Below are 57,671 nucleotides of genomic sequence, written 5' to 3' on the forward strand. Positions count from 1 at the left end.
TGGTGTCCTCTGAGACAACGCTGGGTCACACCCCGGAACTGGATCAGATCGCTCTCGTCCGCTCCCCGGCTGATCTCGCGTGCCCCGATGGGCCACATGTCGACTACCTGGAGCCTGTTGTCCGTCGTCACGCACAGCAGAGGTCCGAGAGCTGACAGAGTTCCCAGGCGATCAGGCTGCGGCTGGGGTCGCCATCGGTCGCAGCCTGATCGCGGGCGGATACGGCAAGACCTTGATGCGCGGCCAAGGCCCCATGCATCGGCTGTCGGGCCGCGCTCAGCCTCCAACCCGTCCGGGCGGGCCGTCATCCCTGACGGCAACGTCCGGCGACACCCAACGGGGCGCATTCGCTCAAGAGCACTATCCGCTCCCTGGCATCCGCAGAAACGCCCGCCCTGCTACTCACAGCCGGAAAGTCGAGCGGATTGTCCGCGCAATACCGTTGCTCACCTGGGGAAACGAGGCCGCGAGCATTCCGCGTATGTTCCGCGACCAGTGGCATACGGCTGCTTCCGGCGGCTGTCGGCTGCATGTCCAGACAAGCTTGATCAACCACGAAACCGCAGGTGAGACCGCGGATGGCTGGTCGTACGTGGTAGGGCGGGTGGGACTTGAACCCACGACCCACGGATTATGAGTCCGATGCTCTGACCGGCTGAGCTACCGCCCCGCAATGGTGGAGTCTCTCACAACTTAGCGGGTGAGGGGATCTGCGAACGGAGGTGATCGGCGGCCTTCGGCCGTGGGCGTAATCGCTGCCAGACGACCATCCGGTGATCGCCCGTTCTGGGGTGTGGATACCCTGTCGGGAGTCATGGGGCCTATGTCAGGGTATGTGACAGTTGAGACGACATCGCTCCACAAGACGACTCTGCGAAACGTGGCTCCGCAACGGAATCCGGGGGTGCCCCGTGGGGAGACGACTGGCGGGCGTCTGCGTGCTTCTCCTGATGTCCCTTCCGGCCTGCGGGCAGGGCGGGCGGCAGCCGGGAGGGGAACTCGGAGCGGTCGGCGACGTGCGGGAGGGCTTCACCGTCGGCCTGCTGCTCCCCGACGAGGGACCCGATCGGCCTCTGTTCACCCGGGCCCTGGCGTCCCTGTGCCCGCGCTGCCATGTCCAGTACGCGAACGCCGCGGGCGATTGGGCCAGGCAGGGGCGGCAGATCGGCCGGATGCTGGGCGACGGCGTGCGGGTGCTGGTCCTCGGCGCGGTGGACCCCGGGGCCGCCGCTCCCTGGGTGGCCAGGGCCAAGCTGTCCGGGGCGAAGGTCGTCGCGTACGACCGGCTGGCGAACGGGCCGGTGGACGCCTACGTGGCGACCGATCCGGCCCGCGTCGGGCGGGAGCAGGCGCTGGCCCTGCTCGGCGCCATGAAGACCGCGGGGCCGGTGGTGCTCCTCAACGGCCCGGCCACGGACCCGTACGCCGTGACGGTGAAGCGGGCCATGCACGCGGTGCTGGACGGCCGGGTGACGATCGGTTGGGAACGGGACCTGACGCGGCCTGGCGAGGCGGCACGCGAGGTGACGACGGCCGTCGCCGCGCTCGGCGGGGCCGCGAAGGTGGCGGGCGTGTGCTGCGCGAGCGACACCGTGGCGGAGGCCGTCGCGGCCGAGATGGCGCGAGCGGGGATGACCGGGGTGCCGCTGATCGGGCACGGCGGGCGGCCCGCGGCACCGGGGCGGGCGGGGGCCGGCACGCAGACCGCCACGGTCCGTCCCGATGTCGCGGCCGAGGCGGCGGCCGCCGCCAGGCTGGCGGTCGAGGTCGCGGGCGGCAGGACCGTGTACGGCACGGCCGTCGTGGCCAACGGGACGACGGTCTCGATCCCGGCGGTGCTGGTTCCGCCGGCCGTGGTCACGAAGGCCCCGGCCCGTGGGGCTCCCGCCCCCGGGACCGCTCCCGGGCAGGGCACGCGATCGCACTGATCCGACGGCAGGGCCGCGGCCGCACTGGGGTGTACGGCCGCGGTCAGGGGAGTGCGGGCTTACTCCTCTTCGCCGGAGGAGGCGGGGCGCCGGAGGAGGCGGGACCGTCGGACGGGCGCAGGCGCTCCCAGAGCAGGAACGCGCCGCCGACGACGAGCATCGCGACGCCCGTCCACAGGTTGATGCGGATGCCCTCCGCCTTCTGGATCTCCTGGGCGCTGTCGAGCAGCCCGGTGACCGCGAGGATCAGTCCGTAGACCACGAACAGACCGCCGATCACGCGGCGGATGTCGAAGAGCCGTTGCGGGGCGGCCATGCGAACCTCCTAGAGGAAGGGCAGGTAGAACGCCGCGGCGAGGACCACCGCCCCGGCGCCGAGGATCACGGGGGAGCGATACCAGGCGGCGTCTCCCGCCGGCGCGTCGTCCGAGACGGACGCGTCGCTCAGGCCGTAGACGAGCCCGCGCAGCTCGCTCTCCGGCTTGGGGGTGGTGGCGAGCGTGACCACGACGGAGACGACCGCGTCGACCACGAAGGCGATGCCGGCGCCCCAGAAGCTCGCGTTCAGCTCGGTGCCGAAGTCGAACACGCCCGCCTTGTAGAGGATGTACGAGGCGAAGGCGCAGACCGTGCCGCTAAGCAGGCCCCAGAAGCCCGCCCAGGCGGTCATCCGCCGCCAGAACAGGCCGATGATGAACGTCGCGAACAGCGGGGCGTTGAAGAACGAGAACAGCGACTGCAGATAATTCATGATGTTGCCGAACCCGGCGGCGATGAACGCCGTGCCGATTCCGGCGAGGACGCCGACCACGGTGGCGATCCGGCCGAGCCGCACGTACCACTCGTCGGGGTGGTCGCCGTTGACGTGCGCCTTCCAGATGTCCTGGGTGAAGACCGTGTTGAAGCCGCTGATGTTGGCGGCCATCCCGGCCATGAACGACGCGAGCAGGCCGGTCACCGCGACACCGAGCACGCCGTTGGGCAGGAACTCGTTCATGAGCAGCGGGATCGCCTCGTTGTACGTCGGCCCGCCATCCTTGCCGAGGTCGCCGAACAGCACGACCGCGATGAGACCGGGGATCACGGTGACGATCGGGATCACGAGCTTCGGGTAGGCCGCGACGATCGGGGTCAGCCGGGCGGCGTTGGTGTTGCGGGCCGACAGCGCGCGCTGCACCTCGGCGAAGTTGGTGGTCCAGTAGCCGAAGGACAGCACGAACCCGAGGCCGAAGACCACGCCGATCCAGTTGGCGTTGAGCGGATTGTCTGTGCCGGCGGTGTGCGCCCAGGTGTGCAGCCCGCCCTCGCCGAGCACGCTCTGCCTGACCTTCTCGCCGAGGCCGGAGAAGCCGCCGACCCGGGTCAGGCCGATGACCACCACCGGCACGAGCCCGGCGACGATCACGAAGAACTGCATGACCTCGTTGTAGATCGCCGAGGACAGGCCGCCGAGCGTGATGTACGCCAGCACGATCGCGGCCGACACGATGATGGACAGCCACAGCGGCCAGCCGAGCAGGGCGTCCATGATGAGCGCCAGCGCGTACAGGTTGATCCCGGCGATGAGGATCTGCGCGACGGCGAAGGTCCCGGCGTTGAGCAACTGGGTCGCGCCGTTGAAGCGGCGGCGCATGAACTCCGGGACGCTGTGCACCTTCGACCGGTAGTAGAACGGCATCATCACGACGCCGAGGAACACCATGGCGGGGACCGCGCCGATCCAGTAGTAGTGCAGCGTCATCGCGCCGTACTGCGCGCCGTTCGCCGCCATGCCGAGGACCTCGGTGGCGCCGAGGTTGGCGGACATGAAGGCCAGGCCGGTGATCCAGGCGGGGAGTGCGCGGCCCGAGAGGAAGAAGTCCAGACTCGTCCGTACGGCCCGTTTGGCGGCGAAGCCGATTCCCAGCACCACGACGAAGTACAGGGCGAGGATCACGTAGTCCAGGACGTTGACGTCGAGCCGCAGATCCTGTGCGGCCAGCAATTGGGCATCAGGCACGCGACGGCGGCTACCCGAAGGTCGTGCCGTTTCACGCGGTATATCCAATCGTGACGACACCGCAGGTGAAGGCGCTGCAAGGCCGTGCGGCGGTGTCCCGAGTGACGGGGGAGCAGCCGGGTAAGCGAGGGAGAACAGGACAACACCGACGAAGGGGGCACGTCATGGCCGACGCACCGAACCCGATCCAGCTGCAGAAACACCTGAAGGGCGTCGACTATCCGGCCGCGAAGTCGGACCTGATCCGTACGGCCCGGGACCAGGGCGCGGACGACACCGTCATCAACGCGCTGGAGCGCATCCCGGACCGGCAGTACGACGGCCCCAACGCGGTCAGCAAGGCGGTCACCGACGCCCGGTGACGAAGGGGCCCGCTGAGAACACAGGCCCGCTGAGAACACCGGCTCGGTAAGAACACAGGCCCGTCGAGAAGAAGTCTGGTGAGCAACCGGTCCCGGCATCGGGCGGCCGGCGCGGGAACGATCCCGCGCCGGCCGCCCGTGTGTGTGACGCAGCATGCCCGCCGCCCGCGTGACGCCGCGTGCCGTTTCCCGCGTTTCTGGCGGGTACGGCGGGCAGGCCGGGGGTCAGGACCAGACGGCGGCGATCGGCTCGGCGAGGGCGGCGGCCTGGTCGAGCCCCGCCGCGAAGGCAGGTCCCCACAGAGCCGGGTCGAGGACGTTCTCGCCGAACACCGCAGTGGAGGCCGCGTCGGGGTGGACGACGTACGACGCGGACGCCCCGGCCTTCGCCATCTCGGCTTCGAGGACGGCCCTGGGGGTCAGGTTGCCGAGCGGTTCGAGCACCACGAGGGTGCGTGCGCCCGCCGCGAGGTCGGCGTTGGTCGTGGAGCGGACGCCGCCGTCCACGTACCTGCGGCCGTTGATCTCCACGGGCGGGAAGACCATCGGCACGGCGCAGCTCGACGCGACGGCCAGCACCAGCGGCGCGCCGGAGGACCGGTCCCACACGACGAACTCGCCGGTGGCCGCGTCCACGCTGGTGATCAGCAGCTCGCGCTCGGGCCACTCCTTCACCGGCAGCCGTTCGCCGACCGCCGCGAGCCGGTCGGCGTAGTGGTCGACCCTGGCCGCCAGGGCCATCTGGCCGACCCTGCGGCGGGCCTCCCGCCGGTCGATGTCCGGGTCGAACAGCACGGCGAACGCCTGCATGACCTCGTCCAGGTCGGCGGCCGGGGGCGGGCCGGTGTCCACCTCGACCTGGTGGGCGATCGCCTCCTCCAGGTCGGCGCCGGTGGCCACGAGCGTGCCGACGACGGAGCCTGCCGAGGTGCCGATGATCCGGTCCGCCGTCCCCAGGTCCACGCCGAGACGGCGCAGGCCGGTGACGATCCCCGCTTCCCAGGCGATGCCGGCGACTCCTCCGCCGCCGAGCACGAGAGCAGTAGTCATAACCGGAATTATGTTCCACGAATGCGTGTGCCCGAGCCCGTGGTGAAACCGGTTCCAATTAGTCTGGACGCCAAACTATTGACGGCGCTTCCGCTGGTATGTGACTCTTCCCTTCAGATTTCCATGCACGTGGGAGAAGGACGGTCAGGGTCCCCACCTGATCGTGCATGGCCGGTTGTCCGTGCTCGGAGGGAAAACCGTCCATGCGAAGATTCGCATCCATGCTCGTGGTCGCCGCCGTGGCCCTGGTCACGGCCGTGATCAGAATGAGCCCCGTGTCGGCCGTGGCCGCCGACCCGTACACGTTCAAGAACGTGCAGATCGCCGGTGGAGGCTTCGTCCCCGGCATCGTGTTCAGCCAGGCCCAGAAGGACCTCATCTACGCCCGCACCGACATCGGCGGCGCGTACCGCTGGAACCAGTCCTCCCAGACGTGGACGCCGCTGCTCGACTGGGTCGGCTGGTCCAACTGGGGCTACAACGGCGTCGTAAGCATCGCCCCCGACCCGGTGGACGCCAACAAGGTGTACGCCGCCGTCGGCATGTACACCAACAGCTGGGACCCCAACAACGGCGCGATCCTGCGCTCGTCGAACAAGGGCGACACCTGGCAGGTGAGCCCGCTGCCGTTCAAGCTGGGCGGCAACATGCCCGGCCGTGGCATGGGCGAGCGCCTCGCGGTGGACCCGAACAAGAACAGCATCCTCTACTTCGGCGCGCCCAGCGGCAACGGCCTGTGGCGGAGCACCGACTCCGGCGCCACCTGGTCGAAGGTGACGAACTTCCCCAACGTCGGCAACTACGTCGCCAGCCCCGGTGACGCCTACAACGGCGACAACCAGGGCGTCGTCTGGGTGACCTTCGACAAGCGGACCGGCACGTCGGGCAACGCCACCCAGACGATCTACGTGGGCGTGGCCGACAAGAGCAACACCGTCTATCGCACCACCAACGGCGGCACCTCGTGGGAGCGGGTCGCCGGCCAGCCCACCGGCTACATCGCCCACAAGGGCGTGCTCGACACGACCAACGGCTACCTCTACATCGCCACCAGCGACACCGGCGGCCCGTACGACGGCGCCAAGGGCGACGTGTGGCGCTACGCCACCGCCACCGGCACCTGGACCCAGATCAGCCCGATCCCGTCGAGCAGCGGCGACGACTACTTCGGCTACAGCGGCCTGACCATCGACCGCCAGCACCCCGGCACGATCATGGTCGCCACCCAGGTCTCCTGGTGGCCCGACGCGATCTTCTTCAGGAGCACCGACAGCGGCGCGAACTGGACCCGCATCTGGGACTGGACCTCCTACCCGAACCGCAGCTTCCGCTACAAGATGGACATCTCCGCCGCTCCGTGGCTGACCTTCGGCACGAACCCCCAGCCGCCCGAGGTCACGCCCAAGCTCGGCTGGATGAACGAGTCGGTGGAGATCGACCCGTTCGACTCCGACCGGATGATGTACGGCACCGGCGCGACGATCTACGGCACCACCGACCTCACCAAGTGGGACTCGGGCGGCCAGTTCACCATCAAGCCGATGGTGAAGGGCCTGGAGGAGACCGCCGTGCTCGACCTGATCAGCCCGCCGAGCGGCGCCCCGCTGATCAGCGCGCTCGGCGACCTCGGCGGCTTCCGGCACACCAACCTCGACGCCGTGCCGTCCTCGATGTTCACCCAGCCCGTCTTCACCTCCGGCACCTCGCTCGACTACGCCGAGACCAACCCGAGCGTGATGGTGCGGGCCGGCAACTTCACCGACTCCGACCGCCCGAACGACAGCCACGTGGCGTTCTCCACCGACGGCGGGGCCAACTGGTTCCAGGGCACCGAGCCGGGCGGGATCAACAACGGCGGCACGGTCGCGGCGGCGGCCGACGGCAGCCGCTTCGTCTGGGCCCCCGGCGACCCCGGCATCCAGGTCGTCTACTCCGTCGGCTTCGGCAACAGCTGGACCGCCTCCAGCGGCGTCCCGGCAGGCGCGATCGTCGAGTCCGACCGCGTGAACGCGCAGAAGTTCTACGCCTTCTCGAACGGCAGGTTCTACGCGAGCACCAACGGCGGCGCGAGCTTCAGCGCCACCGCGGCGAGCGGGCTGCCCACCACCGGCGTGCACTTCAAGGCGCTGCCCGGCAAGGAGGGCGACATCTGGCTCGCCGGCGAGGGCGGCCTGTGGCACTCCACCGACTCGGGCGCCTCGTTCACCAAGCTGTCCAACGTCAGCAGCTCGATCAACATCGGCTTCGGCAAGGCGGCGCCCGGCAAGAGCTACCAGGCGCTCTACCTCGCCGGCACCGTGGACGGCGTGCAGGGCCTGTTCCGGTCCGACGACACCGGCGCGAGCTGGGTGCGCATCAACGACGACCAGCACCAGTACGGCAACATGGGCGAGGCCCTGACCGGCGACCCGCGGATCTACGGCCGGGTCTATCTCGGCACGAACGGCCGGGGCATCATCTACGGCGACCGCACCGGCGGCTCCACCCCATCACCGTCGCCGTCGCCGTCCGCGTCTCCGACGAGGTCGCCGTCCCCGAGCCCGTCGGCCTCTCCGTCCACGTCGCCGTCGCCCTCGCCCTCGCCGAGCCCCTCTGCGTCGCCGTCGCGCAGCCCGTCCCCGAGCCCGTCGCCTTCGGCGAGCCCGTCGGGCGGCAAGGCGTGCTCGGCGACGTACACGGTGGTCAACCAGTGGCCGGGCGGCTTCCAGGGCGAGGTCACGGTGACCAACACCGGCGGCTCCTCGATCAGCGGCTGGAGCGTCAAGTGGGCCTTCGCGAACGGCCAGACGATCAGCCAGCTCTGGAACGGCACGGTCAGCCAGTCCGGGGCGAACGTCACCGTCACCAACGTGAGCTACAACGGCTCGGTCGGCGTCGGGGCGTCCACCACGTTCGGGTTCCAGGCGAGCTGGAACGGCACCAACGCCGTCCCGTCGCCCGTGACCTGCACCGCCTCGTGAGGTAGCACCCCAACGGCCGTACGGGTGCGCCCCCTCACCAGCGCATCCGTACGGTCCCTCAGTGCCTCGTCCCGTCCTCGCAAGAACAGAGGCGGGGGACGACTACTCGTGGAGCCTGCTGCAGGGCGAGCGCATGACCGGGAATGACCCGGACAACGCGAAGCCCGGGTTCCCGTCAATTCCGGCGGTAAGCCCGGGCTCACTTCCTCTCCCCCTCGCAGGGGGCGGCGTCTGGAAGCATACCTGGGAAGACCGCTCCATATGTCACTGTGAGTGACGTTCATATAGCCTGATGCGGGCGACCGATTGTGCTCAGAGAAAATTGGCGTGCGCCCTGGGCGCGGCCGGGTGTTGCATGAACGGGATGATCGGCGAACCACTGGAACGACTGCGCGCCGCCGCCCGGCGCACGCGTGAACTCGCCCTCAAGCGGGTGAGCACCGGCCTGGGCCACGAGAACGCCGACGACGACGTCGGCACGATCGGCACGGACGGCGCCCTCGGATTCGATCCGTTTCCCCTGCTCGAAGCCCTGCATCGCCACGACGTCCGAGCCGTGGTGATCGGGCAGGTCGCCGGCATCATGCACGGGTCCGCCGAGCTGACCGGCGATCTGGACCTCCTCTGGGACGGCGAGCCGGTCCACGCCCCGGCCCTGGCGGCCGCCTTCATCTCCCTCGACGCCCGGCTCACCGACGAAACGGGCGTCCCCTTGGCGACTCGTCCGGAGGCTCTGCTCCGCCCCAAGGTGCAGTTCACCGCGCCCGGAGCGAGCGGCGACTGCTGCACTCCCGACCTCCCCTGGGGCGACCTGAATGTCCGGGAGATCCTCGGCAGGGCGGTCACCGCGTACGGCCCGGGCGGCCTGGAGGTTCACTACGTGTCCCGGGAAGACCTCATCCGGATGCGGCGGGCCCTGGGCCGCCCCAAGGACCTCCGGCGAGCGGACGAGCTCGACCGGCTCGCGTGAGACGAGCTGAGCGCGGCATGACCGCTCATCCCCCGAAGCCGGGGTCGGGGCGGAAAAGGGCTGGGCTGGGGCGACGTGAAGGTGATCTAGTGGAGTGGTGACGGGACTGTCGGAGGAGTGGGGCGGGACGGGCTGGGACAGTCAGGCGCGGTCGGTCGATGGGCGGTGGGTGGAGCGCCGTCCCAGGCGGCCGGAGGTCGCCGCGCGGCTGCTCATGGAGACCCGCCTGATGCCGTGGCTCGCACAACGGCTGCCGTTGCCCGTCCCGATCCCTCACGTGCTTCGACAGGAGCCGTTGGTCGTACGGCACGAGATGGTCGCCGGTGAGCCGCTCGCGGCCTTCGACGCCGCGGGCGGACGGACGCTGGGCGCGTTCCTGCGGGCTCTGCACGCGACCGGCCCGGCGCAGGCCGTACGGCGTGGCGCGCCGTCGGCACGGGAAGCGCTGCGGGATCGGGCGGCGACGCTGGAAGACTTCGGCATCCGCGTGATGCCGCTCCTGCCGGACGACCGGAGAGGGGCCGCCTGGGCCTTGCTGGATGCCGTGGCCGCGTCGCCTGCCGATGCCCTGGTCCACGGGGACCTGGGGCCCGAGCATGTGCTGGCGCGGAACGGCGTGGTGAGCGGCGTCATCGACTTCGGCGACGCGCACGTCGGCGATCCGGCGCTCGACCTGGCGTGGGCGCTCCACGGCGCCCCGCCGCTGTTCGCCCGGGCCGTCGCGGCGGAGTACGGCGCCGCGCCGGATCTCGTCGAACGGGCACTGCTGTGGCATCGGCTCGGCCCGTGGCACGAGGTCACGTACGGCCTCGACACCGGTGACCCGGACACGGTGCGCAGCGGGCTCGGGGGCGTCCTCGCCCGCCTTCCCCGTCGAGCCTGTGAGACCGCGTGACGGGTGGGAAAAGGCCCTATGGATGTGACCTTCGACTGGTATGTCCGTGGGGCCCGTCGCATAGCCTTTCCAGGGCGGGCCGTCGGGCCGCGCCTGGACAGGGGTGACTGCGCGAATGGCGATCGGGGTTTACGTCGCGGCCGGCGACGCGAGGAGCAACAAGGGCACGATCGCCCTCGGCATGATCGAACTACTGACCCGCCAGGTGGGCACTGTCGGCGTGTTCCGGCCGGTCGTCCGGTCGGGCCGCGAGGACAGCCTGGTCAACACCGCGCGCAGCCGCTTCGGGATCGGCCTGCCGTACGCCATGTGCACCGGCGTCACCTACGAGGAGGTGCACGCCGACGAGGAGCGCGCGGCGGGGGAGATCCTGGCCCGTTATCGGGCGCTCGCCGGGCGGTGCGACGCGGTCGTGGTGATCGGCACCGACTACACCGACGTGGGCGCGCCCACCGAGTTCGTGTTCAACGCCGAGCTCGCCGCCAACCTCGGCACGCCGGTGATGAACGTGGTCACCGGGCTCGACCGCACCCCCGACGAGATCGCCGCGGCGGTCGAGATGTCGCGCAAGGAGCTGGCCGAGCGGCACGCCACCGAGCTGGCCACGGTCGTCACGCGGGTCGCCCCCGGCCTGGTGGACGAGGTGGCCGCCCGCGTCCCCGCGTACGTCCTGCCGGAGGTGCGGCGGCTGTCCGCGCCGACGGTCAGCGACCTGATGGCCGCCTGCGACGGCGAACTGTTCATGGGCGACGCCGACCAGCTCGGCCGGGAGACGGGCGGGCTGATGATCGGCGCGATGTCGCTGCCGAACATCCTGGAGCGCCTCACCGAGGGCCTGGCGGTCGTCGTCCCCGCCGACCGCGCCGCCGCGCTGGTGCCGGGGCTGCTGGCGGCGCACAAGGCCCCCACGTTCCCCGCCCTGTCGGCGATCATCCTCAACGGCGGGCTGGAGCTGCCGGACGCCGTCGTCCGCCTCCTGAAGGGCATGGACATCCGGCTGCCGATCATCACGACCGGCGGCGGCACGTTCGAGACCGCGACCAAGCTGTCGAAGGCCGAGGGCCGGTTCAGCCCGGACGCCAAGGGCAAGATCGACACCGCGCTCGGGGTCTTCGCCGAGCACGTCGACGGCGCGGCGCTGCTGCGCAGCCTGCAGGTCACCAAGGCCGCCGCGATCACCCCGCTCATGTTCGAGTACGACCTGCTGGACCGCGCCCGCGCCGACCGCAGGCACATCGTGCTGCCGGAGGGCGCCGAGCCGCGGATCCTGCGCGCCGCCGACAGCCTGCTGCGCCGGGGGGTCGCCGAGCTGACCCTGCTGGGCGACGAGCGCGAGATCCGGCTGGCGGCGGCCACGATGGGCCTGGCCGTCGACGGCGCCCGCGTGGTCAGCCCGTTCGACCCCGAGCTGCGCGAGCTGTTCGCCGAGGAGTACGCCCGGCTGCGCGCGCACAAGGGCGTGACCGTCGGGCAGGCCCGCGACATCGTCACCGACGTCTCCTACTTCGGCACGATGATGGTCCACCTCGGGCTGGCCGACGGCATGGTCTCGGGCGCCGCCCACACCACCGCCCACACGATCAGGCCGTCGTTCGAGATCATCAAGACCTCGCCGGGCGTCGGCGTCGTGTCCAGCGTGTTCTTCATGTGCCTGGCCGACCGCGTTCTCGTCTACGGCGACTGCGCCGTGGTGCCCGATCCCACGGCCGCCCAGCTCGCCGACATCGCGATCTCGTCGGCCGCCACGGCCGCGAGGTTCGGGGTCGAGCCGCGCGTGGCCATGCTGTCGTACTCGACCGGCGAGTCCGGCGCGGGGCCCGAGGTGGACAAGGTGCGCGAGGCCACCGCGCGGGTGCGCGCGCTGCGGCCGGACCTGCCCGTCGAGGGTCCGATCCAGTACGACGCCGCGGCCGAGCCGAGCGTGGCGCGGACCAAGATGCCCGGCAGCGCGGTGGCCGGGCGGGCGACGGTGTTCGTGGTGCCCGACCTCAACACGGGCAACAACCTCTACAAGGCCGTGCAGCGCAGCGCCGGGGCGGTCGCGATCGGGCCGGTCCTGCAGGGCCTGCGCAAGCCGGTCAACGACCTGTCCCGCGGCGCGACCGTGGGCGACATCGTCAACACCGTCGCGATCACGGCCATCCAGGCGCAGGCGTACGGGGAGACACAATGAGCGCCCACGCGCGACGGGAAGAGCAATGAGCGCGCGGGCGCGGAGAAGGTGCAGGGTGAGCGCGCAGGCGCGGAGAAGGTGCAGGGTGAGCGCGCAGGCGCGGGAGGAGACACGGTGAGCGCGCAGGCGCGTTGGGAGGCGGAGTGAGCGGGCAGGTCCTCGTCCTCAACACGGGGTCGTCGTCCATCAAATACCGCCTCATCGACATGGGGTCGCGGCGGGCCGTGGCCGGTGGGGTGATCGAGCGCATCGCCGAGGACGAGAGCGTGCTCACCCACGACGGCGTGCGGACCGAGCGCCGGGTGGCCGACCACGAGGAGGGGCTCAAGGCGGTGCTCGCGGCCTTCGCCGAGCACGGGCCGCCGCTCGACGGCGTGACCGCCGTGGGGCATCGGGTCGTCCACGGCGGCAGCCGGTTCGTCACGCCGGTGCTGATCGACGACGAGGTCGAGCGGGCCATCGAGGAGATGGCGCCGCTGGCGCCGCTGCACAACCCGGCCAACCTGGAGGGCATCCGGGTCGCCCGGCGGGCCTTTCCCGGCCTGCCGCACGTCGCCGTCTTCGACACCGCCTTCCACAGCACGATCCCGCCGCACGCGTACACCTATGCCGTCCCCCGCGAGTGGACCCGCAAGCTGGGGGTGCGCCGCTACGGCTTCCACGGCACCTCCACGGCGTACGTCTCCCGGAGGGCGGCGGCGCTGCTCGGCCGGCCGTACGACGAGGTGAACTCGATCGTGCTGCACCTCGGCAACGGCGCGAGCGCGACGGCGGTGCGCGGCGGGCGCAGCGTGGACACCTCGATGGGAATCACCCCGCTCGCCGGGCTGGTGATGGGCACCCGTTCCGGGGATGTCGACCCGGCTCTGGGGGCTTACCTCGGCCGGGTCGCGGGCATGGATCTCGCCAGTGTCGACGCGGCGCTCAACAAGGAGAGCGGCCTGCTCGGCATGTGCGGCGCCAACGACATGCGGGAGGTGTGGCGGCTGGCCGACTCGGGCGACGCGGACGCCCGGCTCGCGCTCGACGTCTACGGCTACCGCGTGCGGGCCTACATCGGGGCCTACTGTGCGGCGCTCGGCCACGTGGACGCCCTCGTTTTCACCGGCGGGGTGGGGGAGAACAGCCCCCGGGTCCGCGCGCTCGCGACGACCGGGCTCACCAGGCTCGGCATCGAGGTCGATCCCGATCGCAACACCGCCGAGTCGGCGGAGGCGAGGGTGGTCTCACCGGAGGGCGCCGAGGTGGCGGTGCTGGTGGTGCCCACCAACGAAGAACTGGAGATCGCCGAGCAGACCGCCGCCTGCCTCGGGGGCGCGTGAACCCGCCGATCGCCGCGGTCGCGCGCTGGTTATCGTTGGCAGCGAATGGGGGTGAGCCGTGTGGCGACGGCTGAGGACAGTCGTACGGGTGGACACGAGGAGACCGCCGATCGGCCGGGCAGACTCGACCGGATCCGCGCGACTCCCGCGGGCCGGCTGACGCTGCGGATCGTCGTCGGGGTGATCGGGACCGCGCTCGTGGTCACCGGTCTGATCATGGTGCCGTTCCCGGGGCCGGGCTGGCTGGTGGTCTTCGCCGGGCTCGCCGTGCTGGCCACGGAGTTCACCTGGGCGTCGCGGCTGCTGGCGTTCGCCAAGGACAAGGTCATGGCGGCGACCGGCTGGCTGAAGCGGCAGAACTGGTTCGTCCGCATCATCGCGGGCGCGCTCACGCTGCTCATCGCCGCGGCCATCGTCTGGGCGTCGATCCGGCTGACCTTCGGGATCGACCTGATCCACGAGGCCCGCGAGTTCCTGGTCCGGCCCCCGTTGTCGCTGTGATCGGTGCCGACCTCACCGGTGCCGGCCTGATCCACGAGGCTCGCGACCTTCCGGCCTGACCGTCAGGTGCGGGCCAGCCTGCGGATCGCGAGCTCGGTGAGCAGCGTCGCGCCGTCGGACAGGATGGCGTCGTCGAACTCCGCCTCCGCCGAGTGGTTGGCCGGGGCGGTGGCGAGATCGCGGCCGGGCGGGCAGGCGCCGACCACGAGGAACGCCCCCGGCACCCGCTCCAGCACGTACGAGAAGTCCTCCGAGCCGGTCGCCGGGGTGGGCAGCGGGAAGTAGCGGTCCTCACCGAGGGTCTCCCGCACCGTGTGGGCGGCGAACTCCGCCTCGGCGTCGTCGTTCACCGTCACCGGATAGCCGATGCCGAACGCGCACTCGACGGTGAGGCCGTGCGCCTCGCCGATGCCGCGGGCGAGCCTGACCAGGCCCTCCCTGACGCGGTCGCGCGCGCCGGCCGAGAAGGTGCGTACGGTGGCCTCGAAGACGGCCTCGTCCGGGATCACGTTGTCGGTGGTGCCGGCGTGGAAGCTGCCCACGGTCACCACGACCGGGTCGAACACGTCGTAGCCGCGGGTCACGTGGGTCTGCAGGGCCGTCACGATCTCGCAGGCGGCGGGGATCGGGTCGAGGGCGCGGTGCGGCGAGGACCCGTGGCCGCCTCTGCCGCGCACGGTCACGGTCAGCGTGTCGGCCGCGGCCAGCACGGGCCCGCCCCTGGTCAGGAACAGCCCGCGCGGGATCGTCGTGGCGAAGACGTGCATGCCGTACGCCGCGACGGCCCTGGCCCCGGCCGCGTCGAGCACGCCCTCCTCGATCATCAGCCGGGCGCCCTCGTCGCCCTCCTCGCCCGGCTGGAACATCAGCACCACGTCTCCGGCGAGGTCGGCGCGGCGCTCGGTGAGCAGGCGGGCGGCCCCCACCAGCATGGCCGTGTGCAGGTCGTGGCCGCAGGCGTGCATGCGGCCGTCGAACCGCGACCGGTAGGGCACGTCGGTCTTCTCCTGCACCGGCAGCGCGTCCATGTCGGCGCGCAGCAGTACGGCGGGGCCGGGGTGGCCGCCGCGCAGGACCGCGGTCACCGATGACAGACGCTGGCCGGTGGTGATCTCCAGGGGCAGGCCGTCGAGCGCCGCGAGCACCTTCTCCTGCGTGCGGGGCAGGTCGAGGCCGATCTCCGGCTCCCGGTGCAGCGCGCGGCGAAGCTCGACGAGGTCATCCTGAAGGGTCATGGCTCACCTTGGCGCGGAGCGGGCGGAAGGGCGGAGACGGAGGCCGTGAGGTCAGAGGTAGAGGCCGGTGCCGTGGTCGGTCTGCTGTGTCGCCACGGCGTGCAGGTCGCGCTCGCGCAGCACCAGGTAGAGCTGGCCCTGGACCTCGACCTCGTACTGGTCTTCAGGGTTGAACAGGACCTTGTCGCCGGCCTTGACCGACCTGACGTTGGCGCCCGCGCCGCACACCTCGCCCCAGACGAGCCGGTTGGCCATCTTGACCGTGGCCGGGATGACGATGCCCGCGCTGCTGCGCCGCTCCTCGGAGTCCCGCTGAACCCTGACCATCACGCGGTCGTGGAGCATCTGGATCTCGAACTTCGGGTCAGCCACGCTCGCAGTTTACGCGCAGCGGACCCGGGCGCCGTCATCGGAGGTGCACCCCCTGCGGGGGCTCAGCGGTGGCCCATGGCCAGCTTGTATCCCGTTCCCGAGTGGCGGTAGACGCCGCCCTTGCCCCACTTCAGCACCTGGAACCGTACGTGGACGGTGTTGGAGGCGACGCCCGTCAGGTCGGCCATCATCCTCTCGGACACGTCGACGATCGCCGGGATGTCGTGCTGGGCGACGGCCCACTCGGCCGGGCCGAAGTCGTCGACGACGCCGATCGCGCTCTTCTTCTTGTACGTGATCCGCACCCTGGTGCCGAGGGGCCAGTAGGGGCTGGCGATGGTCCGGTAGCGCATCGGCCTGCCCGACGCGGTCTGGGCGTCCCAGAAGGACGTGGCGGTGGCGACGCCGGAGGGCAAGGAGGCGGCCTTCTTCGTCTTGGCGGGCGTCGTCTTCGCTTGCGCCGTCTTCGCTTGCGCCGTCTTGGCGGGCGCCGTCTTCGCTTGCGCCGTCTTGGCGGGCGCCGTCTTGGTGTACGCCGAGCGGAGGGCCGCGTTGAACGCCGCGCCCAGAAAGGCCAGGTTGCCGAGGACCGGGCGGGCGGCGTCCGCGGAGGCGGTGGGCACCGTCGGAGGGACCGGCGCGGGGGAGGGAGCCTGAGGGATCACCGAGGCGTCCGCGGCGGCGGCCGGGCAGGCGACGAAGGTGGTTCCGGTCATCGCCATGATGATCACCTGACGGGCTCGCATGCGCATGAGGTTCCTTTCGTCTCGATCGCGGGGCGGCCCTCGGGGGAGCGGGGCCTCGCGTCGCCGAGGAGGCCCGGCTGGCCGGCGGGCTCCGTACGCGCGCCCGCGGATGGCGGAGCAGCCCTCGGAAGGAGGGGGGAGGCTCCGGTAGCGGGGCCGCGCGTTCCCTGGGGAAGGGGATACGACGGTTTTGCGATGTACGGGATTTATAGGGGCAAAGGTGATGTGAGGCACGAGTATAAGGAAAGAGTGAGTAAAGTGGACAAATCGATCTAAAAGGCGCGTAGATCGTCCTTGACGTAGGGCCGTGCCGAGCGCTCTGATGGCACGATCGGTCAAAGCGGCGGCAAGGGGGCGGCATGGCGTTCGACGGCTTCACGTGGATCAACGAGCCCGCCGAATGGTCGCAGTCCGGGGACGGCCTGCGGGCCGTAGCGCGCGCCCAGACCGACCTGTGGCAGCAGACGCACTACGGCTACTCGTACGACACCGCCCACATGTTCGGCCGCCAGGTCGCCGGGGACGCGCGGCTGACCGTGACGTTCGAGGCCGGCTACGCCGAGCAGTACGACCAGGCCGGGGCCGTGCTGCGGATCGACGAGCAGAACTGGATCAAGGCGGGGGTCGAGTTCGTCGACGGCGGCCACCAGCTCAGCGTCGTCGTCACCCGCGGCTTCTCCGACTGGTCGGTCACGCCCGCGCCCGCCGGGCTCGTCTCCGCGACGTTCGACCTCGAACGAGCGGGCGACGCCGTGACCGTCCGATACGGCGTGAACGGCGCGGAGCCGGACCACCTGCTGCGCCTGGCCTACTTCCCGCCGGACACGCCGGCCCTCGCCGGGGTCATGTGCGCCGCCCCGGTGGGCAAGGGCTTCGAGACCCGCTTCACCCGCGTGTCGCTCAGGTAGCCCCGAGGCCGCGGCGGCGTTCGCGATCGGGGGGTGGTGGTCCGGGGCGGAGCCGCGGTTCGCCTTCCCCACGTCCGAACGGGCCCCGGGGCCTAAGTCGTGGTCGTGGGCAGCACCAGCTCGGCGAAGATCGCCCGGTGGTCGGTCGCCGGCAGCCGGTGGACGCCGAACGCCCGCACCGCGACGCGCGGGTCCACGAGCACGTGGTCGATGGTGACGGGCGGCACCGGCAGGCCGCCGAAGTCCGACGACCTCCGGTAGGGCCAGGTGCCGGCCAGGCCCTTGCCGGTCGCGTCGGCCGCGTCCCGGTAGCCCGCGTCGAGCAGGCGCCGGACCGGGGCGTGGTCGAGCGTCGCGTTGAAGTCGCCCGACAGGATCCGTACGGTCTCGCCCGGGGCGGGCAGCGAGGCGAGCGACCTCGACCAGCACCTGAACCGGGACGCGTAGCGCGGCGCGCACGGGTGCACGGACACGATGGAGACGGGCCCGGCGCCGGGCACCTCGATGATCCCCGCCGCCTGCCGGCGGCCGTTCACCGTCGTGAGCTCCTCCGGCCGCAGGGGAAACCGGGTGAAGAGCCCGGAGCCGCTGGCGCCCTCCTCGGCCCGGTCGTCCCCGTACGGCAGGAGCGTGCGCAGGCCCGCCGCACGCAGGCCCGCCGACGCCTGCGGGGTCAGCTCCTGCAGCGTCAGGACGTCGGGGCGCAGCCGCCGCACGAGGTCTACGAGCGCGGCGGGCGGCACCGAGCCGTAGAGCAGGTTGGCCGACAGGATCCGCAGGGCCGGGCCGGCGTCCCCGGCCGCCCGCACGCCGGGGCCGGCCGAGGCGCGCGCGGACGCGTCCGACAGCGCGCGCGGCAGCACGCAGGCCGCGAGCGTCGCGGTGACCACGAGGCCCGCGACCAGCGCCGCCGGACGCCGCACGAGCAGCGCGACCAGTGGCGCGACGACCGAGGCGAGGGCGACGTACGGCGTGAACGCCACCAGCTGCACCCACCGGAAATGGACGTCGCCGGGCACGAGCCGCAGCACGGCCCACAGCGCGAACGGGGCGACCAACGGCCACGCGATCAGGCCGCGCCAGACCCCCGGGCGCCCCACCCAGCCGGCTGTCAGTCTCCCCATCCCGGACTCCTTCCCGAAAGATCCACCGTACGACGGACTGCACGTGCATTCCGGGGCTCCACGCCGGGCGGTGGCAGGCCGTACAGTCTCCGCCATGGATGTCGAAGCGAGAGTCCTGGACGCCGTCGACGAGGCGGAGACCGTGCGCCTGCTGGCCGACCTGGTGCGGGTGCCGAGCGTCACCGGCACCGACGCCGAGTCGGACCTGCAGGACAGATGTGCCCGCATGCTCACCGAATGGGGCCTCGACGTCGACATGTGGAAGCTCGACCTCGACGATCTCCGCTCCCGCGAGGGGTTCCCCGGCACGGAGGCGGAGCGCGCCGAGGGATACGGCGTCGTCGGCGTCACCGAGGGCGAGGGCACGCCCGCGCTGATCCTCCAGGGGCACGCCGACGTCGTGCCGATCGGCGACCCGGCCAAGTGGGAGGGGCAGGACCCCTTCGGCGCCCGCCTCACCGCGACCACCCTGCACGGCCGGGGCGCCTGCGACATGAAGGCCGGTCTGGCCGCCAACCTCGCCGTGGTGCGCGCGCTGCGTGCGACCGGGGTGCGGCTCGCGCGCCCCCTGGCCGTCCACTGCGTGGTCAGCGAGGAGGACGGCGGGCTCGGCGCGTTCGCCACCCTGGCCAGGGGCCACACCGGGGAGGCGGCCGTGATCACCGAGCCGACGAGCGGGAAGCTGATCACCGCCAACGCCGGGGCGCTGACCTTCCGCCTGGAGGTCGCCGGCCGGGCCGCGCACGGCGCCACCCGCTATGAGGGGGTCAACGCCGTCGAGGCGTTCATACCGGTGCTCCAGGCCGTCCGGCGGCTCGAACGCGAGCGCAACGCCGATCCCGATTCTCTGTTCGCGGGCAACCCGCTGCCGTACCCGATCGAGATCGGCACCGTGCGCGCGGGCGACTGGGCGAGCACGGTGCCCGACCTGCTCGTGGCCGAGGGACGGCTGGGCGTGCGGCTCGACGAGGACCCGGCCGACGCCCGCGCCGCCCTGGAGCGCGCCCTCGCCGACCTGGACGACCCCTGGCTGCGGGACAACCCCGTGCGCGTCACCTGGCCGGGCGGGCAGTTCGCCAGCGGCCGGCTGCCCGAGGGACACCCGCTGGCGGAGGAGGCGGCCCGGGCGGTGGCCGACGTGACCGGGGCGCGGCCGGGCCGCACCGCCGCGCCGTACGGGAGCGACCTGCGCCTGTACGCGGCGGCGGGCGTGCCGACCCTGCACTACGGGCCGGGCGACGTGAGGTTCGCGCACGCCCCGCGGGAGCAGGTCGACCTGCGGGAGCTTCATGATGTCACCCGCGCTCTCGCCCTGCTGGTCCTGCGCCGCTGCGGCGTCCGCTGACCGTCGTCCGTCGTCCGCTGACCGTCGTTCGCTGATGGTGAGTCAGCAGTCGGCGGTGACCGAGGCGATCTCGTTGAGCGGGAACTCCAGGTAGTCGCCGGCCTCCTCGCACCACGCGTCGAGCACGCCGCTGCGCAGCTCGCCGTGGCTGACCGTGGCGGTGACCCCGTCGGCCAGCGTGATCATGGCGCGGACGTCGCGGTCCACGACGAAGCCGAGCAGCGACTGCTGCGCCGCGGGCAGCCGGGTCGCCATGCGCCCGATGACGGCCCACGTCTGGCGGGGCTGCGCCGCCGCCGCCACCGGGCCGCCGCTGACCAGCAGCCGTCTGGCGTGCTCACGCGGGTCAGGTGGGGGCTCCAGCAGCGGTCCTGACGGTTCGAGCTCGGCGACCCGCCCGCCGGGCAGGAGGATCAGCCGCCCGCCCTGCGGCTCGCGCCGGACGGTGATCTCCCCGGTGTCGTCCACCGGCACCGGGGCGTAGCCCGCCTCCCTGAGCGCGGCCAGCGTGGCCGCGGCGGGCGCCGCGCCCGCGAGCACGGTCGGCGCCAGCAGCCGCAGGCCCAGCTTGGCCAGTTTGCGGTGCGCGGCGATCTCGGCGAGCAGCGCGGGGTCGGAGCCCTGGACGATGCAGCCGACCGACGACACCGTGACCTCGCCGTGCCGTCGCGCCACGTCCCTGATCAGGTAGGTCAGCGGCTGGGGGAGCGTGCCGGCCTCCGACAGGTCGGCGATGAGCGTGTCGGCCGTGTCCCCGCCGTCCAGGGCCCGCCGTACGCTCGCGGGGCTGAACCGCCAGACCGACGCCGTGCCCTGCGACTCGCGGTCGGCGGCGCGGTCGAGCAGCGCGGCGAGCTCGACCGACGGCGGGCCGGTGACCACGGCGGTGAGATCGGCGCCGAACAGGGCGGTGCGCTGGGCGCTCGCCATGGCGTGTGTGGCGGCCTTCGCCAGCGCGGGGTCGTGCTCGACCTCGGGCACGCATTCGCGCGTCTCGTCCCCGGCCACGGCCGCGAGCGGGGCCAGTGCCCGGCCCAGGGCGGTGAGCGTGTCGCAGGCCACGAGCCCCAGCAGGCGTGCCTCGTCGAGCACGGCCGCCGCGCAGCCGTCCAGCAGTTCGCGGTCGAGCAGCGGGGCGCGCCAGTGCACCCGCTGCACGAGCTCCGGCAGCGTCGCGAAGGCCCTGCCCTCCGGGATCTCGGCGAGCGCAGCGAACAGGGCCCACCGGATCCTGGCGATCGTCTCGCCGGCCGGGTCGTCGCCGAGCGCGGCGGGGTGGCGGCCGTCCACCCGGCGCAGCGACGAGCGCTCCATCCGCCACCACGCGGCCAGCAGGACGCGCAGCCGCATGGGCGCCTCCTCCAGCCGCCACGCGTCGTAGCGGGCGGCCGGCGTCAGCCCGCCCGCCTCCTCGTCGATCGCGATCAGCCGGGCGACCGCGCAGACCTCGAGCAGCAGCCGGGTCTCGTCCTCGGCGCAGCCGGTCTCCCTGGCCAGGCGCTTGATCTCCCGCACGCCGACCCCGCCGTTCTTGAGCAGCGGCAGCGGCGTCTTGTCGACGTTCTCCAGCAGCGCCGTGGCCCGGTCGAGCACGTGCGGCGCGGCCAGGCACATCGCGTGCTCGACGCCGTCGGCGTCCGCCTCGGCCGTGGCCAGGTCGGGCGGGTAGGGCGTGAACGGCCCGCGGTAGTCGGGCCCGCGCAGCGCGAGCGCGACCTCGCGGGGCATCTCCGCCAGGTCCCACTGGGTGCGGAAGAGCAGGCCGCGGTCGAGGGCCCACTTCTCCGGCGTGCCCGGGGTGATGAACCGGTTGCCGTTCACGCTGCGGACCGGGCCGTCCCAGGCGAAGTCGTCGAGCATGCCGAGCGTGCCGTCGGGGGCGTCGTCGAGCAGCGCGCCCAGGCGCTCGCAGTCGCCGAGCAGCGCGGTGATCCGGGCGATCACCTGGCGCCTGCCGCCGTGCGGGGACAGGTCGAGCACGCGGCACATGCGGCGCAGCGCGTCGGTGCTGAGCTTCCAGGAGTCGAGGTACGCGCCGAGCGGCTCGCCCAGGCCGCAGGGCGCGGTCCACCAGCGGGCGACGGCGTCGGCCACGGTGATCCTGCCGTCGCGGCCGGGCCAGGCGACGGCGTGGTCGTAGAGGTGGTCGAGCCAGGGGATCACCGCCGAGGTGCTCACCCCGAGGAACCGGGCCAGCTCGTCCTCCGTCGGACGGCCGCCGATGACCAGGCACGCCTGCAGGAGTTCGAGCGGGGGGAGGGGGAGGCCGCGCATGACCTCCATGACGGCGAAGGTGTCGGTCAGACGCTGCGCGAGAGCGTCCAGGCGCCGGGGCCACGGCGCGGCGATCGCGTCCGGCCGGTTGGCCAGCACGCGGGCGAGCCTGTCTTCGTCAAGACTGGTCAGCCAGCCGATTAGGTGATCGTCCATCGTAGATCTCTCGGGAGTCCCAGGAAGCCACCGTAGTGCAGATCACCGTCTTGCCGGGGTCCGTGGGCGAACAAAGAGCGCAAAGTCACGGATCCCGAGATCACGATATTTCTCCGCCGATCGCTGGGGAACGAGCACGCCGCCGGGCCGTCACGGCCCGCGCTCAGCCCATCATCGCGCGCCGCGCCCGGCCTCAGGGGCGGTTCCGGAGAATCCGGGCCGCCGGCCGGAGGGCGCTCCCATGCATTCCGGGCTGCACGGGAGCGCTCTTCGGCCGGCGGACCATGACCGGCGATAGGTAGAACTGGCGATCTGGTTAGGTTTTCCGGCACCCCGGGCGGGAGGGCCGGAACTCCCGCTCCGGCCGGCGCTCCTGGTCCGGCCGGTGCTTCTGGCCCGGGACGGCCGGGACCTACGGCGAAGCGCGTGGCCCCGCCGTCCGCCCGCGGGCCGGTGGTCAGGCCGCCAGTACGGCCCACACCGCCTTGCCCTGCGGGACGAGCGGGCACCATCCCCAGCACACGCTCAGCGATTCCACGATGTGCAGCCCGAGGCCGCCCGGCTCGAAGGGCGTGGGATCCCGCAGCACCGGCGCGGACGACCCGGGGTCGGTGATCGCGCAGGTCACGAGCCCTCCCCGCCGGATCAGCGACAGTCGCATGGCCTCTCGCACGCGGCCGTCGCCGAGCGTCATGCCGTGCCGCAGGGCGTTGGTGACCAGTTCCGAGACGACCAGTTCCATCCCGTCGAGCAGGTCGGCCAGCTGCCAGCCCGCGAGGGTCCCCGCGGCGAAGCTGCGCGCCGAGTGAACCGATTCCGCACGGGGTGGCAGGACGAAGGTGGCGCTGGCGGTGGCCGACCCGGGTTCGAGGAGATCGCGTGCCGGCTCCGGCCACCAGCCGATGGGAGGCCACCAGTCGAGCGCCGACCACTGGTTCTGGCCACGAGTCAGGTTCGTGGACTGCACGGGATCATGATGATGGACACTCCCGTGCATGTGCAAGAGCGAATGCACGTGCAAGCGTGTTGTGCACGCGCTACGGTTACCCCCGAACACCACTGGGACGAAGGGGGCGATCTTTGACAGACTGTGAACCAGTCCACAAAGCGGAGGAATAGCACGTGTCCATAGATCCGCCCGGATCCGGTTCCACCGTCCGGCGCATCATGCTCGGCGCGAGCCTGCGCCGGCTGCGTGAGCAACGGGGCTTGACCCGTGAGGTCGCCGGATTCCACATCCGTGCCTCGGAGTCGAAGATCAGCCGGATGGAGCTCGGCCGGGTCGGGTTCAAAACACGTGACGTCGAAGACCTCCTCACGCTGTACGGCGTCCACGACGACGCCGAGCGGCGTGGCCTGCTGGAGATGGTCCGCGAGGCGAACACGCCGGGGTGGTGGCACAAGTTCGGCGAGGTGCTGCCGAACTGGTTCGTCACCTACATCGGCCTGGAGGAGGCCGCCAGCGTGATCCGCACCTACGAGGTGCAGTTCGTGCCCGGCCTGCTGCAGACGGCGGAGTACGCCCGCTCGGTGATCATGCTCGGTTATCCGGACGCCACGGAGGACGAGCTCGAACAGCGCGTCCATCTGCGGCTGCAGCGGCAGGAACGGCTCACGCGCAAGGACGGCCCCCGGCTGTGGGCCGTCATCGACGAGGCGGCGCTCAGGCGGCCCATCGGAGGGAGTGCGACGATGCGGGAACAGCTCCAGCATCTGCTGGAGGTGTCCACGCTGCCGAACATCACCCTTCAGGTGATGCCCCTCCGCTATGGGATGCACGCGGCCGAGGGAGGCGCGTTCACCATCCTCCGCTTCCCGGAGTCCGACCTTTCGGACGTGGTCTACGTCGAGCAGCTCTGGGGTGCGCTCTACCTGGACAAACGTGAGGACATCGATCCCTACCTCACGGCCATGGAGCAGCTGTGCGTGGAGAGCACCACGCCCGGCGGCACTGCCGAGATCCTCGGCGAACTTCTCAGAGAGACATAAATGCACGCATATAACGGGATGCCCGCAACCGACATCGCCGGGGTCACCTGGCGGAAAAGCGCCCACAGCAACTCGACCGGCAACTGCGTGGAGCTGGCCGAGCTTCCCGACGGCAGCGTGGCCGTCCGGAACTCCCGCTATCCCGACGGGCCGGCCCTCATCTACACACGCGACGAGATACGAGCCCTGGTGCTCGGGGTCAAGGACGGCGAGTTCGACGGCCTCCTGGTGTGATCGACTGGTGTGACCGACTCGTGTGATCGACTGGTGTGATCGGAATGGTCCGACCGGCTCCGGGGACGGCCCCGCGTTCACCCGTGTCTCACGCGTGTAACGTCACGACGCGGGAGGCGTAACACGGATCCGGCAGAGTGGGTCCTCAAGAAAGCTCACAAGGGGGACCCAGTGCTGGACCAGATGACTCTCTACCCGGTGGCCGACGACGTGCTGTTCGCACCCGGAGGCCGCGTGGTGATCCGCACCTACGGAGTCGCCGCGCCGGCCGACCCGGCGAACGGACAGCCGAGGTCGGTGGCCTACCGGACGTGGGTCACCGGGGTACGGGAGCAGCCCAGGTACTGGCGGTGGGGGCACTTCGAAGACGCCCGGCGCGGCCACCGCAAGGTCCTGGAATGGCTCACCGGCCGAGGTCCGCAGCCCCAGCAGGTCGCCCAGGTGGACGCTGCGTGACGCCCGGGTCCCGGGTGCGCGTGACTCGGGCCGTCGCGTCGTCAGGCCGGCACATTCCAGTGGAGCAGGACGGGCTCGTCGTGCTCGTGGCCGAGGACGGAGTACGTCCCGGTGTCGAGCCGGAAGAGCCTGCCGTGATCGGCGGGCAGCGACAGCCAGCGGGCCGCCAGCACACGCAGCATGTGGGCGTGCGCGACGACCAGCACGTCCCCGTCCGCCGGGCGGATCCGGGCGAGCACCTTGTCCGCCCGTTCCCCGACGTGCTCCACGGTCTCGCCCGGGTGCGCCTCGTCTCCCGGGATCACGCCGTCGCGCCAGACGTACCAGCCGGGGCGTGACCGGCGGATCTCGGCGGTGGTGATGCCCTCGTAGCCGCCGTAGTCCCACTCCCACAGGTTCGGGTCCACCTCGTACCGCCCGGCGCCGGCCAGCTCGGCCGTACGGCGGGCCCGCTGTGCGGGACTGACGAGGACCAGCGCGAACGACCGGCCCGCCACCAGGCGGGACAGCGCCCGTGCCTGCTCCTCGCCGTGGGGTGTCAGCGGCAGGTCGGTGCGGCCCGTGTGCCGCCCGGCCCTGCTCCACTCGGTCTCGCCGTGCCTCAACAGGATGACGTTCATAGAGCGTCCATCTTGCCCGTACGTCCGATTTCACCCGCGACGGGCCCCCTTGACCACCCGCCCGCGGCCTGCAGTAGGGTCCCCGCGGGAAAGGGGGCGCCACATGGAGCCGGTGCGGGTGGGACTCGTCGGTGCGGGACCGTGGGCGGAGATGGTGCACGCGCCCGCTCTCGCGGCCGGGCCGCACACGACGCTGTCCGGAGTGTGGGCGCGCAGGCCCGAGGCGGCGCGAGCGCTGGCGGACGCCCACGGCGCGCCCGCCTTCGAGCGGCTGGAGGACCTGTTCGCGGCGTCGGAGGCGGTCGCCTTCTGCGTGCCGCCCACCGTGCAGGCCGAACTCGGCGTGCTCGCGGCCCGGGCGGGAAAGGCCCTGCTGCTGGAGAAGCCGCTCGCGGCCGACCTCGACGGCGCCCGGCGCCTCGCCGGGGCGATCGAGGAGGCGGGCGTCGCCTCCCAGATGCTCTTCACGTTCCGCTATTCGGCGGCGACGGCCGGCTTCCTGGAGCGGGCCCGGCGGATCGAGCCCTTCGGCGGGCACGCCGCGAACATCTCGGGAAGCCTGCGCGGCGGCCCCTTCGCCACCCCCTGGCGGCTGGAGCGCGGGGCGGTGCTCGACGTGGGCCCGCACACGATCGACCTGCTCGACGCCGCGCTGGGCCGCGTGGTCGGGGTCAAGGCCCACGGCGACCCGCTCGGCTGGGTCGGCCTGCTGCTGGAGCACGAGGGCGGCGCGGTCAGCGAGGCGTCGCTCAGCATGGCCGTCGAGGGGGAGACCCCGCCCAGCCGTGTCGACGTGTACGGCAGGCTCGGCACCGCCTCGCTGCTCGGCTCCGAGCTCGGCGACGTCTTCCCCGAGGTGGTGCGGCAGTTCGCGAGCACCGTGCGCGACGGCGGCGGGCATCCGCTCGACGCCCGCCACGGACTGCGCATGCAGGAGATCATCGACGACGTGGAGCGGCAGCTGCGGGCCGGCTGACCAGGGCGAGGCCCGCGCCTAGGGCGACGGAGGCGATCACCGGCGCGGGGCCGGGCGCGAACCCGGTGATGGTGAGCGTGAGCAGCGCGCCGCCCATGAGGGGTACGGCCACGGGCACGTGCCGGTGGGCGGCGGCGCCCGCGGGGTTCTCGAAGCGGCCGAGCAGCGCGGTGAGCCCGACCAGCACCAGCGCCAGGGCGGCCAGGCACGGCGGGGCGGCGCTCCACCAGGCCGCCGAGCCGGCGGTGGGCGTCAGCCCGAGCCCGATGACCGCCACACCGGCGACGGCGACGAGCGCGGTCATGTGCCACAGGTAGATCGTCATCATGTGCGGCGCGAGCGCGGTGAGCACCCTCTCGGCCACCGGCCGGGCGGCCAGCGCGTTCACGGCGGGGCGCAGCAGCATCGCCAGGCCGAGCTGACCGGCGAACAGTGCGAGCAGGCAGGCGCTCGGCGGGGCCATGTTCGAGATCATCCCCGGCATCCCGATCATGCTGGAGGGGTAGGGCCCGGTCGCCACCAGGGCCGCCACCATCGCGAACCCGGCCACCGCGAGCCCCGCGGCCCGCCGTCCCCTCAGCCACTCCAGGCCGCCTTCGGCGTACCGGAACCCGACCTGGTGGACGGCCGGCCAGACGAAGGCGACGTTGAGATAACCGGCGGCCTCCAGGCCGGAGAACCGGACCACGTCCGTCAGCACCGCGCCGCCCGCCAGCACTGGCAGGACCACCCCGGCCCGCATCCGCAGCAGGCGCGGCGTGGTCACCACGGCCAGCAGGTAGACCGCCAGGAACCACAGGAGCTGCCCGACCGTCCGCGCGGCCACCTCCACCGGCTGCGCGGGCACGCCCAGGGCCGTCAGGAGGTGGGGGAGCGGCAGCCACACGACCGCCAGCGGCACCACCGGCCAGGCCAGGCGGCGTACCCGCCGCGCGGTCCACTCCCGGGCCGTCCCGCCCCGGCGAGCCGCGGACCGGAAGCTGATCGCGTTGGCCGCGCCCCCGGCGAAGAACACCAGTGGCATGACCTGCGAGATCCAGGTGACGTACGGGATCGCCGCCAGGGCGTTGCCGGTCGTGAGCCGCCCCTGGGCGTACGACAGGACCGGCATCGTCCAGTGCTGGACGACCACCAGGACCATCCCGAAGACGCGCAGGACGTCGATGAAGCGGTCGCGCGGCGCGGGTGCGGCCGGGGCCCGCTCGGCTGCGGGGGGAAGCATGGTCAGGGACACGAGAAGCCGCCTTCGCTGTTTCGGGGCCGCCGCGGGGGCGTTCCGCGGGCGGTGGGGGCTCGAAGCCTCGGTGGTTCGGGGTTGCGGTGGTTCGGGGTTGCGGTGGTTCGGGGTTGCGGTGGTTCGGGGTTGCGGTGGTTCGGGGTTGCGGTGGTTCGGGGTTGCGGTGGTTCGGGGTTGCGGTGGTTCGAGGTCGGGGTGGTTCGAGGTCGGGGTGGTTCGAGGTCGGGGTGGTTCGAGGTCGCGGTGGTTCGGGGGCTGCGGTGGCCCGGGGCCTGGGGCCCGGTCTTCGCGAGCGGTTCAAGCGTCCCGCCGCGCCCCCGCCCGGCGCAGCGACGCGGTCCCTACTTCCGATCATGGGAGGCCCCCTACCACCGGGGTAGGGCCGGCCCTACCAACCCCGCGTACGCCCAGGCCGACGGCCGCGCGCGTGGATCGCCGTCCGCCCGGGGCGGTGGGGTCCCGGGCCGGGGGTGGACGCCGCGTGAGGGATTGGTACCGTTGCGTCCGACGCGCGCCGCGTAGCGAAGTCCGGTGAGAATCCGGCGCTGTCCCGCAACTGTGGTTCCCCGCCCCCGGGGACGAGCCAGGTCGCCTGCGCTGCGCGCCGACGCTATCGACCCTCGTGGAAAAGGGTGATCCGTCGCTTCCAGCGGGTCCCTCGATTCCCGGCATTCCCCCTTATGGAGGACCTCGTGAGGCCCGTACGCACGGCCGTCGCGGGTGTGGTGCTGGGCGTGCTCGCTCTGGCCGGCTGCGGCCAGAGCGACGGCGCCGCCACGTCCGCTACCCCCACCCCCGCCGTCTCGGACGGCACCGGTCAGGCCGCATTCCCCGTCACCGTTCAGGCGGGCAACGGCGCGGTGACCATCGCCAAGAAGCCCGAGCACATCGTGTCGCTGTCCCCGACGGCCACCGAGATCCTGTTCGCGATCGGCGCGGGCGCGCAGGTGACGGCGGTGGACGACCAGTCGAACTACCCGCCCGAGGCGCCCAAGACCTCGCTGTCGGGGTTCAAGCCCAATGTCGAGGCGATCGTCGCCACCAAGCCCGACCTCGTGGTGCTCGCCAACGACCTGGAGGGCGTGGTCACCGGGCTCGGCAAGGTCGGCGTGCCGGTGCTGCTCGAACCCGCCGCGACCAAGCTCGACGACACCTACGACCAGATCCGGGACCTCGGCGCGGCCACCGGCAACGCGGCCAAGGCCGACGAGGTGGCGACCGGCGTCAAGCAGAAGATCGACGCCCTCGCGGCGGCGGCGCCGAAGGACAAGGAGCTGACGTACTACCACGAGCTGGACACCACGCCCTACGCGGCGACGTCGAGCACGTTCATCGGGCAGGTCTACAGCCTGTTCGGGCTGAAGAACATCGCCGACGAGGCGCCGGACGCGGCGGGCGGCTATCCCAAGCTGTCGGCGGAGTTCATCGCCAAGGCCGACCCCGACCTGATCTTCCTCGGTGACACGAAGTGCTGCGGGCAGGACGCCGCCGCGCTGGCCAAGCGGCCGGGCTGGTCCGGCCTGACCGCCGTGAAGAAGGGCCGCGTGGTGGGGCTGGACGACGACCTCGCCTCCCGCTGGGGGCCCCGGGTCGCCGACCTCGCCCAGGCCGTCAGCGACGCCGTGCAGAAGGCGGCGAGCTGAGCCGGTGACGACGCGGACGCCCCTGGCGGCGCGGCGCCTGGTGGTACGACGCCCGCTGACACGGCCTCTGGTGACACGGCCTCTGGTGACACGGCACGGTGGCATGGTGCCCGGTGACACGACGCCCAGGGACACGACGCCCGGTGACCCGGCGCCCGATGACGCGGTGCCCGATGACACGGTGCTCGGTGGTGGGGTGCTCGGTGGCCTGGTGCCAGATGACGTGGTGAGGCCGGTGGTGGCGTCATGACCCCGGCCCGGCCGCGCGGCCGGGCGCTGCTCGTCGCGTCCGTCGTGCTGGCGGCCAGTCTCGCCCTCGGCCTGATGGCGGGCGCGGCGGGCATCTCGCCCCGCGCCATCGTGCTCGCACTGCTCGACCGGCTGCCGCTGGTGTCGGTGCACTCGGGCCTGTCGCCGGTCGAGGAGGGGCTGCTGTTCCAGCTCCGGGTGCCGCGGGTGCTGCTCGCGGCCGTCGTGGGCGGGCTGCTCGCCACGGCCGGGGCCGGCTACCAGGGCGTGTTCCGCAACCCGCTGGCCGATCCCTACCTGCTCGGGGCGGCGGCGGGAGCCGGCCTCACGGTGACGCTCGTCGTGGTCTTCCTGGGCGGCGACACCGGCGTGACCGCGGTGCCGATCGCCGCCTTCGCCGGGGCCGTCGGCGGGGTGTTCCTCGCGTACGCGCTGGGCCACACGGCGGGCCGGGGCGGCGGCACCGCGACGCTGGTGCTCGCCGGTGTCGCGGTCACCTCGTTCCTCACCGCCATCCAGACCTTCGTGCAGCAGCTCAAGGTGGAGGAACTGCAGCGGATCTACTCCTGGATCCTCGGCGACGTCGGCGGCGGCTGGGACCAGCTCCGCATGATCGCGCCGTACGCCGCGGTGTCCACCATCGGCATGCTGCTGCACGGGCGGCTGCTCGACGTGCTGTCGGTGGGCGACGAGGAGGCGGTGAGTCTCGGCCTGCGCGCGGCGCGGGTGCGCTTCGTCGTGCTGCTGGCCGCCTCGCTCGCCACCGCGTCGGCCGTGGCGGTCAGCGGGCTGATCGCGTTCGTCGGGATCGTGGTGCCGCACGTGGTCCGGCGGCTCGCCGGCTGGTCCTACCGGATCGTGCTGCCGGTGTCGTTTCTCGGCGGCGCGGCGTTCCTCGTGCTGGCCGACACGATCGCGCGTACGGTGCTCGCGCCGGCCGAGCTGCCGATCGGGGTCGTCACGGCGTTCGTGGGGGCGCCGTTCTTCGTCACCATCCTGCGCGTGACCCGGCGGGTGGGGACGTGAGCGGGCGGGCCGCACCGGCCGTCGAGGCGCGCGGCGTGGGCGTCACGCTGGGCGGGCGGCGGGTGCTCACGGACGTCACGCTGTCGGCCGCGCCCGGCCAGTGGCTGGCGATCATCGGGCCGAACGGCGCGGGCAAGTCCACGCTCCTGCGGGCCGTCGCCGGGCTGGTGCCGAGGGAGGGCGAGGTGCTCGTCGAGGGGACGGCCGTCGACGACCTGCGCCCGCGCCGCCGGGCACGGCTGATCGCCTACGCGCCGCAGAGCCCGGCGCTGCCGCCCGACATGACGGTCTACGACTACGCGCTGCTCGGCCGCACGCCGTACATCGCCTATCTCGGCAGCGAGAGCGCGCGGGACCGCGAGGTGACGCGGTCGGTGCTGGAACGGCTCGACCTGGACGGCTTCGCGTCGCGGCCGCTCGGGCACCTGTCCGGCGGCGAGCGTCAGCGCGTCGTGCTCGCCAGGGCGCTGGTGCAGCAGGCGCCGGTGCTGCTGCTCGACGAGCCGACCACGGCGCTCGACCTGGGCCACCAGCAGCAGGTGCTCGAACTCGTCGACCGGCTGCGCCTGGCCGACGACCTCACCGTCGTGACGACGCTGCACGACCTCAGCCTCGCCGGGCAGTACGCCGACGTGCTCGTGCTGCTCGCCGCAGGGCGGGCGGTCGCGGCCGGGCCGCCCGGACAGGTGCTGGCCGAGCCGCTGCTGACCGAGCACTTCGGCGCCCGCGTGCGGGTGGAGCCCGGCCCCGAGGGCCGCCCCGTCGTCCACCTGGTGCGCCCGTCGGTCTCCTCGATGGCGGAGGAGGCATGACGGGCCTCCTCCGGCCGTCCCTGACGCACCGTACGGAGGACGGCCAGCGGCTGGGCACGCTGCTGTGGCGGTTCGGGCCCGGCTGGCGGATGATCTCCTCGGCGATGCTGGGCGGCGGCATCGGTCCCCGGGAGTGGGTGCTGAACGCGCAGGTGGCCGCGGGTTACTCACGCATGGACCCGGTCGAGCACATGGACGCGCTCGGGCCCGGCGGCCCCGGGGTCGGCATGATGACGGCGGCGCTGGTGGAGCGGTACGTCACGGCGGCCGACGGGGGAGCGGAGGCCGTCGCCACGGTCGGCCTGGGCGTGCCGACCTGGGCGGCCGCGCCCGAGGGCGTGCCCGACCCCGGCCTGCCCGCCGCCCCTGCCGCCCCCGAGCCCGCTTCGGCGTCCGCGCAGGAGCCCGTCGGTCCGGCCGCATCCGGTCCCGCGCGCGAGCCGGTCGGCACGGGCGATGCCGGGATGCCGGCAACCGGTGGGCGGGCGCCGCGGCCGGGGACGATCAACATCCTGGTGGCCGTGCCGGTCGCGTTCTCCGACCCCGCGCTGGTCAACGCCGTCATGACGGTCACCGAGGCGAAGACGCAGGCGCTGCTTGAGGCGGGCTTCCCCTGCACCGGGACCGCGTCGGACGCCGTGTGCGTCGCCGCGCGGGAGGACGGCCCGGCGGAGGAGTTCGGCGGCCCGCGCTCCGTCTGGGGCGCGCGGATCGCCCGTGCGGTCCACCGGGCCGTCCTCGACGGCGCACGCGACTGGCGCACCCGGCGGGGCTAGGACGTGAACGCGATGCTGTTCACCATGTGGTCGATGTTCGACTGGTTGAACTTGCCCGGCGGGCAGAAGAACGTGATCAGGACGGTCGTGCCCGTGTCGCCCTGCCGTACGACGTAGGCGATGAACTCGAGCCGTCCGCCCTGCTGGGGGTCGCTGAGCACGCCCTCGATGCGGAACGCGGGTTTGGCCCCGACCGTCGTGGGCGTCGGCACACCGAAGTAGGTGGTCACGCCGGGCAGCGCCGGGCCCAGGCTCTCCTGGAGCTCCATCGGCGAGTCGGACGTGCTCAGGGTGTTGCTGACCTGGGCGAACACCCCGGCGGCCCGATCAGGCTGGTCCTTGATGATGGCGTTCACCTTCGACCAGTCGGTGTTGCCCGGCACCGCGAACAGCGCGTTGAACTCGTCCACCGCGGGGGAGGCGATCATCCACTGGTCGGCGTTCGTCTTGGCCTCGCCCCACGACGAGGGGTAGGACATGGTGAACGGCGCCGCCGTGCTGCCCGGGTAGGTGTTCCACGTCGCGGCGGTGTCCCCGCCCTTGGTCAGCAGCAGCGCCGCGGCGACGGCGATGGACACCAGGATCGCCAGGCCGCCGATCAGCGGCCCGAGCGGCAGCCCTCGCCGCTGGCCCTGCGCGCCCGCCGACGCGACCGTCGCCTGCGCGTTCGGCGACCCGGGAGGGTACGACCCGTGACCCTGCACATGGCCCATGGCACCGGTCGGATGGCTCACCGGCGGGTGGGACGACGCCGTGGGCGCCGAGTAGGAGGGATGGGTGACGGGCGGCCTGGTGCCGGGAGGGAACGAGGTGGGCGTGCCCGGCGGATAGGACCCCTGCGGCCGCGCCCCGGCCGGTCCCTGCGCGGCCGGAGAGCCGTGGGAGACCGGAGACCCCGGAGAGGCGTGGGAGACCGGCGGGTACGAGGGCACCGGGGGATGGGACGGGGTGACCGGGGGATACGACGGGGAGGCCGCCGGGTCGCCCGCGCCGCCGCTGATCGCGTCGCGCAGCGCGGACACGAACGCCTGGCACGTCTCGAACCGCTCGGCCGGCGACTTGGCCAGCGCCCGCGTGAGCACGGCGTTCACGGCGTGCGGCAGGTCCGGCCGGTACGGTGTGAGCGGCGGCGGGTCGTGGGACACGTGGGCGTAGAGCAGCGCCAGCTCGGTGTCCCGCTGGAACGGCGGCTGCCCGGCCAGCGCCTCGTACACGACGCAGGCGAACGCGTACAAATCGCTTCGGCCGTCGACCGGCAGGCCCCGGATCTGCTCCGGGGCGACGTAGCGCGGAGTGCCCATGAAGTGACCATGGCTGGTCAGCCCGGCCTCGGCCGAGGAGCTCTTGGTGAGCCCGAAGTCGGTCAGATAGACGTGGTCGGCCTGCGTGACCAGGATGTTGGCCGGTTTCACGTCGCGGTGCACGAGGCCGTGGGCGTGCGCGGCGTCCAGCGCGGAGGCGATCTGCACGAACAGCGGGTTGGCCCGGCCGACCGGCAGCGGGCCCTCCGACTGCACGAGCTTGCGCAGGTCGCTGCCCTCGACGTAGCGCATGGCGATGAACAGCAGATCGTCGCGCTCGCCGGCCTCGTACACCGGGATGATGTTGGGGTGGTCGATGCTCGCCACCATCCGCGACTCGCGTACGAACCGGTCGCGGAACCGGTCGTCGTGCGCGAGCTGCGGTGCGAGCACCTTCAGCGCCACGGCCCGCCCGAGCCGCTGGTCGCGGGCCCGGTAGACCGTCGCCATGCCACCACGTCCGACGACCGCCTCGACCGTGTAGTCGCCGAGCTGCCGCCCGACGAGCGGCGGCATCACGGGCCCCTCGGTCATACGGTCTCCCCCTTGAACGTTCTTCCGATCACGAATCGACTGGGTTCCCGCAGAAGCCGCAGAAACGGTGTCCCTGACCCAGTCGCATGCCGCACTGCGTGCAGAACTTGAGCTGCGCCTGTCCGCGTGGCGGCGACGGGTTCGGCGGGTAGGAGTGCCCGCGCGGCGGCGAGACGTCCTCCGGATGCGCGTGCCCGTGCGGTGGCGACAGGTCCACGGGGTACGCCTGCCCACCGGCCGGGGACGGATCCGCCGGCACGGGAGCGGGCGGCGGCGGCCCGACGACGTCGGGAGACCGGGCGGCCTCCGCCCCGAACACCCTCGTCACGGCGTACGGCGGCCAGGAGTTCTCCGGCGGCGGGTAGGACGCGGCCTCACCCGCGAAGTCCCCGTGCACGGCGTTGCCGGGTGCGGCGACACCGGGGTGGTCGGTCTGGCCGCCGGCGCCGGCGCGTGCGGCGCTCCTGCGGCGCAGCAGCACGACGCCCACGGCCAGCAGCGCGAGGACCACGACGCCGCCGGCCGCCCACACGTACGACGGCACCGACGACTTCGCCTGCGCGGCGGCGGCCGGGCTCGCCACCGGTTTCGACCCGGCGTCCTCCGCCGTGCCCGCCTTGGACTGGGCGACCCGCAGATGGTCGGCCGCCACCGCGTGGTCGGGCCGCAGGTTGAGCACCTGCTGCAGCGCCGGTATCGCGCCGGTGTAGAGCTTGTTGTGGTAGGAGGCGAGCGCGTTCTCGTACACGACGTCGACCGGGCCGCGGCGCGGCGTGACCCCGGCGGTGACCAGCGCGCTGCGAATGTCGTCGGCGGGGGTGATGGTCACCGGTTCGCCGCCGCCCCCGGAGACGAACCCGACCACCTCGCTCTTGCCGTCGTCGATGAGGGCCGCGCCGGGCGCGCCGTCGTCCAGCAGCTTGAGGACCTTGTCGCGCTCCTTGACGGTCCGGCTGCCCGGCGGATTCAGGTGCGCGGTGTCGAGCTTGGGCGGGGTCTTCGCCGAGGGCCTGCTCGGGAGCGACATGACGTCGAGCGACTCGACCGCGCCGCCGATCGTCGTGCCCAGCGGGACGGTGGGCAGTGACTGCTTCTCACCGCCCTTGGTGACCTTCAGCACGGCCGGGGACGCGGGGGAGGTCCCGGTGGTCAGGATCTGCGCGGGCAGGCCCCCGGGCGGCGGCGGGTCGAGGTAGGGGTAGACGGTGACGTTGGTCGTGACGTCGGCGATGCAGGTCGAGTCGGTCTTCTGCGGCGGGTAGCACGCCTTGAGCCGGCGGTCGAGGTCGGGGTCGTCCAGCGGGTGCTGCTTGAAGTCGGCGGGGATCTTCACCTTGAAGTATTCGGCGAAGATCCGGTTGGCCGCGTACACGCGGGGGTCGTCGGCGGCCTGCACGACCTGTGTCGCGGTCACGACCACGCCGTCGGGCGTCACGGTGAAGCCGCTGCCCTCCGCCAGGTCGACGTCGTAGTCGCGGACCAGTTGCTTGATCACGCCGCGGTCGTCCAGCAACGTGATGCGGACATGCGAGGAGGACTCAACGCGTACCGCGCCGGGGGTGACCCGGTCGGTGGAACCGCTGGGGTGCGGGTGGAGCATGGGCGCCGCGAGCGCCGAAAGCGCGCCCAGCCCCGCGATAAGGGAGTGCAGGCGGGGCATCTGCTTCTCCTATGCCTGATCGGAACGCCTCAAGCGTCTCAGCGCGGACAGTGCTCGACAAGGTGAGTATCGTGACCGACACCCACTTGATACAGCGCGATGATCGCGCCGTCGCTTGACGATTACTTGCAGGCCGATTGCGAGGCGTCTGTTCTCTGATGCGCGGTATGTCGGCAGGGATTACTCTGCGCGCATGCGCTCGTCCCTCCTCCGCTCGGTTCCCCGCGTCGATCTTCTGATCGGACTCGCGATCATAGCGCTGGGCACTCTTGAGGCGTTCACGGACGCCATGGACTACGGCGCCGCCCGCAGTCCCGAGCTGTGGTGGGTCGGCCAGGCGCTGGTCACCGGCGTCCTGGTCTGGTATCGCCGCAGGGCTCCCGTGGCGGTCTTCATCCTCATGATCCTCGCGCAGTACGCCTGGCACCGGCAGGGCAACGAGTCGTGCCCGGTCTGGCAGCTCGCCGCGCTGCTCATCGTCTTCCACACGATCGGCGCCCACCTGTCGGTCAGGCACGGCGGCGCCTGGGCGCTCGCGGGCGTCCTGATCTTCGACTCGGGTGCCGTCGACCACCGCTTCCTGCCGTTCCAGGAGGTCGTCTACCTCACCGTCATGTTCGGCTCGGCCTACCTCACGGGGCTGGCGCTGCGCGGCTACCTCCTGCGGGCGCACCGGATGAGCGAGCGGGCGATGCGGCTGGAGCTGGAGCGGGAACGCCGGGCCGCCGAGGCCGTCGCCGCCGAGCGCAACCGGATCGCCTACCACCCCGAACGGCTGGAGCTGGAGATCACCGACAACGGCGGGGGCGCCGGACCGGCGTTGTCCACCGGCAACGGGCTCATCGGCATGCGTGAGCGGGCCGAGCTGTTCGGCGGCTCCCTGGACGCCGGGCCGCTGCCGGAGGGCGGTTATCGCGTCCGCGCGACGCTGCCGATCGCCCAGGGGGTGCCGGTGAGCGAGGCCGCGAAGTGACCGTGCGCATCGTCCTCGCCGACGACCAGGCGATGATCCGGACCGGCCTGCGCATGGTCGTCGAGAGCGAGCCCGGGATGGAGGTCGTGGGCGAGGCCGCCGACGGCGCCGAGGCGGTCGCCCTGGCCCGCCGGGTGCGGCCCGACATCGTGCTCATGGACATCTCGATGCCGCGCGTGGACGGGCTCACCGCGGCCAGACAGCTGCTCGACGCGCCGCATCCGCCCAAGGTCATCATGCTGACGACGTTCGACACCGACGAGAACCTGTACGCCGCGCTGCGCGCCGGCACCAGCGGCTTCCTGCTGAAGGTGTCGCCGCCGGAGCAGCTCGTGGAGGCCATCAGGGTCGTCGCCGCGGGTGACGGACTGCTCGACCCCGCCGTGACCACGCGGGTGATCGCCTCCTTCGCGGGCCGGCACGAGCCGGTGCGGCCGCCGCAGCTCGCCGAGCTCACCCCGCGCGAGCTGGAGGTGCTGCGGATGCTCGCCCGGGGCCTCACCAACGCCGAGATCGCCAAGGAGCTCTTCGTCGGCGAGGCCACGGTCAAGACCCACGTCGCCCGCGTGCTCATGAAGCTGAACCTGCGCGACCGCGCTCAGGCGGTCGTGTTCGCGTACGAGTCGGGCGTGGTGACGCCGGGGTCGGCGCTCGGGTAGCTCGGGTAGCTCGGGTAGCTCTGGTAGTACGACGCCCACTCGGCGTTCGTCATGCGCAGGACCTTGAGGCCGAGGTAGCCCAGGGCGATGACGGGGGTCCATGAGGAGCAGCGCCGAGACGCTGATGTAGCCGATGATCGTCATGCCTCCGGCGACGTGGCCGAGGACGACGGCCTTCTTCCGCACCAGGTGCAGCAGGCCGAAGGCCGCGATCGGGACGAGCACCCAGCTCCAGTGGTAGGGCAGCGACTCCAGCTGGGCCAGGGCGGGGTTGTCGCCATAGCTGACCATCTCGTGGTCGTCGCCCCAGGTGCCGGGGTCGACGAGGAGCGCGACGAACTGCAGCAGCGGCGCGACGAACAGCAGGACTCCGGTGACGGTGCGCCGGAAGGCCACCGAGGCCGACGGTTCGGACATCGATCTTTCCCTCCGGGTCTTTCTCCTACGGCCGGTGACGGTAGGTGAGCGACCCCGGGGGATTCGTCCGCCGCGCGGGTGATCCCTCCTCACCCGCTAGAGCGACTTATCGCTGCAAGGCGACCTATGTGTATATTTTCCGGAAGAAGGCTCACAGTACGGGAGATTTTTCATGAAGGCGTTCCCGGCGGTCCTGTTCGACGAGGCGCACAGCGAGGCATGGACGATCCGGCGCGAGGTCGCCGAGGCCATGAATCCCGCCCACCCCGACGACAACAGCTACGCGGAGGCCGCCACGGCGCTGCGGCGGCTCGGCCACACGGTGCGCGCGCACACCGAGGGCCCGATCACTCCGGCCGTGCTGGACGGGTGCGACGTCTTCGTGGTCGCACACCCCTCGGCCGAGCGCTGGGAACGCACCACCGGGGTCGGCAGCCCCGTCTTCGCCGCCGAGGAGATCGACGCTCTCGAGGCGTACGTCGCGGGCGGCGGCGGGCTGATCGTGCTGGCAGAGCACGAGCAGGAGAAGTACGGCAGCAACCTGGGCGAGCTGCTCGCCCGGTTCGGGGTGACGGTCGAGCACGCGACCGTCCAGGACCCCGGCAACTGCCACAACGGCGTGGCCACCTGGGTCCTCGGCGTGCCCGCCGGGCAGGCCGTGGCCGAGCAGAGCGGCGTGGCCCAGGACCTGCTCGCGGAGGTCCGCAGGGCCTGCTTCTACCGCGCCGGCACGCTCGGCGCGCCGGCCGGGGCGAGCGTCCTGTTCACGACCTCCGGGTCCGCCGACCCCGCGGACGCCCCGCTCGTCGCCGCCGTACGGCACGGCAGGGGCCGCGTGGTCGTCCTGGCCGACTCCGACCTGTTCGGCGACGACTCGATCCGCGACTACGACCACGAGAAGCTGTGGGGCAACCTCGTCACCTGGGCCGCCCGCGTGCCCGAGGCGTCCGGCGCCGCCCGCGCCTCCCGCCCCGAGGTGGCGGAGGAGTTCGCCCGGCTCAAGGACGCCGTGGAGCGGTTGCGCCCCCTCCAGGCCAAGGACGGCTCGGTCACCGGAGACCACGACGAGGCCGTGGCGTGCATCAGCGAGATCGTCGACGGCGTCGCCCGGCTCGCGCCGCACTTCCCGCACGACGCCGACTATCTCGACGCGGTGATGAAGGACTTCCGCGCGTGGGTGGCGGCCGGGCTCGGCAAGCCCGACTTCCTCGACTCGCTGAACCTGTTCCACCCCGACGCCCAGCGGATCGACGGCCTGGAGCACCTGGTCGTCTTCCCGATGTACACCCAGAACGGCAACCCCAACCGCAACGTCGAGGCGGTCTGGATCCGGGTCGTGTGGCCCGACTGGCTGGCCGAGCTGGAGGCGGGCGGCTACGACAACCCGATGTTCGTGCCGATCACGTTCGTCGACTTCACCTCCGGCTACGACACCAACTCGGCCGTGCTGTTCCCCGAGACCGTGGTCGTGCGCCAGACCCCGCCGCGCTTCACCTGGGGCGGCATCTTCTGCGACCGCGAGGCCGCCCGGTTCCGCCGGGTCAGCGAGGCCGCCGCGGCCACGCTGAAGCTGGAGCTGCCGCCGGACGCCGCCCGGCTGCTGGCGTCGCAGGACCTCGCCCAGGACACGTTCGTGCTGTGGGACCTCGTCCACGACCGCACGCACAGCCACGGCGACCTGCCGTTCGACCCGTTCATGATCAAGCAGCGCATGCCGTACTGGCTCTACAGCCTGGAGGAGCTGCGCTGCGACCTCACGGCGTACGGCGAGGCCGTGAAGCTGGAGGCCGCGGGCGTGCCGCACGCGCGGTACGTGCAGTACGCCATCCTGTTCGACCGGCTGTTCCGCTTCCCGATCACCGGCGAGCGGGTGCGCAACTACGACGGGCTCGGCGGCCAGCTCTTGTTCGCCTACCTGCACCGGCAGGGCATCGTGCGGTGGACCGACAACCGGCTCACCATCGACTGGTCGCGGGTCGCCGACGGCGTCGCCGACCTGCGCGGCGAGGTGGAGAAGCTCTACCGCGACGGCATCGACCGGTCCAAGCGGGCCCACTGGCTCGCCGCGCACGAGCTGGTCGCGACGTACGTCGAGCCCGACCCGGCCTCGGTCTGGAAGCAGGGCGTGCACGCACTGCCCACCGAGCAGAAGGCCATGGTCGACGCCGTGCTGCCCGACGAGTTCCCGCTGAGCATGTTCTACGAGGCCCTGCGCCGTAAGCTCACCGACGTGGTGGAGTCGACCCGGGGCATCCGGGCGTGAGCGCGGACCGCGTGGGTGAGATTGTGAGGGGCGTGCGATGAGCAGGGTGATCGTGGTCACGGGGGCGGGCGGCCCGGCCGGCCGCGCGGTCGTCGGGAAGTTCGCCGAGCTGGGCGACACGGTCATCGGCGTGGACAAGTCCGGCGCCGAGGGATGCCTGGCCGTCGACCTGCTCGACCGGGACGCCGTACGGGCCCTGGCCGAGGGGGTGCGGGCCGAGCACGGCCGGGTCGACGGCGTCGTCCACCTGGTGGGCGGCTGGCGGGGGTCGAAGACCTTCGCCGACACCTCGCTCGACGACTGGGACCTGCTGCACGACCTGCTGATCAGGACCCTGCAGCACGTGTCGCTGGAGTTCGAGCCGCTGCTGCGGGCGAGCGGGAACGGCCGGTTCGCGATCGTGTCGGCCCGGGCGGCGAGCAAGCCCACCCAGGGAGGCGCGGCGTACGCGGCGGCCAAGGCCGCCGCCGAGGCGTGGACGCTGGCCCTGGCCGACGCGCTGAAGGACACCTCCTCCGCCGCGGTGGTCCTGGTGGTCAACGCATTGGTGCACGATGAGATGAGGGCCGCGAATCCGGACAAGCCATACCGGACCTTCACTGACGTGAAGGACCTGGCGACGACGATCGCGGGCCTGTGGGACGAGGAGCCGGCTGCGGTCAACGGCCGCAGGATCGACCTCGTGCCCTGATCTACGCTGCTCGATCCGGACCCGCATCCGGCCTGACCGGCCGGTCGCGGGTCTGAAACCGCGATGGGGAGACATCTCGTGACAACCGATGCCGTACGCCGGCACGACCCGGCGAGCCGGACGTTCGCCAGTGACAACTACGCGGGGGTGCACCCCGAGGTCCTGGAGGCGATCGCCCTCGCCAACGGCGGGCACCAGACCTCCTACGGCGACGACGTCTACACCGAGGCGGCCCGGGAGGTCTTCCGCAGGCACTTCGGCGAGCAGGCCGAGGTGTTCCCCGTGTTCAACGGCACGGCCGCCAACGTCGTGTCGCTGCGCTCGATGTGCGCCCACTGGGAGGCCGTGGTCTGCCCCGAGACCGCGCACATCAACACCGACGAGGGCGGCGCGCCCGAGGTCACCGGCGGGCTGAAGCTGCTGACCGTGCCGACCCCCGACGGCAAGCTCACGCCGGAGCTGATCGACCGGCAGGCGCGGGGCTTCGGCGACGTGCACCACGCGCAGCCCCGGGTCGTGTCGATCTCCAACGCGACCGAGCTGGGCACGCTCTACACCCCGGCCGAGATCAAGGCGATCTGCGACCACGCCCACGAGCTGGGGATGTTCGTCCACCTCGACGGGTCGCGGATCACCAACGCCGCCGCCGCGCTGGACGTGCCGCTGCGCGCGCTGACCACGGACGCCGGGGTCGACGTGCTGTCGTTCGGCGGCACCAAGATCGGCCTGCTGCTGGGCGAGGTCGTCGTCGTGCTGAACCCGGAGGCGTCGCGGGGCCTGCCCTACCTGCGCAAGACGAGCATGCAGCTCGCCTCGAAGATGCGCTTCGTGTCGGTGCAGTTCGAAGCCCTGCTCGGGGGGGACCTGTGGCTGCGCAACGCCCGCCAGGCCAACGCGATGGCCCGGCGGCTGGCGGAAGCCGTACGCGACCTGCCCGGGGTGAGCGTGCCGCGCCCGGTCGAGGCCAACGCGGTCTTCGCGGTGCTGCCGAGTGACGTGGCCGACCGGCTGCGCAAGCGGTTCCGCTTCTACAACTGGGACGACCAGATCGGCGGGGGCATGGTCGAGGTGCGGTGGATGTGCGCCTTCGACACCACCGAGGCCGACGTGGACGCGTTCGTCGCGGCGCTGGCCGAGGAACTGCGCGCCTCGTAGGCGTCGTCGGCCTTTCGCTCCTCCGGCCCGCCGGACCCCTTTGGCCCGCCGGACCCCTTTGGCCCGCCGGAACTCTTCGGCCCGCCGGAACCGGCGAGCCGGAGGGGCCGGCCTCGGCGGTACTCGGCCGATCGGACAGGCCATGTCCCGCGCGGCCATGCCACGGAAGCCGGTGGTCGCGGCCGAGGGGAACATTCGTCCAAGACGCCGGCGTGCACCCGCGGCGACAGTGGCCGCATGACTGTTTCCGACGGCAAGCCGCGGGTGGACGACGAGACCACCACCAGTTCGACGCTGTCCCTGGACGACGGCGACATCCACGTGTGCGAGGACGGTCCCAGCGACGCCCCGGCGCTCCTGCTCATCCACGGATCCGCCTCCTCGGTCCGCTCGTGGGACCCGCTGGTCCCGCTGCTGACCGGAGCGCACCGCGTCATCCGGATCGACCTGCTCGGGCACGGCCTGTCGGGCAAACCCGCGGGCCCGAGCTACGCGGTGCCCGACCAGGCGCGCCGGGCCGGCGCGGCACTGGACCTGCTCGGCGTCGAGCACGCGATCGTGGCCGGTCACTCCAGCGGCGGCGCGGTCGCCACCGCGCTCGCCGAGCAGCGGCCCGGCCTGGTGACCGCGCTCGCGCTCGTCAACACCGGACCCGGCATGCACAGCTTCATCCCGTCGGAGTCCGCAGGGATCGCGGCGTCGCAGTGGCCGCCGACCGACGAGCAGCTCCGCCGCTTCGCCGCCACAGCGGTCAGCCGCCCCGGCTACCGGATCCCGCAGGAGCTCCTCGGCGAGGTGCGCATGATGACCCACCACACGCTCGCCGCGACCATGCAGGGCATCCTCGACTACCTGGAGCAGCGTGCCCTGCCGGACCGGCTGGCGGTCCTCGCCAAACCGCTCCTGGTGATCTTCGGTGCGGACGACCGGAGGTGGCGATCCTCGTCCGCCGCCGACTACCGTGTCGTACCGGGCGCGGAGGTCGAGCTGCTGCCGGGCCTCGGGCACTCACCCATACTCGAGGACCCGGAACGGACCGCCCGCTCCCTGCTGGCCTTCACCGCGCTCCACGCCACGGGGGCGGACTGAACCAGACGGCCTGACGGTGCCGTACGTCACGGTGCGGGGAGCGGCTGGGCTCCCCGCTTGGCCAGCAGTTCCTTCATCGTGCGGATCTCGGCGTTCTGGCCGTCGACGATGTGCTGGGCCAAAGACCGCACCTCGTCACGATCCGACAGCCTGAGCAGGCCCTCGGCCATCTCCACACCGCCCTGGTGGTGGCGGATCATGAGCTGGAGGAAGAGGATCTCGGCGTCCTTGCCGGTGGCCTGGCGGAGCCGGTTCATCTCCTCTTCGGTGGCCATGCCGGGCATCGTGCCGGACGTCGGAATGGTCGTGGCGGCCCCGCCGTGCCCGTGCCCGGCCATCCAGGCCATCGCGGGCCGGTCGGAGCTCTGGTCGAGCCCCCACTGCTGCAGCCAGCCCATGAAAATTCCACGCTGGGTGCTCTGCGTCGTGATGATGTCGTACGCCAGGCTGCGCAGCGCCTCGTCGGAGGTCTTGTCCCTGAGGATGAAGGACATCTCCACCGCCTGCGCGTGGTGGACCCCCATGTCTCTGGCGAAGCCCGCTTCGGGGGAGGTGTCGCCGGGCGTCCCCTGCCTGGTGAAGAACAGCACGAGCGCCGCCGCCGCGAGGAGGACGACGACCAGCCCGAGGATGGGGAGGCGGCGCCGGGCCGGGGGAGCGGTCTCCACGGCGCTGTCCTCTGGGACGTCGATGTCAGTGCTCACCGCCCACACGCTACTCTCCGGAGCCCTCGCCCTGCCCGAAGCAATACCTTTAGCCACTATTCTCCATACGCAGCGGGGGTGTCAGTGATCAGCGGATGGAGGAGCGATGACCAAGGAGAAGGCGCAGGCGAGGCGTGACCACCTCGCCCGCATGCGCGCCGAGCAGAAGCGCAAGGAGCGGCGCGCCGCACTTCTCATGTGGGGTATAGGCGGCCTTGTGATCGTCGTCCTGATCGCCCTCGTCACCGTCTATGTGATCAACGACCGTTCGGCCAAGTCGCTCAGCGCCGTCAAGACCTTCAACTACAAGGGCTCCGACCACTCCTGGACGAAGGTCTCCTACAAGGAGACCCCGCCCGTCGGCGGCCAGCACAACTTCTACTGGCAGAACTGCGGCATCTACGACAAGCCCATCCACAACGAGCACGGCGTCCACTCGCTGGAGCACGGTGCGGTGTGGATCACCTATCAGCCCGACCTGCCCAAGGCCGAGGTGGACAAGCTCAAGACCATCGCCTCCTCCGACTACATGCTGCTGAGCCCCTACCCGAACCTGCCGTCCAAGATCGTCGTCAGCTCCTGGAACCACCAGCTCGCGCTGGACTCGGCGGACGACCCCCGGCTGCCCGAGTTCGTGAAGAAGTACAAGCAGAACCCGACCACCACTCCCGAGTACGGTGCGTCCTGCTCCGGCGGCATCGGCACCACCGACGAGCAGCCGCTCCCGTCGCCGCAGGCGGAGACCACGCAGGAGCCGATGCCGAGCACGGCCCCGTCGTCCTGACCGGCACCAGCCCGACTGGAACGTCCCGGCCGCCGTGTCGCGGCCAGGACCGGTATCGCGGTCAGGGAACCAGCACGCGGTCCACGGGCACGGCCTCCAGCCCGTGGGCCTCGGCCACCGGGCGGCTCGTCAGATGGCCTTCGTGCGTGCTCAGGCCGAGGGCGAGCGCGGGGTCGGCGGTCAGCGCCTCGCGCCAGCCCAGATCGGCGATCGCCAGCGCGTACGGCAGCGTGACGTTGGTCAGCGCGTACGTCGAGGTGTGCGGCACCGCCCCGGGCATGTTGGCCACGCAGTAGAACACCGAGCGGTGCACCCGGTAGACCGGGTCGGCGTGGGTGGTCGGCCGCGAGTCCTCGAAACAGCCGCCCTGGTCGATGGAGATGTCCACCAGCACCGAGCCCGGCTTCATCCGTGCGACGAGGTCGTTGCTCACCAGGGTCGGCGCCTTGGCGCCCGGCACGAGCACCGCGCCGATCACCAGGTCGGCGTCCACCACCGCCCGCTCGACCTCGTACGCGTTGGACGCCACCGTCTGGCAGCTCCCCTGGAAGACGAGGTCGGCGTGGCGCAGCCGGTCGACGTCGCGGTCGAGCAGCAGCACCTGGGCCCGCATGCCCGTGGCCACCGCGGCTGCGCTCATGCCCGACACCCCCGCGCCGATCACCACCACCTTGGCCGGGTAGGTGCCGGGGACGCCGCTCATCAGCACGCCGCGTCCGCCGCCCTGGCGCATGAGGTGGTAGGCGCCCACCTGCGGCGCCAGCCGTCCGGCCACCTCGGACATGGGCGCGAGCAGCGGCAGCGTACGGTCGGGTTTCTGCACGGTCTCGTACGCGATGCCGGTCACGCCCGACTCCAGCATGGCCCGGGTGCAGGACTCCGAGGCGGCCAGATGGAGATAGGTGAACAGCACCTGGCCCTTGCGCATCCGGTGATACTCGTCCGGCACCGGCTCCTTGACCTTCAGGATCAGATCACCCTCGGCCCACACCTCGTCCGCCGTGTCGAGGATCACGGCCCCGGCCGCGGTGAAGTCCTCGTCCGGGATCGCCGACCCGAGCCCCGCGCCCTTCTCGATGAGGACCTGATGACCCTTGCGTACGAACTCGTTGACCCCCGCGGGTGTGAGCGCGACCCGGTACTCGTGTGTCTTGATCTCTCGGGGAACTCCCACCTTCATGTCTTCACTGTCTGCTCCCGACGTCCGTATGGGCATCGGTCAACGGGCAACCATTTGGCGGATATTCATGACAAATTGTCAATAAAAGAACGCGTTGAACGTTCCATGGTCGGCCGGTTACCCGCAGTTGGCAGACCTCGGTAGGCTCTGCGAGCGGTGTAAGGATCGAGGTGGGAATGCACAACGCGCCCGTGCCGGGAGACGAAGAGCCCGGCCCGCGGCCCGGCGGCCTGACATCGGGAGCCGAGACGGCGCCCATGCCCAAGCCGGTCGGCCCCGAGAACCGCGGCGGCGTGCCCGCCCAGACGTCCGGCGAATGGGGCGGCTGGTTCGGCGACACGTCCGGCGGCGCCGGTGCCGCCGCGGAGACGACGACCGTTCTGCCGGCCGCCGGCGGCGAATCAGACGACCCGTACGGCGGGCCCGGCGACCCCGGCGGAGGCCGCCCGGCGCCTCCAGCCGACCCGCTCGGCGGCCCGGGTGGCGTGCGGGGTGAGTACGGCGGGCCGGACGATCCGCTCGGTGCGCGCGGCGAGCCGCCGGACAGGCCCGATGATCCGCTCGCGGACACGCTCAGCGGCCCGGTAGACGTGCCCGGCGCCCCGCTCGGGGTTCCGGGCGGGGCGGGTGATCTCCCCGGCGTGCCGGGTGGGTCTGGCGGCCCGGACGACCCGCTCGGCGTGTCCGGCGGCCCCGGCGGAGCGGGCGACCCGCTCGGCGTGCCAGGTGAGCCTGGCGGCCCGGACGACCCGCTCGGCATGGCAGGCGGACCCGCCGTGCCGGGTGACCCACTGGGGCCTCCGGGCGGAGCGGGCGACCCTCTCTACGCTCCGGGGGCAGCGGACGACACACGTGCGATCCCCGTCGACCTCGGTGGGGTGCCCGCTGCCGCCGGTGCTCCCGTCCGTCCCGGCGAGCCGGTGGAGCCCGCCACGCCCGGCGCGCCCGACGACGCGTCCTCGGGCGGAGCCACAGGGCCGGGTGACAAGCCGCCCGCCCCCGACGGCCCCACGGAGCCGCGGGCGGCGAGAGGGACGACGATCGCCCTCGTCTCGGCCCTCGTGCTCGTGGTCATCATGTCGGGCGTCCTCGGCGCCGTCGCCGTGGTGATGACCCAGAACCCGGACGCCCCGCCGCTCAAGCAGACGCCCGTACGCACCCTGCTGACGCCCGTGCACTTCGCGCCGGTGACCGGGGTGGGGGCGGCGCCCTGTGCCGGAACGGACGCGATCCCGGACGACAAGGGCACCTCCTGCTACCAGCTCGATCCGGGAGTCACGGTCACGACCGTGCAGAAGATCGAAGAGGTGACGGAGAACGACGGCACCTACTCGATCAGGCTGGTTCTGTCCCCCTCCAGCCAGGAGCAGATCGAGGCCCTCACCCGCGAGACGGTCAAGCAGCAGCTCGCGATCGTGGTGGGGGAGAAGGTCGTGGCCGCTCCGCGGGTGGCTCAGGAGATCACCCAGGACAGCCTCGGCATCGCGGGCTTCGACAAGGCCCAGGCCGACGCGATCATGGCGCTGCTGACCGGGTCCGCTCCCGCCGGCCAGTCCGCTCCGGCCGCCTCGCCCGCCGCCACCGACGCCGGCCAGCCCGGCGGCACACAACCGGACGGAACGCAGCCCGGCGGGACCCAGCCTGGTGGCACGCAGCCGGGCGGGACCCAGCCTGGTGGCACCCAGCCTGGTGGCACGCAGCCTGGCGGAACGGTGTACGAGGGCCAGCCGCAAGGATCGCAGCAGGGCGGCACCCAGGGCGGCACTCAGCAGGGAGGCACAGGGCAGCAGGGAGGCACGCAGTCCACCCCCGAGGGGTTCCAATGAGCACGGATCACGGCCCGGGCCCCCGCCTGCGGACCTGAACCGGCCGACCGGCGGCCGGGGCATGCTCGCCCCGGCCGTCCGATCGAGCCCGGTCATTGCGTGCACGGGATCGTCTCCTGGCCTCTCTCGCGGCGGCGCGGTCTCGTCCCGGCGCGCTGCACGTCCCAGGGGCTCCCACGTCGTGGGGGTCGCGGGCTCGCCCACCGGCCGTACGAGGTGGTGCGGGGCGGCGGCGGCCGGGTGCAAGCCGGGGTCAATCCCGGTGCAAGCAGAGCCCCGTAGCGTACGGCGCATGTCAGCACGATCGTTTCGAGGCGCAGCCGCCACGGCCGCGATTGCCGCGTTCCTGGTCCCCGCCTCCCTGCTCGCCGCCGCTCCGGCTCTCGCGCACACCGCGCACACCCACGCCACCGCGCACACCCCCGCACAGGCCCCGGTCACGGCTTCCGCTCACGGCACGGCCGCACCGGCGACCGTCGCCAAGAAGTTGTTCGGCGCGTGGCTGCGCCGGGACCGCCACGCGGCCGCACGCGTCGCCACCTCGAGCGCGGCCTCCACGCTCTTCGCCTATCCTTTCCGGGCTCCGGACAAGTTCGCGGGCTGCTCGGGCAATGCCTGCCGGTTCGTCCACACCAGCGTGCGCGTGCCGGGCGGGCTCGACGGCATCCTGATGGTCGTGTCGGGCGGCAAGGTCACGAAGGTCTACGAGTCCCGCCACCTCGTCAAGCCGTCCGACGCGGCCAAGCACCTGTTCGAGGCCTGGCGCAAGGGCGACCGCAACCGGGGCCTGGAGGCCGCCACGACCACGGCGGTCAAGACGCTGTTCCGGACCAAGTACGACCCGAAGGGTGTGAAGCACTTTTTCCAGGGCTGCAGCTCCGAGCCCAAGGGCTACGGCTGCGCCTACTCCTACGAGGGCGGCGCGATGTTCATGCACGTGCGGGGCTCGAAGAGCCGCGGCTACGAGGTGACCTCCATCACCTACATCGCCGACTGAGCCCGAGCCGGCCGAGTCCGAGCCGACTGAGCCCGAGCCGGCCGAACCCGAGCGACCTGAACCCGGGCCCCTGAACCCAGGCCCCGCAACCTCAGCCGGCTGGACGAACCGGCTGCTCCCGCCGCGGGCCGAGCACGACGACGGGGGACTCAGCGGGCGACGGGGGCTCAGCGGGCGACGGGCGTGAGCGCGATGTCCTCGGGCCGGATCGGGACCCGGGAGAGATCCAGCCCGGTCGCGGCCCTGACCGCCGCGACCACCGCCGGGGTGGACGACAGCGTGGGCGGCTCGCCCGCGCCCCGCAGGCCGTACGGCGCGTGGGGGTCGGGGTTCTCCAGCACCGACAGCCGCATCGGCGGCATGTCGAGGATGGTGGGGATCAGATAGTCGGTGAACGAGGGGTTGAGCACCCGGCCGTCCCTGACCTGGATCTCCTCCATCAGCGCCAGGCCGAGACCCTGCGCGGAGCCGCCGTGGATCTGCCCTTCCAGGGCCACCGGATTGAGGATCTTCCCGACGTCCTGCACGGCGGCCAGCTCGACGACCTTGACCAGGCCGAGCTCGACGTCCACGTCGACCACGGCCCGGTGCACGCACAACGCGAGCTGCGTGTGGGAGTCGCCCTGGCCGGTGACCGGGTCCATGGGGAACGTCGGCCGGTGGCGGAACTCGCGCGTCTCCTCGACCGGCCCGAACCGTTTCAGCACCTCTTCCAGCGACAGGTCCGGATGCGCCGCCCGCAGCGCGTCGATGCGCGCCCGCACCGCCTCGCACGCCGTCTTGACCGCCCCGCCGGTGACGTACGACTGGCGGGAGGCCGAGGAGGACCCGGCGGAGCCGACCGCGGTGTCCGCCGGGGCGATGGTGACCCTGGCGATCCCGAGCTCCGTACGCGCGATCTGTTCCTGGATGGTGACGAGCCCCTGGCCCACCTCGGCGGCGGCGGTGTGCACGAGCACGTGGGGCTCGTCCCCGGCCAGCTCGACGCGCACCCGTGCCGTCGAGTAGTCGTCGAAGCCCTCGGAGAAGCAGATGTTCTTGATGCCGACGCCGTAGCCCACGCCGCGCCGTACGCCCTCGCCGTGGGTGGTCTGCGCGACGCCGCCCGGCAGGAGGCGCAGGTCGGGCCGCTCGTCCACCGGCTCCGGCGGCAGCGGCATCGCGGCCAGCTCCTTCAGCATGTCCGCGAGCGGCGCGGGGCTGTCGATCACCTGCCCGGTGGCCAGGCGCGACCCCTGCGACACCGCGTTGCGGACCCGGATCTCGACCGGCGACAGCCCGCAGGCCGCCGCGAGCCGGTCCATCTGCGACTCGTACGCGTAACACGCCTGCACCGCCCCGAACCCGCGCATGGCACCGCAGGGCGGATTGTTCGTGTAGACGCCGTACGCGTCGATCCAGACGTTGCCCACCTCGTACGGACCGACGCCGAGGGAGGCGGCGTTGCCCACCACGGCCGGGGTGGACGAGCAGTAGGCCCCGCCGTCGAGCAGGATCTCCGCCTTGACGTAGACGAGCCGCCCGTCGGCCGTGGCGCCGTGCTCGTAGCGCATCCGCGCCGGATGCCGGTGGACGTGGCCGAAGAACGACTCCTCGCGGCCATAGACCATCTTGACCGGGCGGCCCGTCCGCAGCGCCAGCATCGAGGCGTGGACCTGCATCGACAGGTCCTCCCGCGCGCCGAACGCGCCGCCGACCCCGGCGAGGGTCAGCCGCACCTTCTCCTTCGGCAGGCCCAGGCACGGCGCCACCTGGTCCTGGTCGACGTGCAGCCACTGGGTGGCGACGTACAGGTCCACCCCGCCGTCCTCGGCCGGCACGGCCAGGCCCGACTCCGGCCCGAGGAACGCCTGGTCCTGCATGCCGACCTCGTACTCGCCGGTGACGACCACCTCGGCCTCGAAGGTGCTCCCCACCCTGACCGGCTGGTGCCGTACGACGTTGCCCCCGGGGTGCACGGCGGGACAGGCGGGGTCGAAGGCGGCCCGGTGGGGATCGGTCACCGCCTCGCGCTCCTCGTAGCGCACGACGATCGCGGCGGCGGCGCGGCGCGCGGTCTCCGGGTGGTCGGCGGCCACGATCGCCACGGGCTCGCCCTGGTAGCGGACCTGGTCGACGGCGAGCACCGGCTGGTCGCGGCGCTCCAGCCCGTAGAACTTCTCCCCGGGCACGTCCTCGTGGGTCAGCACGGCGAACACGCCGGGCATCGCGAGCGCGGGGCCGACGTCGATCGAGCGGATCCACGCGGACGGATGCGGGCTGCGCAGCGTGGCGCCCCAGAGCATGCCCTCAAGCCACAGGTCGGAGGAGTACGCGAACTCCCCGGTCACCTTCAGCGTGCCGTCCGGGCGCGGCGCGCTCTCGCCGAGGCCCGGACGCCGCCCCGTTCCGATCGCCGTGCCCGCCGCCGTCTCCGTCGCCATACGCCGCTCCACGGTCGTAGTACAACAACCGGGCGGGGCCGGGGCCTATCGGCGCGGCCATGAAACCCGGGGACGCGCGTAGTCGATGCTTGTAGATATCTCCAAATACGCTGTCTTCCGTGCTGTTGCATGATCTGCTCGCCGCACCGGAACTGCGGCTCACCCTGCTCACGGGCGACGAGCGGCTGGACCGTGAGATCAAGGGCGTGCTCATCACCGACCTGCCCGATCCCCGGCGCTACCTGTCGGGCGGCGAACTGGTGCTGACCGGCCTGATGTGGCGCCAGTCGCCCGACGACTCCGCCCGGTTCGTGGACGCCCTGGCCGATGCGGGCGTGGCCGCGCTCGGCGCCGGTGACGCGCGGCTCGGCACGGTACCCGCCGACCTGGTGGACGCGTGCCGGGCGCGTGGCCTGCCACTGCTCGAAGTGCCCGTCGAGGTGTCGTTCGGGGCCGTCACCGAGCTCGTCGGCAGACGCGTCGCCGCCGCCCAGGTGGGCGACCTGCGCGGCGCGCTCGGGCGGCATCGCAGGATCGTCGCCGCGGTGGCCGAGGGGGCCGGGCTCGCCGAGCTGTTCGCCCTGGTCGAGGCCGAGCTCGGCGTCACCGCCGCCGTCGTGTCCGCCTGCGGCGCGGTCGTCGCGGGCGACCTGCCGAAGGAGCGGGCCGTACGGCTGGCCCGTGACTACCTCGCCGCAGTCCGCCTGCCGGTGGTCGTCGACCGCGGCGGGCCGTCCACGATCTTCGCCGTGGGCCGACGGCACCGGGCCGCCGGCTGGGCCCTGGTCTGCCGGGGCGAGGTCGACGTGGAGCTCGGCTACGAGCTGGCGGCGTGCGTCGCGATGGAGCGGACGCGGGCGGAGGAGGGCCGCCGGGTGGAACGCCGGCTGGCCGAGCAGCTCATCGCCCTGGCCTGCGCGGGCGGCGACCTTGCGGAGCTGTCGGCCCGGCTGCGGACGTGCGGCATCGACCCGGCCGAGCCGTACGCCATGGTCACCGCGACGGCGAGCAGACGCGGGGCGCAGGACGGCCCCGACCCCGCCCTGCTGGGTGGTCAGGTGGTGGAGGAGCTGCTCGACCGCGAAGTGGTGGCCGCCGCGGGCGCCGACGCGTCGGTGGCGCTGGTCCCCCTGCGCCGCGACACCCCCTGGGGAGACCGCGACGCGCTCGCGGCCCTGCTGCGCGCCCGTACGGCGGTGCTCGCCGCCGGGCTGCCCTCGATCACGGTGTCGGCCGGGCTGAGCGGCGCGCTGACCGGGCCGCAGGCCATCCGGGGCGGGGTGGAGGAGGCGGGCCACGCCCGGCGGATGGCCGAGGCGCGCGGCGGGGGAGTGGTCACCAGCGACGAGATCTACACCCACGCGCTGCTGCTGGCGACCGTGCCCGGCGACGTGCGGACGTCGTTCGCCGAGCGGCTGCTGGGGCCGTTGTTCGACTACGACCGGCGGCACGGGGCCGAACTGGTGCGCACGCTCGGCGCGTTCCTCGACTGCACCGGATCGTGGAACGCCTGCGCTGAGCGGTTGCACGTGCACGTCAACACGGTGCGCTACCGGATCAGGCGGGTAGAGGAGCTGACCGGCAAGGACCTGTCATCCATGGGCGACCGCGTCGACCTCTTCCTCGCCCTCCGCGCCGGCTGAGCCCTCCGCGCGGGCCGCATTTTGCGCGCGGGCTGAGCCTTCCGCGCGGGCCGCGTTTTGCACGCGGGCTGAGCCTTCCGCGCCGCCTGAGCCGTCCACGGTTCGCGACGGGCCATCCTCCGGACTCTCGCCGAGCAGGGCGAGCTCCTCGCGGGCGAAGTCCACCCAGTAGTCCGCCCCGCACTCCTGAGCGACCACTATGGTCTCCTGCAGGTACGCGCGCGCTCTGTCGAGCCTGCCCGTGAGGCGTTCGGCCCTGCCGAGATTACCGAGGCATCTGGCTTCCAGGCCGCGGAAGCGGCTCTCCCTCATGAGGACGAGGGCCTCCTCGAAGAGCATCACCCCCGACCGGGGATCGTCCTGCGCCATGTAGACCTCGGCCATGCACATCAGCGCGTCCGAGTGCTGCATGGCGTCACCGGCCTCCTTCGCGAGCGACACCATCTCGACATACGCGGCCATGGCGGACGCCGTGTCCCCCAGGCCGAGATGTGCTTCGCCGGCGCAACCGAGAGCGTGGCGTTCACCCACCGCCGACCCGATCTCCCGCGCGATGCGCAGTTGCTCCCGCGCCGACGACAGGGCTTCCTTGTGCATCATGAGCGCGTTGAGCGTGACGCCCAGGTTTCCCAGAGCCCTCATCCGCGCGAAGGCGTCGCCGCACGTGCGGAGAAGATCCACCTCGGCGCGATGATAGGCGAGCGCTTCCGCGTAGCGCCCCATATAGCCCAGGCCGAGGGCGATGTAACTGTTCGCGAGGGCGGAGATATCCGGATCTCCGAGCCGCTCGCCCACCTCGAGCGCCTGGCGGTTGAGGGTCACGGTCTCAGGGTGGTGGCCGGTGTACACGAGGGGCCAATGACAGGAGAAGGCCAGGTAGGCGCCGGAACGTGCCAGAGATGAGTTCGGGGACCCCATCGCCTGGGCTGCGACGGCGAGGATGTTGGGGCGTTCCCGCTCCAGCCACGCGAACGCGTCGGCGCCGCCGGTCAGGGCGAAGGGTTCGCATGCCGCGAACTCGTGCAGGGGATGCACCCGATGCGGGTCTATCAGTTTCATCGCCAGGCGCACGGTCGTGCCGTACAGGCCGATCACGCGGTCGAGCGCGTCGTCGCGGTCGCGCTCGCTCAGGCGCCGCTCGGCCAGTTCCATCGCGAAGAGCCGGACCAGGTCGTGCAGGCGGAACCGGCCCTGCTCGCCGGGTTCGGCCAGATTCGCCCGCACCAGGCGGGCCACGGCGCGCTCCGCGGCATCCTGCGGCGCGTCGAGAAGGGCCGCCACGACCTCGGGTGTGGCGTCCGGCGTGCGCAGGACGCCCAGATGGCACAGGGCAGCGGCCGCAGTCCTGTCGGGCTCGTGGCCGCTTCCCGCCAGCACGTCATGGCTGAGCTGGAGGCTGGCGCGCACCGCGAGATCACCCGACTCCAGCTCGTGCAGCGCCCGCCGTTCGTCGCGCAGCCGGGCGTTCAGCTCCGTTAAGGGAGTGTGGCGGTTTTCCATCAGACGCGCCGCCGCGAGCCGCAGGGCGAGGGGCAGCCCGCCGCACAGGTCCGCCAGCTCGGCGGCGGCGGACGGATCGGCGGCGACCCGCTCGGCGCCGGCGAGTTTCGCGAGCATGGTGACCGCCTCCGACCGCGACATCCTGCCGAGAACGAGCTGGACGCAGTCGTCGGCCGCCGCGAACGACTCCCGGCTCGTGACGAGCAGCGCGTTTCCGGCCGGCAGGCCCAGCAGCGGGCGGACCTGCTCCGGGCCGGACGCGTCGTCGAGCACGATCAGCGTGCGGCGGCCCGCCAGACGGTCCCTGAGCATCGCGGCGGCCTCGTCCTGATCGGACGGAACCGACTCCGAGCGCACCCCGAGGCCCCGCAGCAGTCTCCCGAGCAGGTCGAGCGGGTTCAGCCGTCCGACTCCCGGCGTCGCACCGAGCAGGTTCAGGTACAGCTGGCCGTCCGGATAGTGATCGCTCACCGCGTGCGCCGCGTGCACGGCGAGGGTCGACTTGCCCGCTCCCGCCGTGCCGGTGACGGCCACCACCGCCTGCGGGTCGTCCGTCCCAGGGCGCGAGCAGAGCGCGCAGCCGCACCAGCGTCTCCGCCCGTCCCACGAAGATCCGCCGATCGCGCGGAAGCTGACGCGGCCGGACGAACTCCCCGTGAGCGGTGACCGCCGTGGCGGACGGCGCCGCCGCGAGGGAGGGATCCGCGCGCAGGATGCGCTCGTACGCCCGTCGCAGAGATTCGCCGGGATCGACGCCGAGGTGTTCGGTGAGCAGACGCTTGATGTCGTGGAAGACGTCCAGCGCCTCGGCCTGCCGCCCGCAGCGGTAGAGCGCGAGCATCTGCAGCTCCCGGGCACGCTCCCGCAGCGGGGCCTCCGCGGTCAGCCCGGCGACCGCGTCGAGCGCTTCCTGGTGCCGGCCCAGCCTCAGCAGCGCGTCGGCCCAGTCCTCCCGCGCCGTCTGGCGCAAGCTTTCCAACCGGGTGCGTTCCGCCTCGCAGAACGGGCCGGGAAGGCCGCCCAGGGCGGTGCCCGCCCACAGCCCCAGCCCGGCCTCCAGCTCGCGCAGCCAGGCGGGGAGGTCCTGTTTGGCCTGGAAACGACGGGCCTCGGCGAGGCGCTGCTCGAAGTCCTCGGCGTCGGTCCGGCACACGTCCCGCGCCAGGCTGTAGCCGTTCGCGGACTGGGTGAGCAACGTGAACGGCCCGCGCCTGCCGCGTTCCGGTTCGAGCAGCCGCCTCAGCCCGGCCACATAGGTGTAGACGCTCTGCTCGGCCGTCTTCGGCGCGGCGTCGCCCCACAGGGCGCCGACGAGCCTGTCCTTCGTGACGAGGCGGCCCGCCTGTGCGGCGAGCACCCAGAGAGTGGCCCGTTGCAGCGGCGGCCCCAGGTTCACCTGCCGGTCCTCCAGCCATGCGGTCACCGGTCCGAGCACCCGGAGCCGGAGGCCGCCCCCGCCTAATTCCCCATGTGCCGTCCCCATGGACGTCCTGTCCCTCCCTCGCGCGAGGATCAGCCGGCGAGCGCCACGCGGGGCGATGCCTCTCTGGCCGCTCTCAGCTCGGGGAAGGCGGTTTCGATGGCGCTCAGTTCGTCTTCCACCAACGGGGATAGGTTCTTGTACCCGGACCGCTGCCGCGCCGCCAGCGCCTCCCGGGCGTAGGCCAGGGCCTGTGCCGGCTCGTTCAGGAGACGATGAACTCTGGCGAGCATGACGAGCGACTCGCACTCGCTGATCCGGTAGCCGATCTCCCGGGCCACACGCAGGCCGCGCTCGAGGTAGGACTTCGCCGTCTGCGGATCGCCGCGCTTCAGGTGCAGCTCGGAGACCAACGTGAGGCCGCACGCCTCGTGGTAACGGTCTCCCGCGGCCTGCGCGAGTGCGAGTTGCTCATGGATCAGGCTCATGGCCGCCGTCAGATCGCCCATTCTCAGGCAGGCGGTCGCCTCGGTCACCAGCGAATGACGCTCGCCGACATCAGAGCCGATCTCCCTGGCGATCGCCCGCTGGGCCTTCGTCCGCTCACGCGCCTCCGCGTACCGTTCGAGCTTGAGAAGGACTACGCCCAGGTTGCCCAGGGCGCGCATCTCGCCGAACCGGTCGCGCAGCGCGCGTCTCAGCTCGAGCTCGGCCTGCTGGTGCGGCAGGGCCTCGGTTTCCTTGCCGAGGTTCAGCAGTGCGTGTGCCAACTGGCCGTGGGCCAGGGACAGGATCTCCTGGTCATCGGTCCGCTCGCCTACACCCAGTGCCTGCCTGTTGAGGTCACGCTGCTCGCGGTGGTGCGCGCCCATGGCGAGCTGCCAGGTGAGGGCGAACCCGACGTAGGCTCCGAGCCGTGCGACGTCGTCGTCCTCGCTGTGCATCGCCTGGGTGGCGGCGGCGACCACGTCCGGCAGCTCCTCCGCCAGCCAGTTCCTGGCCTCGTCGACAGTCTCGAACGCGAGCGGGCGCTGTGGCACGGCGGGCCAGGGAAGCTGCACACGGTGTGGATCGAGCACTGTGCTGGCATGGCGCGCGGTCGCCCCGTAGAAGCCGAGCGTGCGCAAGAGCGCGTCTTTGCGCGTCTCCGGCGTGAGGCGCGCATCCGCGAGCTCGATCGTGAACAGCCGTACGAGGTCGTGGAGGCGATAGCGGCCCGGTTCCGAGATCTCCACGAGGTGCGCACGTGCGAGGCGGTCGAGGGCGCGCTCGGCGGCGTCGACCGGTTCCCCGAGGAGAGCGGACACCAGCTCGGCGGTCAGACTCGCCACGTGCAGGACCCCGAGGTGGCACATCGTCCGTGCGGCCAGCCGATCGAGTCCGTTGCCGTTGGCCAGACTCTCATAGCTCAGCTCCAGACTGGAGCGGACGGCGCTTCGGCCCGACTCCAGCTCATGCAGCGTACGCCGCCGATCCTCCAGCCTCGTCCCCAGATCCCGCACCGTCCAGTCGGGGCGTTCGGCGAGCCGGGCGGCGGCCAGGCGCAGAGCCAGCGGCAGCAGGTCGCACAGGTGCGCCAGGCGGTCGGCGGCGGCCGGGTCCGCCGCGATCCGTTCCGCTCCGACGAGCTTCGCCAGCATGGTGACCGCCTCCGACCGCAGCAGCCTCCCGAGCACGAGCTGGACGCAGTCGTCGGTCGCCGCGTGCGACTCGCGGCTCGTGATCAGCACGGTGTTGCCGGACGGCAGCCCCAGCAGGGCGCGCACCTGCTCGGGCCCGGCCGCGTCGTCGAGCAGGATGAGGGTCCTGCGTCCCTCCAGCCGGTCGCGCAGCACCGCGGCGGCCTCGTCCTCATCGGACGGCAGGGCCTCGCCCGGCACACCCAGGGCGCGCAGGAGCCTGCCGAGCACGTCGATCGGCTTCAGGCGCTCGACCCCCGGCGTCGCGCCCTGGAGATTGACGTACAGCTGTCCGTCCGGGAACGCGTGCGAGGAGGCGTGGGCGGCCTGTACGGCCAGCGCGGACTTGCCCGCCCCGGGGGCTCCGGTGATCGCGATCACCGCCTGCGGCGGTCCGCCGTCCCAGGGGGAGAGCAGAGACCGTAGACGGACCAG

47 protein-coding genes, 1 tRNA gene and 1 riboswitch (1 of these 49 running past the window's edge) are annotated in these 57,671 nt (G+C 72.2%); of the genes, 29 read left to right on the forward strand and 19 right to left on the reverse strand.

The features are described from left to right. Nucleotides 1–593 precede the first annotated feature (593 nt). Nucleotides 594–670 (reverse strand) — tRNA-Ile (locus tag HCK04_RS00005). Nucleotides 671–911: 241 nt separating this feature from the next. Between HCK04_RS00005 and HCK04_RS00010 the strand changes: the two genes are divergently transcribed. Continuing rightward, nucleotides 912–1,928, forward strand: a complete 1,017-nt coding sequence (locus HCK04_RS00010) for a substrate-binding domain-containing protein (RefSeq protein WP_142644791.1) — start codon at nt 912–914, stop codon at nt 1,926–1,928. Nucleotides 1,929–1,971: 43 nt separating this feature from the next. Here HCK04_RS00010 and HCK04_RS00015 read toward each other — a convergent pair whose 3' ends face one another. Together HCK04_RS00015 and HCK04_RS00020 are read right to left on the reverse strand one after the other, a co-directional pair. Continuing rightward, entirely contained in the window at nt 1,972–2,244 is a 273-nt protein-coding gene (locus HCK04_RS00015; RefSeq protein ID WP_142644792.1) for a hypothetical protein, read from the reverse strand. Nucleotides 2,245–2,253: 9 nt separating this feature from the next. Continuing rightward, nucleotides 2,254–3,927, reverse strand: a complete 1,674-nt coding sequence (locus tag HCK04_RS00020) for a sodium:solute symporter family protein (RefSeq protein ID WP_260616986.1) — start codon at nt 3,925–3,927, stop codon at nt 2,254–2,256. Nucleotides 3,928–4,091: 164 nt separating this feature from the next. Between HCK04_RS00020 and HCK04_RS00025 the strand changes: the two genes are divergently transcribed. Then, nucleotides 4,092–4,289: a DUF2795 domain-containing protein gene (locus HCK04_RS00025; RefSeq protein WP_142644793.1), complete on the forward strand. Its 198-nt coding sequence runs from the start codon at nt 4,092–4,094 to the stop codon at nt 4,287–4,289. Nucleotides 4,290–4,514: 225 nt separating this feature from the next. On the opposite strand, the gene HCK04_RS00030 is transcribed toward HCK04_RS00025, so the two are convergent. Next, on the reverse strand, nt 4,515–5,339 hold the full coding sequence (locus HCK04_RS00030) for a patatin-like phospholipase family protein (RefSeq protein WP_142644794.1): 825 nt from the start codon (nt 5,337–5,339) through the stop codon (nt 4,515–4,517). Nucleotides 5,340–5,542: 203 nt separating this feature from the next. Between HCK04_RS00030 and HCK04_RS00035 the strand changes: the two genes are divergently transcribed. The 6 genes from HCK04_RS00035 to HCK04_RS00060 all read left to right on the forward strand — a co-directional run bounded on the left by HCK04_RS00035 (nt 5,543) and on the right by HCK04_RS00060 (nt 14,160). Then, the gene (locus HCK04_RS00035; RefSeq protein ID WP_142644795.1) at nt 5,543–8,299 is read left to right on the forward strand and encodes a cellulose-binding domain-containing protein; all 2,757 of its coding nucleotides are present in this window, start codon (nt 5,543–5,545) and stop codon (nt 8,297–8,299) included. A gap of 355 nt (nt 8,300–8,654) precedes the next feature. Continuing rightward, complete coding sequence (locus HCK04_RS00040) at nt 8,655–9,269, forward strand: hypothetical protein (RefSeq protein WP_142644796.1); 615 nt, start codon at nt 8,655–8,657, stop codon at nt 9,267–9,269. 97 nt (nt 9,270–9,366) lie between these two features. After that, a complete protein-coding gene (locus tag HCK04_RS00045) occupies nt 9,367–10,164 on the forward strand; it encodes a phosphotransferase (protein WP_221889842.1) in 798 nt (265 codons plus the stop codon). Nucleotides 10,165–10,279: 115 nt separating this feature from the next. After that, nucleotides 10,280–12,337, forward strand: coding sequence for a phosphate acetyltransferase (gene pta / locus HCK04_RS00050; protein ID WP_142644797.1), 2,058 nt, complete (start codon nt 10,280–10,282; stop codon nt 12,335–12,337). 143 nt (nt 12,338–12,480) lie between these two features. After that, the gene (locus HCK04_RS00055) at nt 12,481–13,659 is read left to right on the forward strand and encodes an acetate kinase (RefSeq protein WP_142644798.1); all 1,179 of its coding nucleotides are present in this window, start codon (nt 12,481–12,483) and stop codon (nt 13,657–13,659) included. 60 nt (nt 13,660–13,719) lie between these two features. Next, nucleotides 13,720–14,160 (forward strand): TIGR02611 family protein, encoded by a 441-nt coding sequence (locus tag HCK04_RS00060; protein WP_260616987.1) that lies wholly within the window; start codon nt 13,720–13,722, stop codon nt 14,158–14,160. A gap of 62 nt (nt 14,161–14,222) precedes the next feature. On the opposite strand, the gene HCK04_RS00065 is transcribed toward HCK04_RS00060, so the two are convergent. The 3 genes from HCK04_RS00065 to HCK04_RS00075 form a co-directional block, all read right to left on the reverse strand. Next, entirely contained in the window at nt 14,223–15,395 is a 1,173-nt protein-coding gene (locus HCK04_RS00065) for a M20 family metallopeptidase (protein ID WP_142644800.1), read from the reverse strand. A gap of 51 nt (nt 15,396–15,446) precedes the next feature. Continuing rightward, nucleotides 15,447–15,767: a co-chaperone GroES gene (locus HCK04_RS00070; protein WP_142644801.1), complete on the reverse strand. Its 321-nt coding sequence runs from the start codon at nt 15,765–15,767 to the stop codon at nt 15,447–15,449. A gap of 62 nt (nt 15,768–15,829) precedes the next feature. Next, entirely contained in the window at nt 15,830–16,513 is a 684-nt protein-coding gene (locus HCK04_RS00075; RefSeq protein WP_168065519.1) for a hypothetical protein, read from the reverse strand. 359 nt (nt 16,514–16,872) lie between these two features. Here HCK04_RS00075 and HCK04_RS00080 point away from each other — a divergent pair, with 359 nt between their 5' ends. Beyond that, entirely contained in the window at nt 16,873–17,421 is a 549-nt protein-coding gene (locus HCK04_RS00080) for a DUF1349 domain-containing protein (RefSeq protein WP_142644802.1), read from the forward strand. Between the two features lie 92 nt (nt 17,422–17,513). On the opposite strand, the gene HCK04_RS00085 is transcribed toward HCK04_RS00080, so the two are convergent. Beyond that, entirely contained in the window at nt 17,514–18,545 is a 1,032-nt protein-coding gene (locus HCK04_RS00085; RefSeq protein ID WP_205829654.1) for an endonuclease/exonuclease/phosphatase family protein, read from the reverse strand. A gap of 94 nt (nt 18,546–18,639) precedes the next feature. Here HCK04_RS00085 and HCK04_RS00090 point away from each other — a divergent pair, with 94 nt between their 5' ends. Then, a complete protein-coding gene (locus HCK04_RS00090) occupies nt 18,640–19,890 on the forward strand; it encodes an ArgE/DapE family deacylase (RefSeq protein WP_142644803.1) in 1,251 nt (416 codons plus the stop codon). Between the two features lie 42 nt (nt 19,891–19,932). Here the strand turns inward: HCK04_RS00090 and HCK04_RS00095 are convergent, their stop codons facing one another. After that, entirely contained in the window at nt 19,933–22,320 is a 2,388-nt protein-coding gene (locus HCK04_RS00095; RefSeq protein WP_142644804.1) for a helicase-associated domain-containing protein, read from the reverse strand. A 457-nt stretch (nt 22,321–22,777) separates the two neighbouring features. Continuing rightward, the gene (locus HCK04_RS00100) at nt 22,778–23,287 is read right to left on the reverse strand and encodes an ATP-binding protein (RefSeq protein WP_260616989.1); all 510 of its coding nucleotides are present in this window, start codon (nt 23,285–23,287) and stop codon (nt 22,778–22,780) included. A 200-nt stretch (nt 23,288–23,487) separates the two neighbouring features. Between HCK04_RS00100 and HCK04_RS00105 the strand changes: the two genes are divergently transcribed. The 3 genes from HCK04_RS00105 (at nt 23,488) to HCK04_RS00115 (ending at nt 24,999) form a co-directional block, all read left to right on the forward strand. Next, nucleotides 23,488–24,309, forward strand: coding sequence for a helix-turn-helix transcriptional regulator (locus tag HCK04_RS00105; protein ID WP_142645196.1), 822 nt, complete (start codon nt 23,488–23,490; stop codon nt 24,307–24,309). Next, complete coding sequence (locus HCK04_RS00110; RefSeq protein ID WP_030508262.1) at nt 24,310–24,543, forward strand: DUF397 domain-containing protein; 234 nt, start codon at nt 24,310–24,312, stop codon at nt 24,541–24,543. Between the two features lie 171 nt (nt 24,544–24,714). Beyond that, nucleotides 24,715–24,999 (forward strand): hypothetical protein, encoded by a 285-nt coding sequence (locus HCK04_RS00115; protein WP_142644806.1) that lies wholly within the window; start codon nt 24,715–24,717, stop codon nt 24,997–24,999. 41 nt (nt 25,000–25,040) lie between these two features. Here the strand turns inward: HCK04_RS00115 and HCK04_RS00120 are convergent, their stop codons facing one another. Continuing rightward, on the reverse strand, nt 25,041–25,619 hold the full coding sequence (locus tag HCK04_RS00120; RefSeq protein WP_142644807.1) for a histidine phosphatase family protein: 579 nt from the start codon (nt 25,617–25,619) through the stop codon (nt 25,041–25,043). Between the two features lie 103 nt (nt 25,620–25,722). On the opposite strand from HCK04_RS00120, the gene HCK04_RS00125 reads away from it, so the two are divergent. Beyond that, on the forward strand, nt 25,723–26,595 hold the full coding sequence (locus HCK04_RS00125) for a Gfo/Idh/MocA family oxidoreductase (protein WP_142644808.1): 873 nt from the start codon (nt 25,723–25,725) through the stop codon (nt 26,593–26,595). On the opposite strand, the gene HCK04_RS00130 is transcribed toward HCK04_RS00125, so the two are convergent. After that, entirely contained in the window at nt 26,558–27,829 is a 1,272-nt protein-coding gene (locus HCK04_RS00130; protein WP_260616990.1) for an acyltransferase, read from the reverse strand. The genes HCK04_RS00125 and HCK04_RS00130 overlap by 38 nt on opposite strands. Before the next feature lie 481 nt (nt 27,830–28,310). After that, a riboswitch (cobalamin riboswitch) is annotated at nt 28,311–28,447 on the forward strand. A gap of 77 nt (nt 28,448–28,524) precedes the next feature. Between HCK04_RS00130 and HCK04_RS00135 the strand changes: the two genes are divergently transcribed. The 4 genes from HCK04_RS00135 (at nt 28,525) to HCK04_RS00150 (ending at nt 32,338) form a co-directional block, all read left to right on the forward strand. Continuing rightward, nucleotides 28,525–29,475, forward strand: a complete 951-nt coding sequence (locus HCK04_RS00135; protein WP_142644809.1) for an ABC transporter substrate-binding protein — start codon at nt 28,525–28,527, stop codon at nt 29,473–29,475. 246 nt (nt 29,476–29,721) lie between these two features. Beyond that, entirely contained in the window at nt 29,722–30,750 is a 1,029-nt protein-coding gene (locus HCK04_RS00140) for an iron ABC transporter permease (RefSeq protein ID WP_142644810.1), read from the forward strand. Beyond that, nucleotides 30,747–31,562 carry an ABC transporter ATP-binding protein gene (locus HCK04_RS00145; RefSeq protein WP_142644811.1) on the forward strand — a complete coding sequence of 272 codons (816 nt, stop codon included), beginning with the start codon at nt 30,747–30,749 and terminating at the stop codon, nt 31,560–31,562. The genes HCK04_RS00140 and HCK04_RS00145 overlap by 4 nt, the downstream gene beginning before the upstream one ends. Further along, nucleotides 31,559–32,338 (forward strand): adenosylcobinamide amidohydrolase, encoded by a 780-nt coding sequence (locus HCK04_RS00150; RefSeq protein WP_142644812.1) that lies wholly within the window; start codon nt 31,559–31,561, stop codon nt 32,336–32,338. The genes HCK04_RS00145 and HCK04_RS00150 overlap by 4 nt, the downstream gene beginning before the upstream one ends. On the opposite strand, the gene HCK04_RS00155 is transcribed toward HCK04_RS00150, so the two are convergent. Then, nucleotides 32,335–34,173, reverse strand: coding sequence for a serine/threonine-protein kinase (locus tag HCK04_RS00155; RefSeq protein ID WP_142644813.1), 1,839 nt, complete (start codon nt 34,171–34,173; stop codon nt 32,335–32,337). The two genes, HCK04_RS00150 and HCK04_RS00155, sit on opposite strands and share 4 nt — an antisense overlap. 28 nt (nt 34,174–34,201) lie before the next feature. Then, on the reverse strand, nt 34,202–35,833 hold the full coding sequence (locus tag HCK04_RS00160) for a zinc ribbon domain-containing protein (RefSeq protein ID WP_142644814.1): 1,632 nt from the start codon (nt 35,831–35,833) through the stop codon (nt 34,202–34,204). A 193-nt stretch (nt 35,834–36,026) separates the two neighbouring features. Here HCK04_RS00160 and HCK04_RS00165 point away from each other — a divergent pair, with 193 nt between their 5' ends. The 6 genes from HCK04_RS00165 (at nt 36,027) to HCK04_RS00190 (ending at nt 43,080) form a co-directional block, all read left to right on the forward strand. Continuing rightward, nucleotides 36,027–36,806: a hypothetical protein gene (locus tag HCK04_RS00165; protein WP_142644815.1), complete on the forward strand. Its 780-nt coding sequence runs from the start codon at nt 36,027–36,029 to the stop codon at nt 36,804–36,806. Next, nucleotides 36,803–37,465: a response regulator transcription factor gene (locus HCK04_RS00170; RefSeq protein WP_142644816.1), complete on the forward strand. Its 663-nt coding sequence runs from the start codon at nt 36,803–36,805 to the stop codon at nt 37,463–37,465. The genes HCK04_RS00165 and HCK04_RS00170 overlap by 4 nt, the downstream gene beginning before the upstream one ends. Before the next feature lie 589 nt (nt 37,466–38,054). Further along, entirely contained in the window at nt 38,055–40,145 is a 2,091-nt protein-coding gene (locus HCK04_RS00175) for a DUF6421 family protein (protein WP_142644817.1), read from the forward strand. 37 nt (nt 40,146–40,182) lie between these two features. After that, nucleotides 40,183–40,836 (forward strand): SDR family NAD(P)-dependent oxidoreductase, encoded by a 654-nt coding sequence (locus HCK04_RS00180; RefSeq protein WP_142644818.1) that lies wholly within the window; start codon nt 40,183–40,185, stop codon nt 40,834–40,836. Between the two features lie 63 nt (nt 40,837–40,899). After that, nucleotides 40,900–41,991 (forward strand): low specificity L-threonine aldolase, encoded by a 1,092-nt coding sequence (locus HCK04_RS00185; RefSeq protein WP_142644819.1) that lies wholly within the window; start codon nt 40,900–40,902, stop codon nt 41,989–41,991. A 237-nt stretch (nt 41,992–42,228) separates the two neighbouring features. Further along, nucleotides 42,229–43,080: an alpha/beta fold hydrolase gene (locus tag HCK04_RS00190; RefSeq protein ID WP_142644820.1), complete on the forward strand. Its 852-nt coding sequence runs from the start codon at nt 42,229–42,231 to the stop codon at nt 43,078–43,080. 26 nt (nt 43,081–43,106) lie between these two features. Here HCK04_RS00190 and HCK04_RS00195 read toward each other — a convergent pair whose 3' ends face one another. After that, complete coding sequence (locus HCK04_RS00195) at nt 43,107–43,784, reverse strand: DUF305 domain-containing protein (protein WP_260616991.1); 678 nt, start codon at nt 43,782–43,784, stop codon at nt 43,107–43,109. 106 nt (nt 43,785–43,890) lie between these two features. Here HCK04_RS00195 and HCK04_RS00200 point away from each other — a divergent pair, with 106 nt between their 5' ends. Next, entirely contained in the window at nt 43,891–44,568 is a 678-nt protein-coding gene (locus tag HCK04_RS00200; RefSeq protein ID WP_142644821.1) for a DUF3105 domain-containing protein, read from the forward strand. A gap of 61 nt (nt 44,569–44,629) precedes the next feature. Here HCK04_RS00200 and ald read toward each other — a convergent pair whose 3' ends face one another. After that, the gene (gene ald, locus HCK04_RS00205; protein ID WP_142644822.1) at nt 44,630–45,748 is read right to left on the reverse strand and encodes an alanine dehydrogenase; all 1,119 of its coding nucleotides are present in this window, start codon (nt 45,746–45,748) and stop codon (nt 44,630–44,632) included. A gap of 170 nt (nt 45,749–45,918) precedes the next feature. Here ald and HCK04_RS00210 point away from each other — a divergent pair, with 170 nt between their 5' ends. Then, a complete protein-coding gene (locus tag HCK04_RS00210) occupies nt 45,919–47,574 on the forward strand; it encodes a hypothetical protein (protein WP_142644823.1) in 1,656 nt (551 codons plus the stop codon). Nucleotides 47,575–47,866: 292 nt separating this feature from the next. Further along, nucleotides 47,867–48,571 (forward strand): hypothetical protein, encoded by a 705-nt coding sequence (locus HCK04_RS00215; protein ID WP_142644824.1) that lies wholly within the window; start codon nt 47,867–47,869, stop codon nt 48,569–48,571. 167 nt (nt 48,572–48,738) lie between these two features. Here the strand turns inward: HCK04_RS00215 and HCK04_RS00220 are convergent, their stop codons facing one another. Then, nucleotides 48,739–50,994 carry a molybdopterin cofactor-binding domain-containing protein gene (locus HCK04_RS00220; protein ID WP_142644825.1) on the reverse strand — a complete coding sequence of 752 codons (2,256 nt, stop codon included), beginning with the start codon at nt 50,992–50,994 and terminating at the stop codon, nt 48,739–48,741. 119 nt (nt 50,995–51,113) lie between these two features. On the opposite strand from HCK04_RS00220, the gene HCK04_RS00225 reads away from it, so the two are divergent. Then, nucleotides 51,114–52,637 (forward strand): PucR family transcriptional regulator, encoded by a 1,524-nt coding sequence (locus HCK04_RS00225; protein ID WP_142644826.1) that lies wholly within the window; start codon nt 51,114–51,116, stop codon nt 52,635–52,637. On the opposite strand, the gene HCK04_RS44015 is transcribed toward HCK04_RS00225, so the two are convergent. Then, on the reverse strand, nt 52,587–54,887 hold the full coding sequence (locus tag HCK04_RS44015; RefSeq protein WP_260617035.1) for a tetratricopeptide repeat protein: 2,301 nt from the start codon (nt 54,885–54,887) through the stop codon (nt 52,587–52,589). The genes HCK04_RS00225 and HCK04_RS44015 overlap by 51 nt on opposite strands. On the opposite strand from HCK04_RS44015, the gene HCK04_RS41815 reads away from it, so the two are divergent. Beyond that, nucleotides 54,793–55,599: a hypothetical protein gene (locus HCK04_RS41815; RefSeq protein ID WP_240970785.1), complete on the forward strand. Its 807-nt coding sequence runs from the start codon at nt 54,793–54,795 to the stop codon at nt 55,597–55,599. The genes HCK04_RS44015 and HCK04_RS41815 overlap by 95 nt on opposite strands. A 50-nt stretch (nt 55,600–55,649) precedes the next feature. Here HCK04_RS41815 and HCK04_RS00240 read toward each other — a convergent pair whose 3' ends face one another. Next, nucleotides 55,650–57,671: the 3' portion of a BTAD domain-containing putative transcriptional regulator gene (locus tag HCK04_RS00240; RefSeq protein WP_142644828.1), read on the reverse strand. 897 nt of this gene lie beyond the right edge of the window; the window shows 2,022 of its 2,919 coding nt (coding positions 898–2,919); its start codon lies beyond the right edge, outside the window; its stop codon occupies nt 55,650–55,652.

This window comes from Microbispora sp. CL1-1 (assembly GCF_012034195.1).
Taxonomy (GTDB): Bacteria; Actinomycetota; Actinomycetes; order Streptosporangiales; family Streptosporangiaceae; genus Microbispora.

Excerpts from the sequence above, each read along its gene's own strand:
- HCK04_RS00025 (WP_142644793.1), top strand. The coding sequence starts at position 4,092 with ATGGCCGACGCACCGAACCCGATCCAGCTGCAGAAACACCTGAAGGGC.
- HCK04_RS00160 (WP_142644814.1), bottom strand. The coding sequence starts at position 35,833 with ATGCCCCGCCTGCACTCCCTTATCGCGGGGCTGGGCGCGCTTTCGGCG.
- HCK04_RS00090 (WP_142644803.1), top strand. The coding sequence starts at position 18,640 with ATGGATGTCGAAGCGAGAGTCCTGGACGCCGTCGACGAGGCGGAGACC.
- HCK04_RS00150 (WP_142644812.1), top strand. The coding sequence starts at position 31,559 with ATGACGGGCCTCCTCCGGCCGTCCCTGACGCACCGTACGGAGGACGGC.
- HCK04_RS00165 (WP_142644815.1), top strand. The coding sequence starts at position 36,027 with ATGCGCTCGTCCCTCCTCCGCTCGGTTCCCCGCGTCGATCTTCTGATC.
- HCK04_RS00015 (WP_142644792.1), bottom strand. The coding sequence starts at position 2,244 with ATGGCCGCCCCGCAACGGCTCTTCGACATCCGCCGCGTGATCGGCGGT.
- HCK04_RS00220 (WP_142644825.1), bottom strand. The coding sequence starts at position 50,994 with ATGGCGACGGAGACGGCGGCGGGCACGGCGATCGGAACGGGGCGGCGT.
- HCK04_RS00105 (WP_142645196.1), top strand. The coding sequence starts at position 23,488 with ATGCTCGGCGCGAGCCTGCGCCGGCTGCGTGAGCAACGGGGCTTGACC.
- HCK04_RS00065 (WP_142644800.1), bottom strand. The coding sequence starts at position 15,395 with ATGACCCTTCAGGATGACCTCGTCGAGCTTCGCCGCGCGCTGCACCGG.
- HCK04_RS00180 (WP_142644818.1), top strand. The coding sequence starts at position 40,183 with ATGAGCAGGGTGATCGTGGTCACGGGGGCGGGCGGCCCGGCCGGCCGC.
- HCK04_RS00080 (WP_142644802.1), top strand. The coding sequence starts at position 16,873 with ATGGCGTTCGACGGCTTCACGTGGATCAACGAGCCCGCCGAATGGTCG.
- pta (WP_142644797.1), top strand. The coding sequence starts at position 10,280 with ATGGCGATCGGGGTTTACGTCGCGGCCGGCGACGCGAGGAGCAACAAG.
- HCK04_RS00190 (WP_142644820.1), top strand. The coding sequence starts at position 42,229 with ATGACTGTTTCCGACGGCAAGCCGCGGGTGGACGACGAGACCACCACC.
- HCK04_RS00215 (WP_142644824.1), top strand. The coding sequence starts at position 47,867 with ATGTCAGCACGATCGTTTCGAGGCGCAGCCGCCACGGCCGCGATTGCC.
- HCK04_RS00175 (WP_142644817.1), top strand. The coding sequence starts at position 38,055 with ATGAAGGCGTTCCCGGCGGTCCTGTTCGACGAGGCGCACAGCGAGGCA.
- HCK04_RS00155 (WP_142644813.1), bottom strand. The coding sequence starts at position 34,173 with ATGACCGAGGGGCCCGTGATGCCGCCGCTCGTCGGGCGGCAGCTCGGC.
- HCK04_RS00200 (WP_142644821.1), top strand. The coding sequence starts at position 43,891 with ATGACCAAGGAGAAGGCGCAGGCGAGGCGTGACCACCTCGCCCGCATG.
- HCK04_RS00075 (WP_168065519.1), bottom strand. The coding sequence starts at position 16,513 with ATGCGAGCCCGTCAGGTGATCATCATGGCGATGACCGGAACCACCTTC.
- HCK04_RS00185 (WP_142644819.1), top strand. The coding sequence starts at position 40,900 with ATGGGGAGACATCTCGTGACAACCGATGCCGTACGCCGGCACGACCCG.
- HCK04_RS00085 (WP_205829654.1), bottom strand. The coding sequence starts at position 18,545 with ATGGGGAGACTGACAGCCGGCTGGGTGGGGCGCCCGGGGGTCTGGCGC.
- HCK04_RS00035 (WP_142644795.1), top strand. The coding sequence starts at position 5,543 with ATGCGAAGATTCGCATCCATGCTCGTGGTCGCCGCCGTGGCCCTGGTC.
- ald (WP_142644822.1), bottom strand. The coding sequence starts at position 45,748 with ATGAAGGTGGGAGTTCCCCGAGAGATCAAGACACACGAGTACCGGGTC.
- HCK04_RS00095 (WP_142644804.1), bottom strand. The coding sequence starts at position 22,320 with ATGGACGATCACCTAATCGGCTGGCTGACCAGTCTTGACGAAGACAGG.
- HCK04_RS00040 (WP_142644796.1), top strand. The coding sequence starts at position 8,655 with ATGAACGGGATGATCGGCGAACCACTGGAACGACTGCGCGCCGCCGCC.
- HCK04_RS00120 (WP_142644807.1), bottom strand. The coding sequence starts at position 25,619 with ATGAACGTCATCCTGTTGAGGCACGGCGAGACCGAGTGGAGCAGGGCC.
- HCK04_RS00125 (WP_142644808.1), top strand. The coding sequence starts at position 25,723 with ATGGAGCCGGTGCGGGTGGGACTCGTCGGTGCGGGACCGTGGGCGGAG.
- HCK04_RS00110 (WP_030508262.1), top strand. The coding sequence starts at position 24,310 with ATGCACGCATATAACGGGATGCCCGCAACCGACATCGCCGGGGTCACC.
- HCK04_RS00030 (WP_142644794.1), bottom strand. The coding sequence starts at position 5,339 with ATGACTACTGCTCTCGTGCTCGGCGGCGGAGGAGTCGCCGGCATCGCC.
- HCK04_RS00140 (WP_142644810.1), top strand. The coding sequence starts at position 29,722 with ATGACCCCGGCCCGGCCGCGCGGCCGGGCGCTGCTCGTCGCGTCCGTC.